This is a genomic window from Pseudoalteromonas sp. SG41-1 (genome assembly GCF_014164575.1).
Classification (GTDB): Bacteria; Pseudomonadota; Gammaproteobacteria; order Enterobacterales; family Alteromonadaceae; genus Pseudoalteromonas; species Pseudoalteromonas rhizosphaerae.
The window spans coordinates 57672-115342 of record NZ_JACJFL010000006.1 but is presented as its reverse complement, the minus strand read 5'-3'; the positions used below and the strand labels follow the sequence as shown (position 1 = coordinate 115342).

The following is a 57671-nucleotide window of genomic DNA, read 5'->3' as shown; positions in this document are numbered from 1 at the left end:
CATATTTAGGTTGAGCTTGCGCAGCACTGACCGTACGTTGCGCACTGAAATCATCGCTAATTGTAGCCAACATAAAACCGGCATCAGGTAATATGATGTCGTTATTGATAGCAATTTGTGGGTTATCTGCCAGTGCCTCAGGGTATGTTTGCCAGCCAGTGCCCACTGCAATCCCTGGTTCGTCTGCAAGAGATAATAATGCGGGTTTTAATACTTGTTCGTCACCTTGTAAGGTCATCACACCATTATCACTGAGTCTGTAATGGGCAAAATATATTTCTCCCATACGCGCATCAATAGCACTAAATACACTTTTTTCACCGGTTTGTTGATAAGCTTGCTGCGCCATCATTTGCAGCGTTGACACACCAACTAGTGGCAGTTTACATGCATAAGCTAAGCCTTGCGCAATGGCGACACTAATACGCACGCCAGTGAAACTACCTGGGCCTTGGCCAAAACCAATAACATCTAAATCAGTTAAACGGCAATTTGCCTTAGCTAACAACTGATCAACCAACGGTAAGATTTTTTGACTATGCTGTTGCGGGCATACTTCAAAATGGTGAAATAACTGACCATTATAATTGAGCACTAAAGACAATGCTTCGGTAGAAGCGTCAAATGCTAATAGATTAATATCACTAGTACTGATTGCGTTATTCATGGTAATTATTTCTCTAGTTAATGTGTTCTAAAAATTCACTGGCCACTTGAAGGCTACGTGTGCGGCGCATCGGCGGCAAGCTTTTTAAAAAGACTTGGCCGTATTGGCGTGTCACTAAACGGTTATCGCAAATCACCAACACCCCTTTATCCTTACTATCTCGGATCAGTCGTCCAACGCCTTGTTTTAGTGCAATCACCGCTTGTGGCAATTGAATATAAGCAAAGGGATCATGTCCTTGTAATTGCGCATCTTGCATTTTAGCTTGGAGCAGTGGATCATCGGGTGCTGCAAAGGGTAACTTATCAATAATAACACAACTGAGTGTGCTACCCCTGACATCAACTCCTTCCCAAAACGACGCAGTACCTAATAATACGGCATTACCATGGCGGGTAAATTTTTCTAAAATAATACGTTTAGACATTTGCCCTTGCATATAAATAGGATAATCAATCTGAGTACTTAGCCCTTCGGCGACTAAATGCATCATCCGATAGCTGGTAAACAATACAAAGCAGCGCCCTTTTGCTGCTTTAATTAAATCGAGGGTAAGCTTAACAATCGCATGAGGCATATTCGCTGCATGTGTTTCAGGTAAATAACGCGGTAAACATAATAAGGCTTGCTGATAATAATCAAACGGACTATCAACCATCATACTTTTGGCAGGCTTAAGGCCAAGGCTTGCGTTAAAATGATCAAGTGCATTATCGACAGATAGAGTCGCTGAGGTGAATACAAAGCCAGCCCCCGTGTCTGCCATCATTTGCGCAAATTTAACTGATACGTTAAGCGGAGTTATATGTACGGTTAAATAGCGGCGTGTTGTTTCATACCAATAACTGTTACCTGTTTGGCTTATATCAAATACCCGCTCTAATTGCCCTTTAAAAGCTAAGGTACGCTCAAATGGGTGTTCTATTTTATCGCTACGGTCTAAACAATGTTTGAGTACTTGATACAAAAAGTCTAAATCGCTGATCACCCTATGTAACGCGGCGCAAATTTCTTTACTTGCCAGCATTTGTCGCCAATCACCTCGGCTACCATCTAAGCCAAATTGTAAGCGCAAGTCTGCAACACTGGTTTCAAGCTTATTTAAGGTTTTACCAAGTTGCAGCATATCCGGAATGTCAGAGCGATAAATTGCTCGTAAATCATTAATTAAGTCCACCAGCTTTTTAGTGCTGATACTCTCACCAAAGTAATCACTGGCAATTTCACTTAATTGGTGTGCTTCATCAAATATATATGCATCAGCTGTGGGAATGAGTTCAGCAAAGCCGGTATCTTTTACCGCCATGTCTGCAAAAAACAAATGATGGTTAACCACTACTATATCGGCATCCATCGCTTTTAAGCGGGCTTTGCGAATATAGCAATCTTGAAAATCAGGACACTCTTTACCTAAGCAGTTATCTGCAGTGGAGCTTACATAAGGTAATACTTTGGCATCTTCTTCGATACCAATACAATCAGCCAGATCACCGGTGTGCGTTTCACTGGCAAATTTAGCCACCATGGCCAATTGATGCATCACATCAGAATCATCGGTCGGTACATGGGCAACATGCTGATTAAGCCGATAAGTACATAGATAGTTACTGCGCCCTTTTAGCAGCGCGGTTTTTTTACTCGCACTAAGCGCTTTGACTAATTGTGGTAAATCACGGTGATATAATTGTTCTTGCAGCGCTTTCGTGCCGGTTGAAATTATTGTTTTACCTTTAGACTTTAGCGCAGGGGCTAAATAAGCGTAGGTTTTACCTGTACCAGTGCCCGCTTCAACCACTAATTGCGAGCGGTTTTTTAATGCATCACTCACCGCAACCGCCATATCGATCTGCGGTTGGCGAGGCGTATAACCATCTAGAGATTGCGCTAACGGGCCTGCTGCACTAAAAAGCTGTTTGATAATAACGATCGCTTTGCTAAAAATAATAGCGGGATTTTACGTAAGCATAGCCCCAAGGGCAAGTGAATACGCAAAGCAAATAGCAAAGGAGCAATGCCCCTTTGCTATTGTTATTATTGTGCGTTGATCGTTAAAGTAATACCACTTGCCGCAGTGTAACCTTGTAAATCAATATACCAAGCACCAGCTTGGGGATTGCTAATAGTACAGCTTTCATTATTACCATTTTTATAAGGTCGACATTGATATGTTGACGTTGATGACGGCGAACCGAAATTCACATACAGATCAGCATCCCCGCTACCACCTAAAATAGAAATATTTAACGACGCGTAACCCGCACTGATATTTTGACTAAAGCGAGTCCAACCTCCTGTTGCCACACTGACATTCGTCTCGGTACGATTAATCGGTGTCGGTACATTATTGTCACCATCATAACTACCCGTTAAGGAAACACCGGTAATAGCGCTCCATGCTTCAACCATGACATGATATGTACCTGATTGTATATTACTAATAGCGCATGCTTCATTACTGCTTGAATTAGTGCTGTTACAGTCAAAGTCTTGTAAAGTAGGCGGTGCGCCAAACTTAACGTATAGATCAGCATCGCCACTGCCACCTGCTGTAGTAAAGTTTAAATTACTACTTCCTGCAGGGACTGCTAAGGTATAAAAAACTTGCTCTTTAGCAAGCGCATTAATTCCAGACACTGTGACACCATTTTCCAGTTCATTGTCAGTGGGTGGTACTTCATAGCCGGCATTTTTAGCCAGTTCAGCTAAGTAGCTCACCGCAAGTTTGGCAAATTTACTCGCATGATCAGCATCAAAATTACTGTCGTTTGCAGTATGGATTAGCGGGTTAATATCAGCCATGCGCGACTCAAATGGCATTGAGGCGGCAAAGCCCTGCTGATACCACGAAGCATGATCTGAACAGCCATAACCACACTGATCAAAACCATAACTTAGGGTGGGTAAATAAGTATCGATCAATTGTCCCAAAAACTGATTTTGGCCGCTGTTAGTATAATCTGTCATCATCACAATATCATCGCTACTGCCATGATTACCGGTCATATCAAATTGCACCATACCTACCACATTTTTGCCCTGTGATTTATACGCCGTTGCAATCGCTTTTGAACCTCGCAGCCCTACTTCTTCAGCTGCAAAACCCATAATTTGGATTGTTCTTTGTGGTTGATAGTTATTATCTACGATTGCCCGAAGCACTTCCGACAAGACCGCAATACCGGAGGCATTATCATCCGCACCGGGCGCTCTACCATTACTAGGATTTGATTGATTAATTGAATCTAAATGACCGCCAACAATTACTATTTCATCCGCTTTTTCGCTGCCTTGAATAGTCACAATTACAGATGATTGCGACCAACTATGGCTAAAGTAATCAACACTAATATCAGCGCGGTTGCTCGCTAACTGTTGCCAATAATCTTTTAACCATTGAGATGCATCAACTCCACTTTGTACTGAGTAATAGCGATTATTAAAAGCACTCAACGAATTAACGGTATTGGTTAGATCATTAGGACTAATGTTATTGATCAGTGTCTGTACCGTTTGCGCATTATCTATTGTGTAGTTAATAGCCAAACTGTTGATTGACTGATTCTGTACTTTAGCTAATTGCTCAGTATAAAGCTGCGCCTCAAGCAATGATTCATGTGCTACAAAGCCACCGCAACGATGGTAATTGTCGTGCATAAATTCACTTAAATTAGCCACTTCAGCCTGTTTAATACGCATAAAATCAACAGAAGATAAGCTGGATGCTTGTGGAGCGAGGAGCTCTGTACTGTGTTTATGAGCTGTTTGGTTTAATTTGTAATGTTTAGCTGCTACAGGGTCAATACTTACCCAAATACTGTCAGGCTCTTGTGCTATTACCAGCTGACTTACCAATAATGACACTGTGCCAAGCAGGACGCTTGGTGCAAAGATATTCATAACAGTTTCCTTTTTTTCTGTGTTTACCCAAATTCAGACTCTGAAAATATAAGGGGAAAAAAGGGAGCGAATGCTCCCTTAGGTGAGGGATTAGTTAGCTGTTATTGTTAACGTTACGCCACTTGCCGCGCTGTAGCCTTGTAAATCAATATACCAAGTGCCCGCTTGTGGAGCAGTAATTTCGCAACTTTCGTTGTTACCATTTTTATATGGTCGACATTGATAAGACGATGTTGATGATGGCGAACCAAAATTAACATACAAGTCTGCATCACCAGAACCACCCGCTATAGCGACATTCAATGTTGAATAACCTGCGCTTAGTTCTTGACTAAAACGAGTCCAACCACCTGAGCTAACACTTACATTGGTTTCAGTACGGTTTATTGGTGTACTACCCGTATCACCGCCATCAAAACTCCCCGTGAGTGAAACGCCCGATATTTGGTTCCAGGCTTCAACCATTACATAGTAAGTACCTGCTTGAACATTGCTGATAGCACAGCTTTCAGTGCTGGTTGAAGTCGTGCTGTTACAGTCAAAACTATTTAGTGTTGGTCTTTGCGCAAATTTTACATACAAGTCCGCATCACCACTGCCACCTACCGTATTAAACTGCAAATTAGTGGCATTAGCTGGTACTTCTAAGGTAAAGAACAGTTGCTGTTTTTCTGTACCACTGATCCCAGTGCGTGGCACGCCATTGCTAAGTGGCTCGTCAATTGGTGGCTCTACTCCTCCACAACTACTGCCAGGGCTTAAATTTGACGTTACACCCACTGCCGCAAGTGCGCTTTGTACATCACCTGGGCTGTAATCTAAATCACATGCCGCATCCATTACGCCATTCCCTGCCAAGTCCCAATTGGTACTAGCGGTCCAATATAATTGGTTTGCACGCGCCATAACCTCAAAAGCTTTTCTAGTATCCCAACCAGCTTTAGTTGCTAAGTTATAGAATGCTTTATTAAATACACCGGAGCTGTAATGTACATCCATCCCAGAATAATAACTCGATTGGTTATCAATTGAACTACCATCTTGGGTCGGGTTATTCATGTAACGCAATGCACCATTGCCTTTGAAAATTTCTTGGCCAACTAACCAATCATTAGTGCCTAGCATATAAAACTCGGCAGCTTCACCAGCCATATCAGAAAACGCTTCATTCAAGCCGCCCGATTTCCCACTGTATACAAGCCCTGAATTTTGCTCAGTAAAACCATGGCTAACTTCATGAGCAGAAACATCTAAACTAACTAATGGATAAAAGGTATTTTGACCATCACCAAAAGTCATTGCTGATCCGTCCCAAAAAGCATTTTCATAATTACTGCCGTAATGAACACGCATTTGCAATTGAAAAGACAGCGGAGGAGAACCAATCCAGTCGTTATACATATTAAAAATGACATTACCAAAGTAGTGCGCGTCATTTAATGGCGAATAAGCGCCATTTATTTCCTTAAAGGTGTTTTCGGGGCAAGTAAAGGAATACGCTGAAGAGCCACTGGTGCCACCATTTAAATTAATGGTTTTAACATTTGCGTTATTCATGGTGCAAGTGTTGCCTGATTGCGACACATCTAAACTACTAAAATCAGTTCCGTAAATGTACTTTCCTGTTTTTAAATTTCCACCAGGGCCTGTAGCATTGGCATGTTGAAGGTTATCAAAGCTATGCAAAACCTCACCAGAATTCGCATCAATGATCTGATAAGGTCGAGAAGGATTAGCACCATAAGTAACATACGATACTTCATACACTAAATGTGCGACATGTTGCGCATCAAGCCAAATCGCTAAACGCGATTGTTCATTGTGTTTTTTAAGGCTTACTGATTTAGCCGCTGCCGGGGAGTTTTTTAACCCCTGTGTAATAGCCATTTTTTTACTGAGTTTTGGCATCACTGAGCTTATATCGCTACTAATATCATATACAGCAGCACCATGAGCGCGTTTTAATTGGCCATTATTATCAAACGTTAAACTCACAGTATCACCAATGACTGGTAATCCTTGATACTGTTGTTGATAACGCCGAGTCGTATCACCATTATTACTTTTTACTTCTTTTAATACGACTAACTCATTACCTGCATCCAAACCAACTAACTGGATTGGGCTTGCCATAAGTACCGATGATGCACTATTTTGCAAAGCTGTAGTTAGGGCTGCTTGCTCATTCAGATATTGTTTATTTGCAGCTACTGCACTTGATACTTGCGTTACCGCAAAAGCAGCAAGAGTTGCTAATGTGATTTTAGATAAATTCACGTTTACGCTCCATTTAAATTGTTATTTATTTAATATTTTTGTATTAAACCGGCACTACCCGTTCCCGATTCAGATTCAGCCTAGACTGTTTTTACTGAAATTGAAAATTAAACAAAAAATTAACAAATGCGAAAGCTGAAACACTCTAAAACAATGACTTAACCTTAAATTGTTAATTAAAAAACAAAAGAAACCCAGTAAATGTAAATATATGGATACATAAAATTAACATTTACTTGCATTTCATTTGTCTTTATTATTGGTAATGTATTAAATGTCATTTCTGCTCAGACCTATAACTGCAGTGATTATGTTGATTGACAACAGAGCTATATATGTAAATAGCAAACTGCAAATATTGACGATTAGCAAAGAAGCTATTGCGGTTTAAAAGCAGTAATGTCGATAAAGTCTCAAACAAAACCATCAATTAATTTCGTTGTTGCTACGTGAGTAGCAAAAACGCCTCTTAAAAGTGTAATTATCAGCATTGTCGCGGTGACATTTCAAAGTCTCAGGAGTAACATACCCGCGCGAAAGTACATTCCCTTTTGCTCATTCCAATATATTATTTAAGGTCAAACAATGAATGCTTGGTACCTCATTTGTTTTTTATCTGCATTAGCGATTTTTATCGCATTTGCTAACCAGTATATCCTCAAAATGCAAACCACTATTGCCATAACAACTGGCTCAGTAGTGATTTCATTGTTATTAATACTCGCGGTAAAATTATTGGGCGATTCAACCGCACTGGAGATTACACAAATAGTCTCAAGTATCGATTTTAATCAATTATTACTCAAAGGCATGCTCGGCTTTTTACTGTTTGCAGGCGCACTAGAAATTAACCTTGCGGCACTCAAAAAACAACGTTTTGAAATTACCGTACTGGTGTTATTTTCGACCTTAGCCTCCACCTTTATCATTGGCTTTTTAAGCTTTTACTTATTTGTCGCGTTAGGCTTTGCGGTGCCTTTTATCTATTGTTTATTGTTTGGTGCATTAATAAGTCCAACCGATCCAATTGCAGTGCTTGCAATTATTAAACAAATGCGTGCCCCTGAAGGCATTTCTGTGCAAGTTGAAGGTGAATCATTATTTAATGACGGTATTGGTTTAGTTATTTTTACCACTATTTTTGCCGTGGCTTTTCTCGACACTGAAGCCAGTGCAGCAGGCATTGCAGAGCTATTCTTTGTCGACGCACTGGGAGGGATTGCATTTGGTTTAGTGATTGCGTTAGTGGGTCATTATCTGATCATCAACAGTCGTGATGTAAATATTCGCTTGTTACTAACCTTAACTATACCGACAGCAGGATTCGCCGCTGCCAATATATGGGAAATATCTGGCGCACTGGCGATGGTAACTAGCGGTATATTGTTAGGTAATATAACCCGTACTAAAGCGACAGAGCGCACCGGGCCTGAAGACACTCGCTACGTAAAAGACTTTTGGCACGCCACCGATAGCTTTTTAAATGCGTTGTTGTTTTTGATTATCGGTATGCTAATTGTCACTATGCCCATCAGCCTAGCTGAAATTGGTTTAGGACTACTAATGGTGCCTGTAGTATTACTTGCTCGCTTTATCAGTGTTGGCGCACCGTTTGTGGTATTTAAGAAATTTAGAAAATACGACAAACACTCAGTTAAAATTTTAACCTGGGGCGGCCTGCGCGGTGGCCTTGCTTTAGCAATGGCTGCGGCAATTCCTCGTGATCAAGTATTTGTGGGCGGCTCTGATTTACATAACCTGCTTGTTATTGTTACCTACGTTGTGGTGATATTTTCGATTATTGTGCAAGGGCTCACTATTTCGCCGTTAATTCACAGTAGCATTAGTGCCAAACAACAAAACTAACATTTAAACTTACTTCTGGCGCCGCGAGCTAATGCTTACGGTGCTAGAATTAGTTATGCATTTCCTATGCATAAGATCCTATAAATATTACGCCCATGTGTCTAAATGGGTTTCGTCTTCCTCGTCTGTTTTGCGCTCTTTCTTAGCTGTTTCAAGCTTTTCTTTAGGCAGTAGTTCTTTGCGCTCCAACTGACGTTTTTGCCGCTTTTCACGTTCAATTCGCTGCGCGTTCGAATCTTTTAGCCCCGCAATATGAAAAGCGCCTTTCGACTCAAGTTGCAAACGAGTGATCTGCCCTAAATAAGGGATCATAATATCCATACGTTCCTCCTTTGGTTACTCTTATCATCGGCCGTTATAGCTTATTCTTTAATTTATGCAAAAAAAACTTGCCAGCTTCCCCACAAATGTGTTTTTCTATATGTGAAATTTACTTAAACAGATTAAACACTTTTGTTTACATGAAGCAATGATAAAACGAAAGTTATTTAGGATATATTATAATGCGCTTAAACCTGACAACAGTACATCATCACCACCATTCACCGGAATAACCTGTCAGGTCTTTCGCTGAGAGGTTATTCCTAAAAGGAACCTCTGGCGAGTCAACATACCATGATTCATTTTTCGCCCTGAGGTTCCCTCGGGGTTTTTAGTTTTTAAATTAAAGGAAAAATGAATAATGAGTAATAGCAACCGTCTACGTATCGCCATCCAAAAAGGTGGCCGCCTTTCTAAAGATTGCCAAGACTTACTAAAACAGCTAGGTGTTAAACTTAACTTGCGTGAGCAACGTTTGATTGCCCACTCAACCAATATGCCGATTGACGTACTACGTGTGCGCGATGACGATATACCCGGTCTGGTAATGGACGGCGTGTGTGATTTAGGCATAGTAGGCGAAAACGTACTCGTTGAAGTACAAGCTGAGCGCCAGCGCCAAGGCGTACCAAGTGAAGTAACTAAATTGTCTAAACTTGATTTTGGCTACTGTCGCCTTGCACTTGCATGGCCGTCAGAACTTGGCAAGCAAGATAAAAGCTGGTTTGAAGGCAAACGCATTGCTACCACCTACCCTGAAATCTTAACTCAATACTTAAAGCGTGAAGGCATAAACGCCAGCACAGTAATGCTGACTGGCTCTGTAGAAGTCGCACCACGTGCAGGACTTGCAGATGCAATTTGTGATTTAGTATCTACCGGTGCCACACTTGAAGCCAACGGCCTTATGCAAGGCGATACTATTTTAGAATCAAACGCCTGCCTTATCCAAAATAAAGACTTACAAGATGCTGACAAACTAGCACTTATCAACAAACTTATGCCACGCTTACGCGGCGTGAGACAAGCCAAAGAAAGCAAATACATCATGCTGCACGCGCCAAAAGATAAACTGGATGAAATTTGCGATATTTTACCAGGCTCTGGCCAACCAACGGTATTAGCTCTTGCTGGCTCTGATGAGTACGTAGCCCTGCACATGGTGAGCAGTGAAACATTATTTTGGGAAACAATGGAGCAATTAAAAGCGCTAGGCGCCAACTCTATCCTCGTTATGCCAATTGAAAAAATGATGGAGTAAGTCAATGTTGCGCTGGAATGAGGTTTCCAAAGATGCACAAGCAGCGGCGCTAATGCGCCCTGCTGTTAGTGCAAGTGTGGAAGTAGAAGCTATTTGCCAAGCTATTATGGCAAGCGTAAAAGAGCAAGGCGACACAGCCTTACTCGACATGGCTAAGCAATATGATAACCGCGAAAATCCGCGCTTATTAGTGCCGCAAAGTGAGATCAATGTCGCTGAGCAGCAGTTAAGCGCTGAGCTTAAATACGCGATAGACACGGCCTACGCTAATGTAAAACGTTTTCACCAAGCACAGCTACCCAAAGATATTAAATTGTCGACTCAGCCCGGTGTGTTATGTGAACTAAAATACCAAGCCATTGAAGCCGTTGGAATATATGTGCCAGGTGGCAGTGCGCCATTGCCTTCATCAGTGATCATGCAAGGTGTACTGGCGCAGCTAAGTGGAGCGACAACCGTAGTGTTAGCAACACCGGTGCAAGGTGATTTACCGATAAACCCAGCAATTTTATATGCGGCTAAACTATGCGGTATCAAAACAATCGTAGAAAGTGGCGGCGCAGGTGCAATCGCCGCAATGGCTTATGGTACAGACTCAGTGCCCAAGGTGAATAAAATTTTTGGCCCGGGTAACAGCTTTGTGACTATGGCTAAACAACTAGTAGCTCAGACCATACCAGGCATGGCGATCGATATGCCTGCGGGCCCGTCTGAGGTGTTAGTGATTGCCGATGAGCGCGCAAACCCTGAATTTATTGCCGCTGATTTATTATCTCAAGCTGAGCACGGCGCTGATTCGCAAGTAATTTTACTGTGTAACAGTGAACGTATGATTGCCCGCACCGAGCAAGCTATTGAACGCCAATTAGCCAAACTATCGCGTCAAGATATTGCCGCAAAAGCATTGGCTAATTCATCGCTTATTTTGGTTGATTCAATCGAGCAAGCATTTGCTGTATCAGCACAATACGGCCCTGAACACTTAATACTGCAACTGGCTGATGCCAACCCATATTTAAACAAAGTTAAAAATGCAGGATCTGTGTTTGTGGGTGACTACACGCCAGAATCTGCTGGTGATTATGCCTCTGGTACTAATCACGTATTACCAACCTATGGCTACAGTGCCACTTATTCAAGCTTAAACTTACTTGATTTTTTTCGCACTTATACCGTACAAACCATTACTCAAAATGGTTTAAAAAACTTATCAAAAGCAATTTTACCATTGGCTGATGCAGAAGGACTTGATGCCCACGCAAATGCCGTTAAGGTGCGTTTAGAGGCGATGAACAATGAGCAATAACCCTTTATTACCGGCCAATATTGATGCATTAGCAGCATATAGCTCGGCAAAAAGTGAGAAACTAACCGGCACAACGTGGCTTAATGCAAATGAAAGCCCGTATGTTAAAAGTATCGATATCAGCATTAATGATTTAAATCGCTACCCTGATCCGCAGCCTATGAATGTTATTAACCGCTATGCTGATTACGCAGGACTCACTGCTGAACAAGTACTTATGACCCGTGGTGCGGATGAAGGTATTGAGCTACTGGTACGCACCTATTGCCAACCAGAGCAAGATTCTGTTGCTTTATTTTTACCTACGTACGGCATGTACAAAGTCACCGCCGACACTCACAACGTAGCAATAAATGGCTTAAGCCAAGCATTATTATTCGATGGTACTGTTGATCAAATAATCAACGCTGTTGGTAATAGCAAATTAGTGTTTATTTGTAATCCAAATAACCCAACAGGCAGCTTAACACCGCTTGAAAAAATAAAGGCTATTGCAACAGCACTTGCCGATAAAGCACTGGTCGTTGTGGATGAAGCTTATATTGAATTTTGCCCAGAGCAAAGTGCAAGCAAACTCATCAACGAATTTGCCAACATAGTAGTACTGAGAACGCTCTCTAAAGCATTTGCGTTAGCAGGCCTGCGTACAGGCTTTACTCTTGCCCAATCGTCAGTACTAGCGCCAATCCGTAAAGTGATTGCACCGTATCCGGTATCAACGGTAGTGGCAAGCATTGCTGCAAATGCACTCAGCCCAGATGCCATTACTTCAATGCGTCGCCAAGTAAGTATTTTAAATGCACTAAGGGCAAAGCTAAAGCTGTGGCTCGAAGCCTCCCCTGCCGTATTACAAGTGCTCAGTGGCGAAGGAAACTTTGTCACTCTAAAGCTCGCCGATAAAAACAGCTTTAATATCGCACTTGAGCAAGGCTTAGTTATGCGTGCTTTTACTTTATACGGCGAAAACGATTGGCTACGTATTTCAATCGGCAGTGAGCAAGAACTAGAACAAGTAAAAATATGGTTAGATGGCCTAAGCCAATCAGCCACTTTTAAAGAGCAGGAAGTATCATGAGCAACCCGTATTTATTTATCGACCGTGATGGCACTATTATTGAAGAGCCAATCACCGACAAGCAAGTAGACAGTCTTGAAAAGTTAGCGTTTTTACCAAACGTGATCCCTGCTCTTTTGCAATTACAAGGCGCAGGCTATCGTTTAGTGATGGTGTCAAACCAAGATGGCTTAGGCACTGACAGCTTTCCAACGGCTGATTTTGATATTGCCCAAGATAAGATGATGGCTATTTTATCAAGCCAAGGCATTAAATTTGACGACGTATTAATTTGCCCACACTTTAATGAGCAAAATTGTGATTGTCGTAAGCCAAAAACAGGGTTGCTTACCGAGTTAATGCGCTCAGGTAAAGTCGATTTAGCACGCTCATTTGTGATTGGCGATCGCCAAACAGATATTGGCCTTGCACAAAACTTGTGTTGTGAAGGTATTTTGTATGACGGTGATTGGAATGCAATTGTCACTAAACTTACCACCGCTGATCGACAAGGCCGCGTGACTCGCAACACTAAAGAAACGCAAATTGATGTAAAACTCAATTTAGATCAAAGTAAAAATGGCGAGATCAGCACTGGCCTAGGCTTTTTTGATCACATGCTTGATCAAATTCGCACCCATGCCAATATTGGCCTTGATATTCAAGCAAGCGGCGACTTGCACATTGACGAGCACCACCTTGTTGAAGATATCGGCATTGCCCTTGGTTTAGCGCTTAAACAAGCCCTTGGTACTAAATCACAAATTGCTCGCTATGGTTTTGCCCTACCGATGGATGAATGCAAAGCAGAGGCACAAATTGACTTGTCAGGTCGTGCTTCGTTTGTATTAAACGCTAACTTTAGCCGTGAAAAAGCCGGTGATTTAGATGTACAAATGGTTGAACACTTTTTCAAAAGCTTAAGCGACAATGCAGCGATCAGCTTAATATTGTCGGTTAGCGACGGTAACTGCCATCACCAAGTTGAAGGTTTATTTAAAGCGTTTTCTCGCGCTTTACGTATGGCCATTGCCGCTGATGCCAGCCAACAAACAGCCAGCTCTAAGGGGTGTTTATGATTGCCATAATTAACACCGGTTGTGCCAACATAAACTCTGTACGCTTTGCTTTTGAGCGCTTAGGGCAAACGCCAGAAGTTATCACCTCACCAGAGCAACTTAAAAACTTTGAACGCGCTATTTTACCAGGTGTTGGCCATGCATCTGTTGCTATGAAGCGCTTGGTAGAAGGCGGTTGGCAACAGGCAATCAATGAATACCAACGCCCTCTGATGGGGATTTGTTTAGGCATGCAGTTACTGTGCGAAAGCACTGAAGAAGGTAATGTGCAATGCCTTGGCAAAATACCTGGGCACGTTAAAGCACTTGATGTGGGTAGTTTAACGTCTCCGCACATGGGTTGGAATAACCTCACCGTTAATCGTGAACATGCTTTAACCAAAGGCCTTGATGCAAACAAGCAAGTATATTTTGTGCATAGTTTTGCTCATACCGTGAATGATGCAACATTGGTTAGTGGCGAATACGGGCAAACCTTCTCAGCGATTGTTGCCAACGATAACTACGCGGGTATGCAATTTCACCCTGAACGTAGCGCTAAAGTCGGCACTCAGTTATTGCAGAACTTTTTAGACTGGCAGCTATAAATAAAGCGTATCAACACAAATTAATAAAGAGAATTCAAGTGATTATTCCAGCATTAGATGTATTACAAAATCAAATTGTGCGCTTATATCAAGGTAAATACGATACTGCACAGTTTTACCCGTTTGAGCTTGGTGCGCGCTTACAAGAGTATGCACAAAGCGGCGCAGGTAAATTACACCTTGTTGATTTAGAAGGCGCACGCGATCCTAATAAAAAACAATGGCAACACATTCAAGCAGCCACCAAAGTACTTAACGTACCGTATCAAGTTGGTGGCGGTATTCGTACTGAACAAGACGTAAGCGACTGGCTTAAAGCCGGTGCTAACCAAGTAGTAATTGGCTCTATGGCGGTTGAAAAACGTGATGAAGTAAAAAGCTGGATTGAAAAATTTGGTGCCAAGCACTTTGTTATCGCCCTCGACGTTAATAAAACCGACAATGGCTGGGCACCTGCCACCCACGGTTGGTTAAGTGAATCAGAATTCGGCTTATTTGAATTAGTCGATTTTTATGTAGCACTGGGTGTAATTGATTTTTTATGCACGGACATCAGTAAAGACGGCACCATGACTGGTCCTTCGTTTGCATTATATGAAGACTTAATAAAACACAACAGCAATATTAAAGTACAAGCATCTGGGGGTGTAAGCTCGCTTGATGACATTAAAAAGCTCAAAGAGCTTGGTGTAGGCGGTGTTATTTTAGGTAAGTCACTGCTTGATGGCGCATTTAATGTAGAGGAGGCGTTGGCATGTTATCAAAACGCATAATCCCGTGTTTAGACGTTAAAGACGGCCAAGTAGTCAAAGGCGTTAAATTTAAAGGCCACGAAGTGGTTGGCGACATATTAACAATGGCTAAAGCGTATAGCGAAGCTGGTGCTGACGAACTGGTATTTTATGAAATTAGCGCCAGTGTTGAAAAACGCCTTCTCGATGTAAACTGGGTAGAGAGCATAGCACGTCATATTGATATTCCATTTTGTGTTGCAGGTGGTATTAAATCAGTGGCTGATGCAGCACGCGTATTAGAACGCGGCGCTGATAAAATCAGTATAAACAGCCCTGCTATTGCCCGTCCTGAGCTTATCAAAGAACTACATGATGAGTTTGGTAAACAATGTGTCGTTGTCGGCATTGATAGCTTTTACGATGAAGTAACTGGCGAATATTTAGTGTATCAGCTTACTGGCGATCCTAATGCGTCAAGCCGCACCCGTTATAAAACCGAAGAATGGGTAAAACGCGTGCAAGACTTAGGCGCAGGCGAAATCGTACTCAACTGCATGAACCAAGATGGCGTACGCAATGGCTACGATAACCAGCAGCTGTCTAAAATGCGTGCTTTGTGTGATATTCCACTTATCGCCTCAGGTGGTGCTGGCACCATGCAAGATTTTGTCGATGTATTTAAACAAAGCCACGTTGATGGCGCACTGGCAGCCAGCGTATTTCACAAAAATGTGATCAACATCGGCGAATTAAAACAATATTTAATAGATAACCAAGTGGCGGCGCGACTATGCAACTAACCAAACAAAACCTTACCCAAGTTGATTTTGCTAAAAGCGAATTGATCCCTGCCATCGTGCAAGATGCCCGTACTGGGGTTATTTTAATGCAAGGCTTTATGAATCAAGAATCGCTGGAAGTCACCTTTGAAAAGCAAAAAGTGACGTTTTACTCGCGTTCAAAAAATCGTTTATGGACCAAAGGCGAAACCTCTGAGAATTACTTAGAAGTAGTGTCTGTCCATACTGATTGCGACTATGACTCTATTTTAGTGCTGGCTAACCCGCTTGGGCCAACTTGTCACTTAGGCACACAAAGTTGTTTTGGTGATGCTGCAAAACCAAGCCTAAGCTTCTTAGCGCAGCTTGAGCAAGTAATTGTATCGCGTAAAAACGACGACCCTGAAAAAAGCTACACCGCCTCTTTGTTTGCTAAAGATTTAAGCCGCAGTTGTCAAAAAGTGGGTGAAGAAGGCGTTGAGGTCGCTTTAGCTGCAATGAAACATGATAACGAAGAGCTAACCAACGAATCAGCTGATTTGTTATATCACTTAATCGTATTGCTACAGCGCCAAGGCCTAGAGCTACAAGACGTCGTTGCATGTTTGCAAGGAAGACATAAGTAACTATTAATTAAAATACTAATTAAGCGCTGAGTTATACTTAGCGCTTTTTAAATATAGTTAAGGAATGAACTCAAAAACATTGCTTAGTGCCGTGTCCGGTTTTAGTGCTGAGGATCATTATCTATAATAGAATAACTTTGCTATAGTATAAATTATTTGTAAATTCGCTATTGGAGGTTGCGACTCAATCAAATTCAATAAAATATTGCGCGGCAACTTCTTATACCGCAGGAATTTTTCTGTTTTTCAATCCTTCATACAATTAAGCTTAACTATATGCCTTACATAAAATTTATCCATATCGCTTTTCTTTTGGTTCCATTTCTTGGCTTTGGTGCGCAATTCGATACGAGTCAGCGAATCACACTCGACTCAACTATCTTGCAAGAAAAACGTACCCTGCAAATTTTATTGCCCGAGAACTACCAAAGTAATACTTCCAGCACCTACCCTGTTATCTATTTACTAGACGGCGATTTTAACTTTCATGGAGTGTCAGGCATGTTGGATATGCTATCCAATAAAAGTGAATTGATCCCGAACGTTATTCTGGTAGCTATTGCCGACAATGGCACCGAAAAATATCGCGAGTATATGACCCCAAACAACTCAAACTCTCCGGGAAAAGGTAACGCGGGTGCAGCAGATATTTTTCTTAACTACCTAAATAATGAAGTACAACCGTACATAGACAGCCACTATAGAACAGCTGAACATAGTACCCTTGTTGGCCATTCTGTAGGTGGGCTTTTTGTACTCAACAGTCTACTCAATGCTCCTGAGTCATTTAATAATTATGTCGCGGTAAGTCCTTCTGTTTGGGTTTCAGATAATGCAATAGTTAGCCAAGCAAATAAGCTTTTAGGTAAAACCCAACATTCACCAGTGTCATTATATTTATCATTAGGTGACGAAATGCAAATGCACCAGTATGACTTTATCCACGAGTTAGATGCCAAACCCATTCCTAACTTAAATTGGCACTTCCAGCATTACCCAGATGAAAATCACGGCTCTGTGATACTAATAGCCCTAAGAGATAGCTTAAAACACATATTCAAAGGCTGGCATGTACCTGAAAGAATACTGGAACAAAATACTCCCTCCGCGACTATTGACTATTACCTAACTATTCAAAAAGAGCTGAAGATAAAACAACCCATCCCTGCATCCGTATTTCACATCGTTATTCGTCAACATTATCGCCAAAAAAAAGCAGAAGCATTACCTCAATTTATAGCCAAAGCTATAAAACAATCTCCTGTATCTAAACAAACCTTGCTAATTAAATACGCATCTTTTGTTGAGCACTATGAAAGCCCCAGTGCTGCACTAGCCATACTAAAAAAATCAGAGAGCGAATTTAGTCATTCAATCGATTACTTAAAGGCCATTGCCTCCACCTATAGCCAATTAAAAGACCCAGAAAAAACGAAAAAGTACTACCAAAAAGCACTCGAGTTGGCCAAGGAGCAAAATGTAAACCAATGGCAACTTAATATTCTGGAAGCGAAAATACATTAGAAGAAATGAATCATCCTAAAAATCATATAATAACAGTAGGTTGGGTTTACAAAAACATTTATTATTGTCTTATTATTCTTAGCGACTAAAAAAAATTCCCCCTCTTTAAACCTTTTTAGTCGCTCTATACGACTAAACTAAAAACACCACAAAAATGAAAGGGAATAATAATGATTAACGCATTCACACGATTGACTCTGATTGGCACTGTACTGCTATCAACTCAAGCTTTGGCTTGGAATAACGAGATGACACTACAAGACACAAAAAAGCTTACCCTTGATGCTCAATCACTATCAGCATTAAACGTTGAAGCAGGTTCGGGCTTTTTACATATAGTAGGCAGTAATACCGACACTGTGACGGTAAAGGCTGAAATTTATCAATATGAAGCGCATGACAACTACTGCCTTACTTTAGATAAAAGTGGCAACTCAGCAAAATTAACTGCGAATAATTGTGATAACCACAGTGAAGATCATACGCGCATAGATCTAACGGTGTCGCTCCCAGCAACATTCTTGCTTGATATTACCGATGGATCAGGCGAGATCTCGATTGAAAATGCAGCTGAAACTAGCATTCATGATGGTTCTGGCGCAATTATAATCAATAATATTTCGGGTCAATTAACCATTGAAGATGGCTCAGGTGCAATCACTGCGAGCAATATTACTGACAGTGTAAACATCCATGACGGCTCGGGCAGTATTGAACTGGCAAACACTCAAGGTGATGTAATTATTCATGATGGGTCGGGTAATATCGATGTGCAAAACATTGTCGGTAAAGTCACAGTAACCGATGGCTCTGGTGGCATTTATGTTAACAAAGCAGGCAGTTTTACTTTACTTGCTGATGGTTCAGGTAGCGTAACAATAAAAAATGTACCTGTTCAAAATCTATAAGTGGCCGCGTTTGCTTAAAGTAATACTTAGTTTTGAGGCAAATAATTTTGAAATATTACGCTAAAAACGTTTGATATAAGTCATGCAATGATTTTATTTTCACGTCTTTAATGGCATTTTTTCAAGCCCTTAGGTATCCTTTAAGCAACTTCGAAGGATTAGCTATCACAAAAGGATAGTCCACTATGAAAAAGTATTTATCGGTATTATTAACAGGCCTTATTTTATCGGGTTGTAGCAGCTTAACAACAGAGCAAAAAGCAAGTATTGATAACCTCACGCCTTGTGAAAAAATCAATGGTTTATTAGCCGCCTACGACTCACGTTTTGAAGTGTTAAAGCGCACCCGCGTAAATACAAAGTACGCAGAAACCTGGACCGCTAAATACAATCTCGTTGGTGAAGCATGCCAAATCAGTGCTTTGGATGCCGATACAGTGACTTATCGTTGCCAAGATAATTACCAAGAACAAACGCAAGCGGTGGCCATTCATCAAAAGGCTGTTGACTTCACCCGAGCTTGTTTAGCGCAAAATAACTGGCACGAACAACAAAAAGAATCTGCTGATTCATTACGCACTACCTTTGTACTTGATGAAAAAAACCCAGCTATTTCAATTCATACCGGAAAAACATTATCTCGCTCAACGCCTTGGTCTACCTCATTTGAAGTAGGTAAATCGGTAGCAAATAAATAGCATTAAAACCATAAAACAGGTCAGCAAATGTTGACCTACTTGGCTAAGGATTTATGAATTCAACACCCCAAAAAAGTTCATCGCTATTAAAAACCGACTGCATTGGGAAATGCCACCGTCTCAAAGGCTATTGCAGCGGCTGCGGCCGAACTAGCGACGAAATATTTGACTGGATCATTTTATCAGACCAAGAGAAACAAGCTATTTTAGATACTCCAAGAGAGGATGCTAATACCCCATAGCTTATTATTAAGGTGCATTGCGTTGCGACGGGTCGCGTTTAAAGTCTTTAATTAATTGCTTAGGGTTAAGCTGCTCACGTTGCTTACTTGCTGCCTCAGCCCACCACAGTAACTGATTAAACGACCGCGAAAAATATTCGCGCCATGATGCTTGCTCTGCCTCTTTGTTTGTTTCACCACTTTCAATAAATACATCTTGCGCTTTTGGCACATGGATCATAGCCGACACCGGCAAACACCCAAGTTCACTTAAAAAACTGCGCATCCCAACAGCGGCACGAACGCCACCCCACTGCCCCGCAGAATACGTAACAATAACGCTGGGTTTGTAAGCAAATAAAGAGCTACCAAAATGGTTTAATAGATTAGCCAATGCTGGACTCATTGAATGATTGTACTCAGGGCTGACCATAATAAAACCATCGCTGGCTTTAATTTTTTCCGCTAGGTCATCGAGTTTTTTAGGCACCTCGGCTTGTGAATAAGCAAAGTGCGGTTTAAATATAGGGTCCAGATCGTAGTCTAGCGGATCTATCAGTTCAATATCGTGGTCACTGTATTGCTCAAGCAAACAGCGTTGGCATGCCTTGGCAACTCTTTCACCGAGACGTGCCGGCTTAGGTGGCGAACTTTTTCGAACTGAACCTAAAAAAATTAATAGTTTCATGTACTGGCACTCCATTTTATTTAAATCAATATACGAATATAAACGTAAATTTGTGCGGTAGGTCATAAATAAAACCTACCTTACAAGCAAAACATAAAATGCATGTTTAAACATTAATGTGGATCACGCTTTACCCCTGTAGCTAACATTACTAAGCTTTATCGAGCGCTTGGTTTACATCAGCAATGATATCGTCAATGTTTTCAATACCCACCGATAAACGAATTAAATCGCGGCTAACGCCAGCATTGGCCAGTTCTTCATCATTTAATTGGCGGTGCGTGGTAGATGCTGGATGACACGCCAGCGATTTAGCATCGCCAATATTTACCAAACGTAAAATCATATTCAGTGCATCAATAAACCGCGTACCGGCTTCAAGGCCACCGGCAATGCCAAAACTTAAAATACCTGACGCTTTGCCACTAGTGGTTGTTTTACTCATTGCGTTATAGGGACTTGACGCTAACCCCGCGTAATTAACCCAAAGCACCTTAGGATGATTCTCTAGGTATTCAGCAAGCTGTTGCGCGTTTTCACAGTGGCGCTGCATTCTTAGCCCTAAAGTTTCAAGACCAATTAAAATGTCAGAGGCGTTTTTAGGCGCAAGTGCCGCACCGGTATTTCTAAGTGGAACAACGCGGCAGCGACCAATAAACGCCGCTTCAGCAAAAGCATCGGTATAAACCACATTATGATACGACGGATCAGGCTCATTCATCATCGCAAAACGAGTGGCATTGGCTTTCCAGTCAAACTTACCCGAATCAACAATTATGCCGCCAATCGCCGTACCATGACCGTTAATATATTTAGTAAGCGAATGCACCACAATATCGGCACCCAACTCAAATGGCCGGCATAAATACGGCGTTGCTACCGTGTTATCAACAATCAGCGGCACGCCTTTGCTATGGGCTATTTTAGCTAATCGAGCGATATCAACAATATTCCCTGCAGGGTTACCAATCGACTCACAAAAAACCGCACGGGTATTCTCATCAATCGCGTTTTCAAAACCGGCAAAGTCATCCGCTTTAATCATCCGCGCTTCAATACCTTGGCGAGGTAGACTATGGGCAAATAAGTTATAAGTACCACCATACACTTGGCTGGTACTGACAATATTAGTGCCCACTTCACACAAACATTGAATTGCGTAAGTGATGGCCGCCATACCAGAGGCCACAGCAAGCGCACCAATGCCCCCTTCCATGGCCGCAATACGCTGTTCAAGCACCGCATTAGTCGGGTTCATAATACGAGTATAAATATTCCCGGGTACTTTTAAATCAAATAAATCAGCACCATGTTGAGTACTATCAAACGTATACGATGAGGTATTATAAATCGGCACCGCCGCCGATTTAGTTGTAGGTTCAGATTCATAACCGTGATGCAGCGCTAAAGACTCAAGTTTCATAATTATTTCCTTCAATTAATTTGCCACTAAGCTAGCATTTATTGGTTATAAAGTGCACATGAAATATATTAAAGGATGTTGAAGTAATTAGATTTAAGTTAAATTCTGCTAAGAGAATTATGTTAGTTTGTTCCACCTTAAACGAACACCTGCTTTTCTTAAGAAAGTGGACATAGCTGTTTATTATGGTTTAGGCTGTGAAGCGTGCATAGACTGATTGAACGTATCTTAACTCCAGATCGTCCTCTGGACTTTTCAGCTATAAAAAATAAAAAGAACAATAATCTGTTGTATTTTTCACTTATCATTACAGCCAACTATAATTATCTTCTCGTAGTTTGTCGCTATTTGAAAAAATATTGATTCTCGTCAAACGGTGCTATAAGGAAATAGCCACTCAATACTCTCTATTTAAAACTTCTGTTTTTACAAAAAATGGACTATAGCTATTGTTATATATAGGAAAAGAAAAAACACAATTAACAGTGAGTTCTTATGAGTAATCCCACAAACGATCTCGAAGCGGAGATTGACCAGCTTAAAGTTCAGCTTGCAAACGCTAGAGCTGAAAATATAAAGTATAAGAAGTTGTTTGAAGTATCTGGGGACGCACTATCAATAATCGACCTGAAATCTGGTAAATTCACAGAATGTAATCAAGCTGCAATCAATATGCACGGCGTCGAAAGTAAAGACAACTTTATTAATTTAAAGCCTTCTGATATCTCACCTGAGTATCAACCATGTGGCAGACGTTCAGAGGAAATAGCCGCAGAACACATTGAAAATACTCTGACTAAAGGGCCACAGCTGTTTCAGTGGGTTCACTCTCGATTAGACGGCTCATCTTTTCCATGCCTTGTATCTCTGACTGTATTAAATGTGGATGGTGATGCTTTTATTTTAGCCATAGGTAGAGATATTAGTGAATTAGTTGAGACGCAAAACAAATTGCATAGTGCTTCAACAGACATAGAACGAATTAGCTACGCTTTCAATGAGGAAAAAGAAAAATTTGAACAGTTTTTTAGCTTAGCGCCGGTAGGCATTGCAATTAATAGGTTAGATAATGGTTTATTTGAGTATGTTAACAAGGAACTGAGTCGTTTTAGTGGTTATGACAAAGACGAACTAAATCAAATGGACTATTGGAAGTTGACACCAAAAAAGTACGAAGAACAAGAAAAAGAACAACTAAAATCCCTCTCAGAAACAGGCCGTTACGGACCTTACTATAAAGAATATATTCATAAAAAGGGTTATGAATACCCCGTACAATTGTCGGGCGTTATAATTAAGAGTGCAAATGGCGATGAGCTGATTTGCTCTGTCATCCAAGATACTTCCCATCAGAAACAGATAGAAACCGAATTACAAATAGCAAAAAACCAAGCTGAAACCAGTTCTCTGAGAATGAAATTGGCAAATGAATCAGCTCAAATTGGTGTGTGGGAGTGGGATGTCATTTCGGGAGAATTAATCTGGGATGAATGGATGTACAAGCTGTATGGCATTACAGAGAATTGTTTTTCTGGTGCTTATGAAGCTTGGACTCATAGTCTTCACCCTGATGATATGGAAGAGTCTAACAAACAATTAGAGGATGCCGTATCAGGTTTAGGTGCTTTTAATCCAGAGTTTAGAGTAGTACATCCAAACGGGCAGGTAAGAACAATCAAAGCTAGCGCAGAAGTTATTAGAGATAATGATGGCAACGCTCTAAAAGTCATCGGTGTAAATTACGACATTACAGATAAAATAAATGCGATAAATGAGCTAGAAGTAGCTAAGCAAAAAGCTGAGCAGGCAACCCAAACGAAAAGTGAATTTTTGTCAAATATGAGCCATGAGATACGTACGCCCATGAATGCAATTTTAGGCGGACTGCAGATGGTCAATACTGAGTATCTCGATGCCAAGTCCAAAGTAATGCTTAAAAATGCAGTATCGTCTTCTAAATCGCTGTTAACCATTATCAACGATATTTTGGATTACTCAAAGATAGAGAGCAATAAACTAAGCCTAGAGCAAGAGCCTTTCTCGATTAGCGATATAATTAAATCTGTGAAATTTGAAGTGGACAGCATAGTCAGTAATAAGGGTATTAAACTTGTCAGTAATATTGATGAAAATTTTAATGATCACTGGTTAGGAGACATTGTCCGTGTTAAGCAAATATTACTCAATCTTGTGTCGAATGCTGTTAAGTTTACTGAAAAGGGTAGCGTAAACATTCACTTGAGCGAAACTCTTTACCAAGAAATGCAGGCTATTAGTCTTGAAGTGGCTGATACAGGAGTTGGAATGAGTGAGGAAGCTCAAGCTCGTATATTTGATCGTTTTTCACAAGCAGACAACTCAACAACACGTAAATTTGGTGGAACTGGGCTGGGTATGTCGATTACCCTCAGTCTTATTCTTATGATGAGAGGCACTATCGATGTAAAAAGCAATGTGGGTAGAGGCACCACTATAAGAGTCATATTACCATTAACTATAACCAATAAGAGTGTCAGCTCTTTCGTACAAAAATCTATGACTCCGCCGCCGTTGAGGGGAAAGAAAATACTGATTGCTGAGGATAACGAAATCAATCAAATTGTCATTCAGTCAATGCTCGAAGGCACTAATGCATCATTAACTATTGTAGATAACGGTAAACAGGCAGTAGAAGCAGCTAAAGAAAAGGACTTTGATTTGATACTTATGGATATACAAATGCCTGAAATGGATGGTGTTGAAGCAATGAAAAATATCATTAATTTCAATAAGCATATACCGATAATTGCACTAACCGCAAATGTAATGATTGATGACGTTGCTGATTATTTAAGCCAAGGATTTGATGCACATATAGCAAAACCAATTGATATTGCTACCCTATACGGTGTTCTGAGCTCATTTATAAAGTAAGTACTTGCTTTGTTTGTGCTTTATTGCCAGTTAGGCTTCGGCAAATCAACTTTCGCTCATAGCAAAAAGTAGACATAAGTCATTACAAATTATACTTATTAAAAAAGGCGCTTACCGTTATGGTAAGCGCCCTACTATTTTACTCATTACTTATTTTACGATTTTCATTTCGTCTAATAGGTTTTGTGCGTTATCTACTTTATCCATCACCCACAGCATGTAACGTGAATCAACGTGGATTGAACGATTAAGTGCTGGGTTATAATCCCAATCGCCAATAATACTTTCGTACACACCATCAAACAGTAAGCCTACCAGTTCGGCTTTACCGTTAAGTGTTGGTGAACCTGAGTTACCTCCAGTCGTGTCTACGTTTGATAAAAAGTTAACTGGTACGGTATTCATGCCACCGGTGTAATCACCAAATATTTTAGCCTTGATTTGCTGTTGCAGTTTTTCAGGCGCGTTAAATGGATCAACATCGGTGTTTTTTGCAAGTAGCCCTTCAAGTGATGTAAACGGTGTTGCTATCAAACCGTCTTGCGGTGAATAGCCTCCAACAGTGCCATACGTTACACGTAATGTGCTATTCGCATCTGCATACACAGGTTTATTTTGTGCTTCATTAAACGCTATGATAGCACTCATTAACTGTGGACGCGCCGCTTGTAGTTTACCGGCAAGTGCTTTGTCTTTGTCTTCTTCAGCTTTCATTACGGCAAAGATGGCCTTCGCGTATTGCATAAATGCATCTTGGCTTTGTTCAAGTTCAGCAAATGATTGCGTAGATAACGCGATACGAACGTCTTCATTATCTAGCGTTGAATTAGCATACATTTTTGCTAATAGTGCACTGTGCTTGGTTTTATCAAAGCCATTTTCTAATTCAAAAACTTTATCTACTTCTGCAAAACGCTCTTCTTTAGGTAACGCGGCATACAGCTCTAAAAAATGTAATAAAATGGCTTTATCAACGTTTGCATCAAAACGGCGACTCATGCGCTTTAAACCGGCTTCAAAGCGTGGTAAATCGCGTTCTTGATAGCCAGATTCACGTTCGCTATCAGGTTTTTGTTGCTCATAAGCTAGGCGATATAAGCTACGTGCGGTACTGATCATTTGTGAGCGGTGCACATAGCCAAGCATACGATCACGCTCATTGTGCTGTTGCGATTGAGCCACTAACGCCGACAATTCATTTAACACTTTACCGTATTGTTTTTTACGCTTACGGTCACTGTTTATCCACGCGGTTAGATCTTGTTCAAATTGCTTTTTACGTTCATACATCGTGCCTTTATTAAAGCTTTCGATCATTGAACCGTAGTTTTTAATATAGTTATTGTAGCCCGCTATAGTACTTTCGTAGGCGATGCGCGCTTTGCTGCCATCTTCTGAATTTTCTTCAATCAAAGCGACATATTTTGAATTATGCTCGCGTGATTTTGGATAGCTGGTATTAAATACATAATCAACTTCAGCAGCAATGCGGTAACGGTTAGTGCGCCCAGGATAGCCTGCTACCATAACAAAGTCGCCATCTTGGACCCCTTTGGCGCTGACACTTAGATATGAATCAGGCACATAAGGTACATTGTCTTCGCTAAATTCAGCCGGTTTGCCGTCTTTACCTACATATGCACGATAAAATGAAAAGTCGCCGGTATGGCGCGGCCACATCCAGTTATCGATATCGCCACCATACTTACCTACGCCCATAGCAGGCGCATATGCTAAGCGTACATCTTTAATTTCTAGTGATTTGATCAAATAAAACTCTAAACCACCGTGGAATGAATACACATTACAGCGATAATTGTCGTCAGCTTCACATGCTGACACTAACGCTTTTTCATTTTTTTCTAGCGCGTCGTAGCGCGCTTTTGCGCTGAGTTTTTCAGTTCCTTTTATTACTTTTTTGGTCACATCGGTAACTGTTTCAGTTACATACACTCTAGAGCCGGGTGCCGCTGGTAAGTCTTCAGCCGGTGTTGTTGCTAAAAAACCGTTTTCTAAAATATTGTTCTCTGGTGTTGAGTTATATTGAATCGAACCATAAGCACAGTGATGATTGGTAACCACCAGCCCTTTTGGCGATACGAAGGATGCGGTACAGCCACCAAGGCTTATCACAGCATTCATTGGGAACTCGGTTAATTTAGAAATCGATTTTGCGTCAATTTCTAGTCCTTTGGCTTTTAGAATTGATTCTAGATCAGGAAGTTGGTGTGGTTGCCACATGCCTTCATCAGCAAATGTTGTGCCCGATACTACAATAGCAAGTGATGCTATGAGTGGTTTTAAACGCATTTTTTTATCCTTTTTATTGTTTCTATAACAGGTTACGCGTGCAGCCTTAGCAAGGTCAATATTTCTGCGACAAAATAGCTGCACTATTGTGTAACAAAATACTGAAAACAAATACTTCTTCGAGCTCTATTGGCAATAAAAACAACACAACAATGCAATCATTTGGTCATTTTCAATAGCTAGGATTTAAATATTATTAATAATGCACGGCCTAATTATGACTGCTATTTTTTTGATCAACCTCGCTCGTTCAACGGAGCGATTAGCAAACAGCCAGCGACAATTAGCTGCACATGGGCTAAGTTTTGAGCGTATAGATGCAATTGATGGCGCCATGCTTTCACAAGCGCAAAAAGAAATTAATTACAGTCCTAGCCTCAACAAACAAAAATACCATTACCCGCTCAGTGCTGGGCAGATTGGCTGTTACTTGAGCCATCGCAAAGCATGGCAAACCATTATCGATAGAAAACTTGATTACGCAATTGTGCTCGAAGATGACTTTATCTTAGATACGAGTATTAATAGTGCAATTAAAAATATTGAACAATTACCGCTCACTTGGCAACTGATAAAACTCTCAGCTTATCAAAACCGTACTCGCAAAATCGCCTATCAAGTGCCGTTGCAGTTTGAGCAAAAATTAGTGATCCATAAAAAGTTGATGACAGGATGTTGTGCTTCTGCAATCAGTTATCAAGGTGCGAAACAATTATTAGCAGCTACTAAGACATTTGCCCGCCCTGTTGATTGTGACCTACAACATATATGGGAAACTCAAGTAACAGGCTATTCATTAATGCCGTATCCAGTCTCTCAAGATTGTGAGCAAGTAAGTGATATAAAGTCGCGTAGCAATGCCCGCGTAAAAAAATCGTTTTTAGCCCGTAAAGGTCAGCAACTCAGTAGCGCGGTAAATAATCACTTTGCAACGGCGGCATTTATCAAAAAGACTAAGCGTGCTTTACCCGATGATCCTAAGTACAAAAAAGGAGCCGCAGCTCCTTTTTACTCATAACCTAGAATCATTAAATGGTATTTATTTTATAGCTAGGTTTGGGTGCTCTACACCCATCCATGCTTTAAATAATGCCATTTGCTGTTTAGTTGCCTGTTTGTCAGCAACCAGCTTTTTATCTTTATCGAAGCCTTGTGCTAGCGTTAGCGTGGTACTTCGTAATGCATCACGGCGTATAAAATCAACGGTTACTTTATCCCCGGCTTTAAATGTTTCTAAGCTTGATTTTAAATCTTTACCAACATGCTTTTTATTAATCGCTACAATTTTATCATCCGCAGTTAAACCGGCTTGCCATGCAGCGCCATCGCGACGCACATGAGTTAAAGTTAATAACTCACCAGTATTTTTTGCCATTGCATCAACACTGGCAAGCGCTTTAGCTGCTTTTGGACGCTCTAACACTAAGCCTACCTTTTTAAACAGTAAGTCAAAATCAATATCTGCTGGTGCATCAACATTATTTGCCCACCACTGGCTGTAATCGCGGCCCGTTAACTGTTTTAAAATAGTTTTCACGTCTTTAACAGTGAAGCCATGCGGCATTTTATATTGATTATAAAGTGCACGATGAACATCTCGGTAGCTTTGCTTACCTTGGCTGTTCTCAAGTAAATCAATATCAAGGGCCATCGAAATCAATGAGCCTTCGGAGTAAATATTAGTACTGTAGTTACGTGCATGGTCACCACCTTGATTTATCCATTTATCAAAACTGGTTTCGCTGGCACTTTGTACTTCGCGCCCTGGCGATAATAAATGACGGTTGACGGTTTTCGTCAACACGTTTAAAAATTCATCAGTCGTGGCAATCCCTGACCGCACCATTAAATGATCTTCAAAATAACTGGTTGAGCCTTCAGCTATCCATAATAGTTTATCGTAATTAATATGCGTGTAATCGTAAGGAACTAAACCTTCAGGTCTATATGCTTTTACATTCCAAGTATGGATAAATTCATGTGCCGCGGTGCTAATAAAAGCAAGGTAATCTTCACGTGAACCAAAACGATCTCGCGGACGTTGGATAATCGTTGAGTTTAAATGCTCGGTGGCGCCACCTGCTCCTGAGGTTGCATGTACCATAAATACATAACGTTGATACGGGTAAGCATCCCAAATAATATTACCAGTAGCGACTAATTTTTTCAGATCGATAAGCATTTGCTCAACATCATAGTTGCCCTCTCCCCAAATCACTAATTCATAATCGCGGCCATCAACTGCAAAGGTGTGGTGTTGATTAATACCCGTTTCAATCGGCGAATCAACTAATACATCGTAATCTGCGGCTTTAAAACTATGCTTTGAGCCCGCACTATCCATACCTGATACTGAGCGCCATGCTTTCGGCACATCTAGCTTGACCGTTACTGGCTCTTGGCGAAATGATTCACTAAACATAAAAAAGCCTGATGCATCTATAAATGCGTGACTATCATCGATATGACGTGCGCGTTTACCTAACTCATTGGCATACACTTGATAATCAATTTTAACTTCCGTTGGTTTATCTAAATGTACTCGCCATGTACTAGCATCAATTTTTTCCCATCTTAATGCTTTGCCATTCTCACCTGTTGCTTCGAAAAAACGCACACCGTTTGCAAGGTTCAAAATTTCGTAACGGCCTGTTCGCCAAGCTGGCAACTTTACATCTAAATGTGCTTGTGCCGTTTGTGGAAATTCTACGCTAACGTTGCCTAAATGATGTTCAGGTTGAGTAACAGCGAGCGAATAATTAACATCGGCCCATGCCGAGTGAGATAATGCGGCTAATACCGAAAATGCTAAAAACTTTTTCATTGCGGCTCTTAATTCATATATCAACTAATTTTATTGTGCCTGAGCGTAACAATGATGATAGAAAATGTGAATTAAAAGCGATAAATACACGTGCAGATAGGTTCAATGAATAAAAATCATCAACAAATGCTAAGTTTTTGACTTACTGACTACATTTGTGCGATTTTTGTTGTAAACTTACAGCAATGAAAGATTTAATCAATGGCGGTAACTATTAGTGTCACAACAGCTCGAAGTTTTAAACAAAAAACTTAAACAAGCCATTGATACTCGCATGGTCGTTGAACATGCACGTAAACATCAGGTAGACACATTGACACACTTTGCAGCTAAGTTATCGTTAAGCTGTAAAGGGATGGATATTGAACTTGATAATCGCTTAGCTAAGTTTCGTAGTGCACTGGCTAAAGGGGTGGATTTTGAGTTATTCGCGCCACTTATAGACGAGATTCTCACACTACTAAAAAACCAAGAAGCACAACAGGCTACACATCAGCGTGAACTTCATAACAGTGTGCTCGATGCTGGCAAGTTACTACAAAAAACCAAAGGGTTACCGGATGATGCACGCCGAACGTTGCGTCATTTACTAGACCATGAACTGAATAATGTGCAATCGACACGGGATTTTATTCCGCTACTTAATCGTTTAGTGACTATTTATCATCAAGCATTACAAGTAAAACTAACTGTTGCAGATGGTCAACAAAGTGCTGTACAACCCAGTTTAGCAAAAGAGTTATTAAATTTAGCTAATGATCTAGTGTTTGAAGATGAATCCGCAGATCAAGTAAAAACTATCAAAAATAATATCTCTGAAACAGATTCAGTTGATGATTTATTGACCTCAGCAATAGATATTATTCGCATCATTGCCAGTAATATCAGTAAAGAGCGACAATCAGCACAAAGTTTTTTAGTGTCATTGAACCAAACGCTCGAAGAATTACATCACTCGATTGTCTCTACAAGTAAACATTCAGAAGCAATGGGAGCTGAATTTACAGCATTAAATAAGCGCATTGAAGGTAAAATTAATAATCTGACGGCACAAACCCAAAATGCCACTTCAATCTCATCATTAAAAGCCTTAGTTGATAACGAATTAAAATCGTTAAGCGAAGACTTAATTGAAAAAGAGCGCCTTGAACAGCAAGACCGTGAAATGCTATTAAGCAGTTTCCAAGAAATAAATCAACGTATTGGCAGCCTCGAAACAAAATTATCTAAATACAAAAAACGCCTGCATGAGCAACGTTTTAAAAGTTTGCTTGATGGACTTACAAAACTGCCAAATCGAGCTGCATTTGACGAACGTTTTCATCACGAGTTTCATTTGTTTGCAGTACAAGAATCAGATGTCACCTTAGTGGTGATTGATGTTGATCACTTTAAGTCTATCAACGACAAATACGGTCACAGCGCTGGAGATAAAACGTTACAAGTGATTGCTAAAGCACTGCAAATGTCAATCCGAAAATCTGATTTCATTGCTCGCTACGGCGGTGAAGAATTCGTTTTATTAATGCCAGGTATGCCCTTAGAGCATGCTAAAAGACCCCTTGAAAAACTAAGAAGAGCGGTGAAAGGAATTCCGTTCAAGTTCAGAGATAAACAAGTAGAGATAACGGTTTCTATCGGTGCCACTCAGTTTAAAAAAGGTGATACCCCATTGGGCGCTTTTGACCGCGCCGATGATGCCCTCTACAAAGCAAAAAATACCGGTCGTGATCGCTTGTGTATCAATGAATAACTACGACCGACCCAGTGCTTTTTATAGCAAGGAGAACGCCTATGTTAATACAGTTAAACCCGACAGGTGTGTTAGATTTACTGTCGCAGCTCGAAGTTGATTTATTAGAACAATCGTCTAACAGTGAACGCTATAAGTTATTTAGAAACTGTGCGCTAGCTGTTCTTAATGTTGGCAGTCATACTGACTCAAGCTCAGAGATTTACAATAAATATCAAGATTTTGATATTCGCTTACTAAGCCGTGAGCGAGGCATAAAAATTGAGCTACTTAACCCTCCGACTACCGCTTTTGTTGATGGTGAAATAATCACCGGAATTCATGAACATATTTTCTCAGTTATACGTGATATTTTATTTATTTGTCAAAAATACGAAAAAGATTTAACCGAACAAAAAGCCATTACACATATGGTTTTTGATATGTTGCGTAATGCCGCAGCGCTTCGCGTAAATAGCGATCCAAGTATGATTGTCTGCTGGGGTGGTCATTCAATTAATGAAAACGAATATAAATACACTAAACAAGTAGGCTACGAGCTTGGTTTACGTGGCTTAAATATTTGTACTGGCTGTGGCCCCGGTGCCATGAAAGGCCCGATGAAAGGCGCAACCATTGGACATGCAAAACAGCGCAACACCGACAACCGTTATTTAGGTTTAACAGAGCCTAGTATTATTGCCGCAGAGCCACCAAATCCGATCGTCAATGAACTAGTTATTTTACCAGACATTGAAAAACGCCTTGAAGCCTTTGTACGCACCGCCCACGCTATAATTATTTTTCCTGGCGGCGCTGGCACTGCCGAAGAGTTATTGTATTTACTTGGCATTTTACTTCACCCTGATAATGCCAAACAGTCGTTACCGGTTATTTTAACTGGGCCGAAAGAAAGTGAAAATTACTTTAGCGAATTATGCCAGTTCATTGAAATGACGTTAGGTAAAGAGGCGCTTGATAAATTTGAAGTTATTATTGATAACCCAGAATTAGTTGGGATCAAACTCAAATCTGCAATGGCAAATGTGCGTGATTACCGCAAGAGTCAGGGCGATGCATATTACTTCAACTGGACGTTAAAAATTGAAAATGAATTTCAGCAACCTTTCGCGCCAACTCATGCCAATATGGCTGGGCTTGATTTACATTTAGACCAAGAAAAGCAATTACTAGCCGCTAATTTACGCCGTGCATTTTCTGGTATTGTTGCTGGTAATGTCAAAGACGAAGGCATTCAAGCCATTAAACAACATGGCCGGTTTATCATTAGCGGTGAGCCGACTTTAATGAAAGCCATGGATAAACTGCTGCAAGCATTTGTTGAGCAAGGAAGAATGAAGCTCCCAGGCAGTCAATATGTTCCATGTTATGAAGTCAAAGCATAAGGGTTAATGTATTCGTGTCAGGTCAGTTACTTTTAATCGATGCGCTTAATTTAATTAGGCGCATTTATGCAGTTGATAGTAATCAAAATAAAGGCAGTGATGAGCAAATGATAAATACCTGCTGCGCGCGGGTAGCTCACGCTTGCGAAAAACTTATAAAGATCACCCAAGCAACACATGCTATTGCTGTATTTGATGGTGATAAAAGCTGGCGTTATCATTATTACGCTCAATATAAAAGCAGCCGTGCCCCCATGCCTGAAACTCTGAAAAATTCATTAGATAAATTTAAACAGGCAATTGAGCAAACGGGTATTGTGGTGTTTGCCCCAGTAAATGATGAAGCTGATGATATTATCGCCACGTTAGCCCATAAAATGGCGCAAAATCAGTTGTATTGTACAATTGTTTCCACTGATAAAGGGTTTCTACCTAGCTTAAATAATTATATTAATGTTTATGATTATTTTAAAAAAGAATATTTAGATCATCACTCTATCGTACAACGTTTTGGTGTTGAGCAAGCTCGATTAATTGATTTTTGGGCAATGGCTGGTGATAAAACTAATGATATCCCTGGTATTAAGGGAATTGGTACTAAAACAGCACAAGAGATTATTAGTAAGCACGCAGATATAACATTCGCAATAGAGGATGAAACGCTCTCTGCAGCAGTACGTAAAAAGTTAGCAACAGGAATGGCTGACTATATTACCTCGAAACATTTGGTTGGTTTACGTACAGATATTAACTTAGGCTTTAGTTTAAAGCAGTTAAGACTCAATTAATCGCATTCACGTAGCACTGAATTTGAACTATGCGTATACTGAATTTAAGTCTCAGCGTAAGAGTGCACAATGTTTAAGAAGTTTTTTCGCTATCTCATATTAGGTTTAGGTGTATATGCCTTAATCGCTACTTTGGTCATTACTTTTTATAAAGATGATCCGCAAGCGATGATATGGCAGGACCGAGAAGCGTTCAATAAACGTTATATCGCTAAATTAAGTATCGAAACACCGACTAACTTAAACACTGTATTAGAGTATTTAGGCAGTCCAGATCTAACATTCGCTAAACGTGATAACGAAGAGGTATGGCAAATTATTTTTTACCGTACTCAACATATCAAATCAGATGGGATCACGACTATGGATGAGTGTACTGGTTTACTGTTTAAAAATGGCGAATTGATTTTGTGGGGACCAAGTGCATTTGATGCATTTGAGCAACGCGGGTAATTGATTATTTATGGATGAACTCTGCGCACAAGATCTTGCCAGCCTATTTGAAAAGACTGACAAATTATTAAGGTTTTATCATAATAGAAGTCAGTGGCCACAAATTTATCCGCTGTTAACACAACTGGCTGAGCAATATTATAAACTCTATGATTCACATCCAAATGCAATGCAAGCCCAACTTACTCTATATGCAGAAACACAAGGTTATACAACCAACTTAGTAGTCAATCAATGTGTCATTGTCGCCGCATTTTGTCGCAGTTTAAGTTACGACAGTAAAATCAGCCAATTGCTTATTTGTGTGTGTTTAACTAACTATTTATGTGTGCAAACACAAACCAATAAGTTGGCCCTGCGCCAACCTCTTACCCAACAAGAAAAAAAGCAATGGCAGTCGCGTCATCAGCTAGCAGTTAAGTTACTGCAATCAGCTAACATTGCCACTGATCATATTGCGGGTATTTTAGCGCGCTTAAATAAGTATAAGCAGGCCTTGCTAAGCACGCCAAAAATCATGATCTATGATGGACCAACGACGTTAGTTGCGTTAGCAAATATTATTGCGATGAACATTACTTATCGTACCCAAAATGATCATATCGACATCTATAAAGCAGTGGCTGATATTTATATCCGTACTCCCAACCTGTTTGCCCAACAAGCATTAAAAGCATTAATCGGTCATTTTGGCCCTTACCTGCCAGGCTCTTTAGTTAATTATAGCGATCAGCAGCTCACGTATATTGGTAAAAACCACCAGCAACGGGATTTATTAATTGCGTTGCATGAGCAGCAAAAAACCAAATGGTATAGTGTTAAGGCAAAGCTAGAATCGCATTCAAAACAACGCCCAAGTAAAGACAAGCGATTATTGTTTAGCGTATGGTTCAATGAACACATAGCTCCCGCTATTGAAATTGTAAACGTTGAAAAACAACAATTACTAATGTTGATAAGCCAAGTTAAAATACAAAAGGAATACTCATACAGTGCCCTTGCTAAATTACTCAACAATCATCCAGCGACAATAGAGTTACTTCGTGAAGCAGTGAAGCCTTATAATAAAGAGCAGCTAGCAGGCAAAGATTTACGCCATTGTTTATCAATGGTCGGCTTATATAATGCGCCAGCAATCATTCAACGGGTGCTCTTTGAGCAATTAGTAAGCCACCAAGCGCATCCATTAATGCAACATATACAATTACGTTTACAGGCAATAATAAGTTTATTAAACCAACTGGTAAGTCGTGATCAACACAACCAGTTCGAGCACCTCGCTTTGCCTATTTATGGTTACGTTAATTATTTGATTGAATACTGTAGCACCACAATTAGCCGTAAGACAGTGTATGAACACTCACCTAAAAGTGATGTAAGTATGCCCTTTGCGTGGCTATTTGGTGTCACGGTTCATGACAGTGGGCATTTATCGGCTTATTTACTTGAATTGCTTGGTGACAACCCATGGACACAAGCGCTTTTAGATGCTGAGCAGCAAAAAAAACAACACTTATCTGCAGAAGCACAATTATGGGTTGCAATAAAACTCGTCGTTATTAAGGTGTATCAACCCAACGCAATACAAAGTAGTTGGCAAACACACACTTTTGACCAAGTATTAAAACGCTTAGATTGGCAGTCCAGCGAGGATTTTTATGCGCAGCTTCCAAGCCTAGGTTTAAGCAATAGCGTATGAATATTTATTAGACATAGTGACTAATTTAGTGCGTTTCGTGGGTTTTACTGGCAAAAAGTTGAATAAATTGCTATAAAAGCCGCTTGTATTTTCAAACTCATTCACGTAAATAATCTAACAAGTAATCGCTTAATACCAATCGTGTTAAGTTACTAGCCATTTATAGCGACAGATAAATAGAGTGATAACAAGGCATAAATTTCGACATGTAGTTGTTCTACTTGAGAAATTCATAACGCAGTTAGCGCTTTATTTAGCACGCTAGAATGGTTAAATATTTAAGTCGATTGGTATAATAATGCGTCACATTTACGTGCATTTCTAACTCGTAATAGGAAAAGTTCATGGCCAAACAAACCATCACAGTGATCAAAGGCGACGGCATCGGTCCGAGTATTATTGATTCAGCCCTTGAGATCTTAACAGCCGCAGGGTGCGATTTTGATTATGAATTCGTTGATGCAGGTCTTGCTGCCTTAGAAAAAACCGGTGAATTATTACCACAAGATACCATTGATACTATTGCGCGTAATAAAATCACTCTTAAAGGCCCACTAACTACGCCTGTTGGTGAAGGTTTTACTTCAATCAATGTAACATTACGAAAGCAGTTTGGTTTATACGCCAATGTGCGCCCAGTAAAATCATTTGTTGGCACCAAAGCACGTTATGAAGACATTGATATCATCACGGTACGTGAAAATACGCAAGGTATGTATTCAGGTTTAGGCCAAGTGACATCAGAAGATGGCAACGAAGCACAAGCAATGTCTATGATCACCCGTGAAGGTGCTGAAAAAATTGTTACTTTTGCCTACGAACTAGCCGTGCGTGAAGGCCGTAAAAAAGTGACAGCGGTTCACAAAGCTAACATCTTAAAATCAACTTCAGGTTTATTCTTAAAAGTAGCTCGTGAAGTTGCGGAACGTTATCCTGAAATTGAATCAACTGAAATGATTGTTGATGCAACCTGTATGAAACTGGTAATGAGCCCTGAAGAGTTTGACGTTATCGTTACGACAAACCTGTTTGGTGATATTTTATCTGATCTATGTGCTGGTCTAGTAGGCGGCTTAGGTATGGCACCTGGCGCTAACATCGGTGAAGATGCAGCAATCTTTGAAGCAGTTCATGGCAGCGCACCTGATATTGCTGGTAAAAACTTAGCAAATCCAACCTCTGTTATTTTGGCATCTATTCAAATGTTAGAGCATTTAGAAATGGGCGAAACTGCAGAGCGTATTCGCAGTGCTGTAGCTGACGTAATTAAATCGGGTGATCGTACCACTCGCGATTTAGGTGGCAGTCACGGTACTACTGACTTCACACAAGCTGTTATCGACCGTTTATAAACCAAATCTAGATTATTAGCATTATAATAAAAGCCAGTCTTTACTGGCTTTTTTGTCACTTAGTTTATGCTTGCATCTTTGTTCGAAAACTGAGCGGTAGCAGTAACAATAACCAAAATAGACTTCCACCGCTGGAGCCTGAACTGGCAACTTGTTTTTGCACTGTTACAGTAAGCTTGCTAGCAGGTAAGGTGTTTTTTATGCCATTTTCAGAGGTATCAGTCACGGTCAGTGTCACCACATAACTTCCCGCTTGGCTATAAGTGTGTGTAGGATTAGCCTGTTGGCTTACAGCATTGCCATCTCCAAAATCCCAGCTGTAAGTGTAATTATTAAACCCGCCTTTGGTATCACTGTTAAAATTAACCAGCAAATCTTTTGCACTGTAACTGGCCTGTGTTGTAAGTAATACATCTGCCGACACTTGGGTTGCAAAAGACTGCATAGCGCCATTTGCATCAGTTACAATAACGCTCAAGGTATAATCGCCACTGTATTCATAGCGGTGGTTAATGCTCTGCCCTTTCGCAGTTGAGCCATCACCTAATTGCCATGCATAGTCATAAGGTGCTTGACCACCTGATACAGTGACTTTTGCAGTTACATTGCCTTTCTCTATATTGGTATCCACACTGGAAATTGATAGCGGCGCAGTAAGTACAAAAGTCATCGATTCTTGAAACTGCTGCCCTTGTTCATTAGTACGAGTAAAACCCACAGTGTAACTACCATAATCGGCAAATGTATGACTTGGATTCAATTCATCACTGCTTTGGCCATCCCCAAACTGCCAGTTAAAACTATCGGTTGGGGTCAACGCCATTCCTTTAATTTCAAAACTCGCTTCGAGATCATTAGTAATTACATTGATCCCAGACTGTGGTGTATAGCCTAAATTCAATTCAATTGAGCTATTATTAATCGCTTGCTCAACAATAGAAAAACTAAAACCAAACTGTGAAACTTTTACACCAGAGGCCGGTTGCGTGGCAAAACTGTAATCATTATTATCATTAAACTCAGTGATTGCTGCTAACTGCGTATCGCCTAAACCCTGGCGCTGATCATAAAGACTAAAAGCAGCATCTCTTAACTGAATCGTAGTACTTGCAGGTACGCTGCTGTTACCTTTTGCAATGGCATTTTGATCGGCATCAACAACCAGTATAAACCCTTCGCCAATATGCTCAGGAGTATTATTATCTGTATACTGTTCATTAGCAGACCAAAGTAATAAACCCGGTGAATACTGCTCAACTTGTAAACCACTATCAATTCCTAAATAACTACGTAACTGTAAATAGTAATTGTGTGGTTTTGTATAGATGTGATCCCCCACTCGGCTAAAGCCATCAAGTTGTGCTTGTGTTGACTGCTCTGCATTATCTTGCCAAACGAAAGTATCACCTTGGCTAATGGTCATATCATCAACAACTAGACCAAAATAATGAGTATAAGTGTCCGTTTTATAGTTAAAACTAAGCGTAATTGTTTGACCAGCATAAGCTGATAAATCAAAACGATGCCGTAAATAATTATTCGGCTGCTGAGCGTCATTTACTGAACTTGAAGACCCTGTTATATATGGACCAATGTCTCCATAAAATGGATTAACCGCTTGGGTATATTGCGACGCAATAGGTTGGGCGTTTACTAATACTTGAGCATAATCATAATGCGCTTCAATGCTGTAATAAGCACTTAAATCAAGATAAGTAGGCTGCGTACTTGCAGGTATATTAACTGTAAATGTCATACTTTGTGAAACATTATCGCCACTGCCAGAGTAATATTGCAAGTGCCCTTCTACCGCTTGATAAAACGGCTGTAAATTAGTTGGCAGGGTGATTTTCAACTGGTTTAATTCAGTTGATACCCCACTACTATGGCGAAGTATTTGCTGTTGATTGGTATCGATTTCGTCTAACGATATCGTTGTTTGATTAAGCCAGTTTCCTTGATAACGGTTTTGTAAATATTCGAGTGCATAAGGACTGAACATCACCGGCTGTGAACCGCTAGGTGAGCCTGCCCAACTACCACCAGACATAACTGACCATAATGCCACAGGCTCACCAAGCGCACTGCCGGTTAAATCATATTCATCAGGCAAACCTAAGTCGTGACCAAACTCATGTACCACCACACCAATACCAGCGTCGATAGGATTGATAGTATAACCAAATAAACGAATACTACTGCCTTCAACCGCACTTGGCTGATTGTTTTGATCGTACACATAAAAACGATGTGACCAAATTGCATCTGTACCCAATATACCACCGCCGGCTTCCTCACCTATACTCGAGTGGAAAATCATAACATGGTCAATAATGCCATCAGGTTCATTGGTGATCCCATCACCATCACGATCATCCAAATCTGTTAAATCATAATCGGCTAAATTAATATTAAATTTGGCTACGGCTTTTTCTACCGCTTCATGCACTAAACTTGGTGCATCAATATCATTATTTCCCCCTTGGCGAGCCCCATAACTTTTCGCATCATTATCGGCTGTTACCCAGCCATAAACTTGACCCGTAAATGCTAAGCTTTCCCCTGAGGCTTGCTGATAATATTGATATGCTGTTTGCAAAGTTTGCTGCTGAGGTCCTGAGTAACCATCAGTAGCGAATAACATTTGTTGGTAATGCTGCTGACTATAGCTTGAGTAGTACATATCGCTGTCAGCTGCGGCTAAGCCATTATCATCATGAGGTAAGTCAGGAAAATCAACCAATATAGCCAACACTTTTACGGTATTTTTTTTCGAATTAGGTAACTGCGAAGACACACTCGCTAAGCGCTGAGCCATTTTTCGTTGTTGAGTTAAAACTTGAGGGTTTAGTTGCCGACGTGAATGCACTGATCCACCACGGCCAATATAATCAGATAATAATTTATCATTCGCTATTTTATCGTCAAGCTGCCCGCGTTTATCTAACCAATATAAAATTCGCTCTTTATTAACGACACCAATATCAGTTGGGCTACCATTTTGTGGTATTGCCACACTATGTTGACTTAACAATACCAAAGTCAGTGCACATAACAATTGTGAGTATTTCACAGGATCACCTATCAACAACTTCATAAAGATAATAATAGCTAATAATTTATATACTTACATTACAGTTATAGGTACACCTTGAATACCCCAACAAATCAAAAAGCATAATTTCTTTATTTTCCACGGTTAATAATGCGATCTAAAGCAATTTTTAAGTAGAAAAACAATTAATTTGGAATTTTAATGCAACATTGCCGTTTTGGCTGTTGACATTAGCTGGCAAAACCTTTAAAAATAAGGCTATTGAATTAGTAGACTTAGTGTGTATTTGGCTATTACGGCGCAATAACTCATTAAAATTTACATAACAAATACCGAGAAGAAAAATAACATTATGAAATATCAATTTCACCTAGTCACTGTACTCGTACTGGTCTTAGTTTTAAGCCCAGCGGGGATGTATTAGAAGGTGAAATAGCTTTTTAAAAACCCCCGCCCTAAGCGGGGGTTTTTTTATGCATTTAAATTATACGGTAATTGCACAGAATAAATGGGGAGTGCGTGCAATAGCACATTATTACTCATGATAATAATCAATCGGTAACTGGCACACAGAGGAATGAGGATGAGTACACAACAATATAATGGCTCCGAACTAGTTGTTCAGGCATTAAAGGCATTGAAGGTAAAATATATATTTGGCTACCCCGGTGGCTCAGTATTAGATCTTTATGACGCATTATTTCAGCAAGATGATGTTGAGCATATTTTAGTTCGTCATGAGCAAGCAGCAACCCATATGGCTGATGGTTATGCACGTGCCACAGGTGAAGTGGGCGTAGTATTAGCAACATCAGGTCCAGGTGCGACAAACTGTATAACGGGGATCGCTACAGCCTATATGGATTCTATCCCTATGGTAGTGCTATCCGGTCAAGTGCCGACTAACTTAATTGGTGATGATGCATTTCAAGAAACCGATATTGTTGGTTGCTCTCGGCCAATCGTAAAACACAGTTTTAACTGTCGTAGCGCAAAAGATATTCCTAAAATTTTGGCTAAAGCATTTTATATTGCAAGTACTGGACGCCCAGGTCCTGTGGTCGTAGAACTGCCAAAAGATATGTTAAACCCTGCACTTAAATTTGATTTTGAGTTTCCAGTAACCACAGAGCTGAGAACCTATAGTCCAAATACCAAAGGCCACCCAAAGCAAATTCGCAAAGCCGTTGCCGCTATTTTAGAAGCTAAAAAACTGGTCATTTACTCAGGCGGCGGGATTATTATTTCTAACACTTCAGAGCAACTGACTCATTTGGTTGAATCACTCAATGCACCAATAACTAATACCTTAATGGGATTGGGGGGTATTTCCGGTGTTCACCCTAATTTCGTTGGTATGCTAGGTATGCACGGGAGCCTTGAAGCAAATAAGGCGATGGCAAATGCCGATGTGATCTTAGCTCTGGGCGCCAGATTTGATGACAGGGTAACCAATAACGTGAAGAAATTCTGTCCCAATGCGACGATTGTTCATGTTGATGTTGATCCAACCTCTATTTCAAAGACGATCAAAGCTCACATTCCAGTCGTCGGTTGTTTATCAACCGTACTTGAGCAATTACAAACAGCCATAGATAAAAGTCCAATCAAAATTGATCGTAGTGCTCAAGAAGATTGGTGGCGTCAGATCATTAGCTGGCGTGAACAAAAATGTTTAAGCTACAGCACTGCGGGCGATAAAATAAAACCTCAGGCCGTCATTGAAGCAATTTATAAAGCCACCAATGGTGATGCCTATATAAGCTCTGATGTAGGTCAGCATCAGATGTTTGCGGCGCAGTACTACCCGTTTAAAAACCCGCGCCAATGGATCAACTCAGGGGGTCTTGGCACTATGGGCTTTGGTCTGCCAGCGGCAATGGGAGTGAAACTTGCGTTCCCGGATAAAGAATCAGTGTGTGTCACCGGTGATGGTTCGATTCAAATGAACATTCAAGAACTTTCGACATGTTTACAATATAACTTGGCTGTAAAAGTGGTGTCACTGAATAATCGCTCTCTGGGTATGGTGCGTCAATGGCAAGATATGGTCTATGGCGGTCGTCACTCATCGTCGTATATGGAATCGTTACCTGATTTCGTCAAACTTGCTGAAAGTTATGGCCATGTCGGTATTCGCGTTAATACTCTTGATGAACTACAGCCCGCAATCGATAAAGCCATGTCGATCACTGACCGTTTAGTGTTTTTAGATATTCTTGTTGATGAAAATGAACATGTATACCCAATGCAAATTAAGCTTGGAGCAGTTGATGAAATGTGGTTACGTAAAGGAGTGAAAGCATAATGCGTCGTATATTATCTATTTTACTTGAGAATGAACCAGGGTCATTATCGCGTATTGTTGGCCTATTCTCACAACGAGCTTATAACATTGATAGTTTAACAGTTGGCACAACAGACGATCATTCTTTATCACGTATTACTATCACTACCATGGGTGATGACCGTGTGGTTGAGCAAATCACTAAACAGGTAAATAAATTAGTTGATGTATTAAAAATTATTGATCTAACTGAAATGGCGCATATTGAACGTGAGCTGCTATTAGTAAAAGTATTCGCTCAAGATGAAGCTAAGCGAGCTGCAGTAACACGGGTGGTAGATGTATTCCAAGGTGCTATTTTAGACATGGGTCGCAACAGCTACACATTGCAGCTTGTTAGTAGCACAGATAAAATTGAATCGTTTTTAGATACCTTACGCCATGAGACTGACATAATTGAAGTTGTACGCTCTGGTGCGGTAGGTATTGGCCGCGGTGATAAAGCACTAAAAGCTTAAACCTTAGATTAATGAGCAGATACAAAAAAAGGGCTAATCAGCCCTTTTTTATTTAACCAATCTAATTGATTAAGGATTAACTTGATCTTTAAGACCTTTACCTGCTTTAAAGCTTGGGATAGTTGCAGCTGAAATTTGGATTTCGGCACCAGTTTGTGGATTACGGCCAGTACGTGCAGCACGCTCTTTTACAGAGAAAGTTCCAAAACCAACTAGTGCAACTGAATTACCTTCTTTTAAAGAAGAAGTAACAGCACCAGTGAATGCGTCAAGTGCGCGTGTAGCTGCTGCTTTAGAGATTTCTGCATCAGTAGCGATTTTTTCAACTAATTGAGCTTTATTCATTTGTTAAATTCCTATTCGTTATTATTTTGCCTTCGCAAAACCTATCTTTATGCATTTTTTAAGTATTGGCAACAGCAAAATGCTTTTTTCACGTAAATTCTTAAAAAATGAGTAAATTTTAAATAATTGCCGAAATAAATATTGATTTAAAGATTAACCAACAATGAACTTAAGCACTATTTAGTAAATCAATATGGTAATTTGTTGATCAATCAACTTTTTCGATAACTAAGGTTACTTCCCCAACCTCAATGCCAAACTTATCAATAGCTGTACTGTTAATCAAGCGTGATTGTGTTACCAGATACATCCAATCATCTAAATTAACTTCAATGGTGTCATCTCCATAAGGTAGTTTTAGGGTATATTGCCAATGAAAAACACTGCCATTACTTTTCCCTTTCGCGATACCTATGACATCACCTGCAGTGCCAGTTAAAGTATTGTCTGCATTGAGTGTTATGTTCCACACTCGACGTTGAGTTTCACCGTCATCGTAAACAAAATCTTCCTCTATAACACCGTTATTGCCATCCCAGCTCGCATTCATGTCAACAACCATCTTACGGGTTAATTCACCTTTATAATCTTGGACAACGCCGTAGGCTTTCAATTTGCCACTAAAAAAATGTTTAAAATTAAATTCTGGCTGACTTCCTTGGTAATACTCAACATCTGGCGCAGCACAACTGCTTAATAAAAATGTGCAACTGAGTAAAAATAATGTAGTAATTCGCTTCATGTTATTGCCCTATTAGTTGTTTTCGCATTTGTGGCTCAGAGGTATCGGCGTCAAGCCAAATAGCTAAGAAGTTATCCGCAAAACCATTTTGCTCTATAGCCCCTAACTTTTTACCATTAAAATAAAATGTGCCAATACCATTTTCATCCGTAATGAACGATAGCGATTCACCTTTTTTGATATCTGGCCAAAGCGCAGCTAACTGTGCATCGTATTTACTAATAATCTCTTTTTTACCCAAATGCTGCCATTGTTCGTTTGTCGCTTTGATTATGTCCTTTGCAGCAAAATCGCGTAAATAGGTCAATGTCAGTTTAGTGGGGTGATTACCAAACTGATAGGTCCCAGATGGGGTTGCTAACTGCGCCTGATAGACATCCCAAAATAGATACTCAAAACGAGCCTCACCGACCACTTTAAAATCAGCTGCAAAGCTTCGGCTGCATATCAATACAATTAAAATGATTAGCCCTTTAGTTAATCTTGCTATCATTACCGGACTCCAAATTTCTAAGTTAAATAATTACACCTGTATGCTCATTTGTGTTCAGAAACTAACAGGTACTTTTTGCTATATGTGTTTATCATCCTGATAAAATTGAACATAAGCGACCAAGCAAAACCATATATAAGCCAAAATTGCCAAACTACAGGATGAACCTCTAACGCCCCAAAGCGTGCACCAGCAATATAACTTGCGGGGGCAAAAACAGCACAGAGCAACATCGCTAAATACCAAGGCGTGCGATGCAAAAATTGCATTGACGTATTGATGGTTAAGAGTAAGGCACACCAAAGTAATATAAACCACAATGGAAAAGGGGATATACTAAAAGATAAAAAGCCAACCTCAACCATCAAATATTCAAAGCTTAACGAGATCATTAAGCCATAGCACAGTAACAGCATATCTTGTTGCTTTTGCTGCGACAGGCATAGCATTAGTATGATGATTAATAAAATCGGTATAATAGCGCGCTGCTCAAGGAATAATGCTAAAAACCACACTCCTTGAAACAGCAAAAAATTAATAACTGAGCGCAATGTCATCACTTGAATGGTTAAAACGCGGTTTACGAGCAACTAAATGCACTGTACTGGTTACTCGCGCCCTAAATGCGCCTTCACAGTAAGCTAAGTAAAATAACCACAATCGATAAAAACGCTGGTCGAACTTAACTTTGTCGATTTCTGGCCAGCTTGCAATAAACCGTGTGCGCCAATCAGCTAAGGTTCTTGCATAATGAACGCCGATATCGCTAATACTGTGTACCACCATGTCTGATTGATTTTTTATTTGCTTATTCATTTCATCAATACACGGTAAACAACCACCAGGGAAAATATACTGCTGAATAAAATCAGAATTTTTCAGGTAATGTTGATAGCGTTGATCAGCAATTGTAATTGCTTGGATCAGCATTGCACCACTGTCTTTGAGTAAGTCATTACATTTTTTGAAAAAGCTGGGTAGGTATTCATGACCAACCGCTTCTATCATTTCTATTGACACGAGCTTATCGTAACTGCCTTCGAGTAAACGATAATCTTGTTTCAATAAGGTTATCTTATCTTCAAGCCCCAACTGGGTAATTTTTTCTGCCACAAACGCATGTTGCTCATCAGAAATAGTTGTAGTAGTAACGTGGCAGTCATAATGTGTTGCAGCATGAATGGCAAACGCTCCCCACCCTGTGCCAATTTCAATAACCGTTTCACCGGGTTGTAAATCTACTTGTTGGCAGATTAAATCAAGCTTATGGCTTTGTGCTTGCTCAAGAGAAGAATCTTTTGATGGGTAGACAGCACTTGAGTAAAGCATTTCAGTGCTTAAAAATGATGAATACAACTCATTGCCTAAATCGTAATGAGCAACAATGTTTTTCTTTGAACCTTGCTCAGAATTTTTGTTTTTACGGTGGTTTATTCGATTGTAAAGATTACTAATAAACGCAAACTTACGTTCAAATTGGTCCAGTTGAGCCTGATTAATGGCAAAAATTTCAATCAACTGAGTTAAGTTAGTACATTCCCACTGGCCTAAAATATAAGCTTCGCCAGCTCCGACACTGCCAGAGAGCGCAAATGCTTTATACATTGCCGGATTATTAACAACTACTTTAGCCTGCAAGTGACTTTGAGGATCACCAAAGTGTTGAACGTCGTTACCATCAACTAGGGTAATCGCGCCGACTTCAATGCTATCAAACGCACCAATGACTAACTTTTTATACAGCTTACTTAACAAGCTACTTGATGCGTTATCAGCTAAACTGGATACTTTTTCCATCTCATGACCTTCATTATTTTAGCTTATCAATTCTTGCCTGAGTGACCTAAAAAAGGCACTCGCTTACAAAATAGTTTAAACGCCTGTACGTAAATTCCTTTCATCACAGTGATTGTCATAGCAGGAAAACGTTTCAGTAACGCAGTAACCGCAGCACGACTGAGTGACTGGCGTTGTAAACGCAAACTGGCAGTAAATAATAGCGTATTATCTTTTTTATTTTCTATATGGATCATAGTATTGTGCTTTGTTAAACGCACTTTCCAGTGGTAATCCATATCTAAATTCATAAATGGTGATACGGAGAAAGCCTTTTTAAAGTTCACTTTCTTGTGTAAATCAACCAAGTAATAGTGTCGCTCGTTCCAGGGGGTATTACTCACTTCAGCGACCATATAGGGAAAATCGCCATCAGCCGTTTCATAGAAGAAAAAGTTAACTGGGCTAAAATACACCCCAAAACAGCGCAGCTGTCCGAGCATATAAACATTACTAAACGGAGCAGTAATCCCCAGCTCGACAATTTTATCAATTGCTCGTTGTTTGATTGGTTGTTGAGTATCTAAATCACGATTAAGATAATCTGATTGTTTAAATTTAAGTGCTTTAAAGCCTGTTGTTCCAAGCCAAGGGTGAACACCATCAAGTTGCTGAGGAGCATTAAGATCAACCCACATCATGTACAACTGATAATTAAAGCTATGCGCTTTAATTGCTAATCGGTGATGACGAACATCACCGATTAAAAGTGCACTATTCAAATTCAACCCCAAGTTTGCGAGCAACATCTACAGCGCTTTTCACGCCGTCTTCGTGAAATCCGTTATACCAATAAGCGCCACAAAAATAACTGTTGTTGGCTCCATCAATAAGCTGTTTCTGTTGCTGAGCAGCAATAGACGTTTTATTGAATACTGGATGATGATACGTAAATTCTCGGAGTATTTTAGTTTTATCAATTCCCTCACGGTGATTAAGCGTGACACAAAATTGCGTTTTACTTGTTATGCCTTGCAAAATATTCATTTGATAAGTCACAACAGCAGCTTTATCAAGATTATCGGTAAGTAGATAATTCCAACTGGCCCATGCGGCTTTACGTTTTGGCAGCAAAGCAGTGTCAGTATGCAAAATCACTGAATTTTCAGTGTAGGGAATGGCTGATAAAATTGCTTTTTCATCAGTGCTTGGGTTTTCAAGTAAAGCGAGAGCTTGATCAGAATGACAAGCAAAAATAACTTTATCAAATTGCTCAACGGTACCATTTTTCAATCGGATCAACACCTGCTCTGGGGTGCGAAAAATAGACTGTATATCCGTGTTCAATTTTATTTTATCTTTAAAACCACTGATCAATGGATTGATATATTCCCTTGAACCACCGGGAATAACATACCACTGCGGACGATTAGTAATATCTAATAAGCCATGATTGAAAAAGAATTTTACAAAAAACTCAACCCCTACATTACTCATTTCTTTAATACTTGTTGACCAGATAGCCGCGCCCATTGGCAAAATATAATGGTAACGAAAAAAATCATTAAAACCGTGTTGGTCGAGCAACTGACCTAACATCTGCTCACTTTGGTAGTCGTTGTCATGATATAGTTTTTTACACAACGTGTTAAAACGCACAATATCACTGAGTAACTTCCAAAAGCGCGGACGAAATATATTGCGCTTTTGAGCAAACAAACTGGCAAAAGTGTGGCCATTGTATTCAAAACCAGTTTGCTGATTATGCACACTAAAACTCATTTCTGTCGGTTGTCGTTCAACGCCGATGCGCTTTAACAGCTTTTCAAAATAAGGGTAAGTGCGATCATTAAAAACAATAAAGCCAGTATCAATAGCATGCTTAACACCATCAACCTGTATATCTATCGTTGCGGTGTGCCCACCAATGTAGTTGTTTTTTTCAAATACCGTAATATCATACTTTTTGTGCAACAAATGCGCGCAGCTTAATCCTGCAATTCCAGAACCTATAATTGCTATTTTTTTCAACGACTTAATCCTTTTGCAAGCATGAGCCAAATTGGCAGCGGCAACATGCGTAAACATTTTAAAATAAGGGTGAAACGATAAGGAAAATGCACCTCTTTGCGGCGCTTAGCGACCCCTTTGATAATATAATTTGCCGCTTTTTCTGCAGTAACTGCCATTGGCATTGGAAAATCGTTTTTTTGAGTCAACGGTGTTTTAACAAAGCCTGGGTGCACTAAGGTTACGTCAATATCAGCTAAATCAATGGCTAAACTTTTTGCTAAGTAACTGACCCCAGCTTTTGATGCGCCATATGCTTCAGAGCGCGGTAACGGTAAATAAGTTACGCTTGAACTGACAATCACCAACTGACCACCGGACTTTATCCTCGGTAGTAAAGCCTCAAGACAATAACCCATCGAAAGCAAATTAGTAGTAACAACGCGGGTAAACAATGCACTGTCAAAATTATGCGCATCATCGATATACTCACAATTGCCAGCATTAAGAATAACGCGATCAAATTGCGTATAAGCAACAGTGCTACTTCGTATTGCTTGTAAATCAGTAGCGTCAAACTGACAACTTTCAATATTCGTTAGTTGCGCAAGTTCGTTTAGTTTTTCTTGGTTACGCCCACAAGCGATCACTGTATCCCCGGCTTGCGCATACAGTTTCGCAAGTTGTTCACCAATACCTGATGTTGCACCTGTTATAAGCGTGATCATTATTCCGCTGCCTTATTATCTATGTATTTAATAATTGAACCGAGAATAGGGATATGTCGATAAAGTAATGCACCAGCATCAAAGTAGTCTTTATGAAGGCTGATTTTGTCACCAGTAAATGTTAACTTGCTATGGCCTGCTACGGCTATTTGCTGGCCATTGCTAAGCTTTGGATGGCGATAATACATAGTCCAGTAAACAAAAGCATTATCGCCTACACTAACAGTGTCACTGATATCAAACGTGCATTCAATAACATTACTATAAAGTTTAGCAAAATATTGATGTAAGTCAGCTAAACCATCGACTTCATGCAATGGATCAGAAAAGTGAATATCTGCAGCATAAATATCACTCAGTAAATGTAGATTTTCTTTACTTAGCTTTTGGTATATCGCGATAAATTTATCTGTTCTGTGGTTGCTCATATCATACCTTAAATGCATCAAGCGCTCGTAAGCGAGCCGTTTTATGATCAACGATTGCTGGCCAATAAACCGCTTTTGCTTTGCCGCTTTTCGCTAAATATTCATGTGGAAAATGAATTTGCTTATTCGGCACATTTTCCAACTCCGGTATATACTTACGAATAAAATGACCATCAGGATCAAATCGCTCACTTTGAGTAATCGGGTTGAATATTCTAAAGTATGGCTGGGCATCGCAGCCGGTACTTGCAGCCCATTGCCAACCGCCATTGTTAGACGCTAAATCGCCATCGATCAAATGCTGCATAAAGAAACGTTCACCTTTACGCCAATCAATTAACAAGTGTTTGGTAAGAAAACTGGCAACCACCATTCGTAAGCGATTATGCATCCAGCCAGTTTGAATAAGCTGCCTCATAGCGGCATCAACAAGCGGGTAGCCTGTTTTACCTTCACACCAAGCAGTAAAATCAGCCTCATCAGTTCGCCACTTTACTGGGTCATATTTCTCATTAAAGTTGTTATATTTATTAAGTTTTGGATAAGCCACAATTAAATGACGATAAAACTCACGCCACACTAACTCGTTGACCCAAGTAAATAAATTGCTTTTAGAGCTACTTAAAGCATCGACATATTGTTGCTGTACAAGAGCAATTAATTGCTGAACGCTGACAATTCCTAAAGCTAAATACGGACTTAAGCCTGATGTGCCTTTAATACTTGGAATATCTCGCTGATCTTTATAGCTGAGTAATTTATCGCTGATAAAGCGGGCACAGATTTGACTTAATGACGCATCATCAACTGGCCACTTATGTGAGGAATCGTCACCGGTAAGTAACGCTGAACCTTGCCAAGGTATTGGGCTAAACATTGTCGGGGGGGCTTGAAAATAAAAATGAGTATCTTGATATTGCTTTAGCCAGGCATTTTTAAAAGGGGTGAACACCTTAAACATCTCACCACTTTGATTCAGTACCGTTCCAGGCGGTGCAACCACGTCACCATCAAACAAGGTAACTGATACTTTAAGTTTATCAGCATGATGTAAAAATGCGTTATCGCGCTCAACTTCATTAATTTCATATTCTTTATTGGCAAATAACTGCGTTACTGAATGTCGCTGGCAGAACTCGCTTAACTGCTGCACACATCCTGCGTAATTACCCGCTTCAATGATATGCAAGGTGATGCCATTATCAGCTAGTAACTGACCTAAGAAGTTTAACCTTCGTTTTAGCAAATCAATTTGTATTGAAGCAACACCATGGCGTTGCCATTGTTGCTCAGTGATAAAAAATATAGCGTCTTTACAACCATTGTCGATTGCTTGATAAAGGGCATGATTATTAAAAAGGCGCAAATCGCGCCTAAACCAAAATACAGTGTTCATTAAATTCCGTAGCGTAATTTTAGTTCGTGAGGATAAGGGTTGAAGTAAACTTGCTTTGCTAAGTATTCGTTTGGATGTACTTTCAAATGATGTTTTAAGAGTGTCAGCGGTACATACAGCGGCACTAAACCTGAGCGATATTCATCAATTGCATCTCGTAGCTCTTCTTTTTCAATTTTGGATAAATGTTTTTTAAAGTAGCCTTGTAAGTGCATTAAAGTATTGCTGTTATTTTTGCGTGATGCAGGTCTTTTCAGCGCTCCCATTAAACCTGCAATATAATCGTCAGCAAGCTGCTCAAAATCATCGCCAACATAGGTGCCCAGTAAATTACCAAGATCTTTATATGCCTGATAATTGTGAGCCATTAACAAATACTTATATTGCGCATGAAACTGCGTTAACCTATGCAGGGTTGCTGGTTGTTGACGCAACAATTGCCAGTTTTTATAAGTAAACACTCGCATCACAAAGTTTTCACGCAAGTGCATATCATTTAAACGACCATTTTCTTCACACGGTAACAATGGGTTGTGAGCCATAATTTGCGCAGCAAAAAAACCCACGCCTTCAGATGTATTACCTGTGCCTGCTTCATTATATATTTTGATCCGTTCCATGCCGCAGCTTGGACTTTTAGCACAAAAAACAAAGCCGCTTAATTGTGCAGCCTGCTCTGTGGCAACTTTTTTACCATATTCTGTCAATTGTGGGCCAACATCACCACTGCCGTCAGGACGGCACACTTTAATAGTTGTGCCTACTTTAACTTGTCTAATTGTCGGTCTTGGGATCGGTAGACCTACCGCCACTTCGGGACAAAAGCGTTTATATTCAACATGTTTTGCGAATTCATCCATGCAAAAATTTGATTTTTTATGGCCACTATCAAACCGAACTTTCTCACCTGCAAGGCATGCACTTATGCCTATTTGAATAGTCGATTGCTGCATATACACTCCTAGTAAATCAAATTGCCAATTGGATTGAGTAACTTACTCAGTCCCTTCTTAAAGTGTAGAGCACTACTGACTACTGTGTAACATAAACAACCTTTTTCTGTGATCGGGGTATGTTGATGACGACCGTCGAGCCACATAAAGTCGCCAGGCACATATTGACCCTCTTCATCACTAAACTCGCCATCAAGTAATAAAGTCAATTCGAAACCAGTGTGAGTATGTTCAGGGATTTCTCCACCAGCATCAATGTGCAATAAGCTAGAACGTAACGCACCATCATCTAGATCGATACGAGAACGTGATAATTTCCCCATTTGCATAAATTTGCTATGTGAAATACGGGCAAGAGCACGGGGCAATTGATAATTTTGCTGATTAACAAGGATAGTTTGAGGCGCGACCTTGTATACCTCATCAGCAGTTACATCTGCTGTAATTGCATCAATTAATGATAATTCATCAATAGCTAAATCTGTAGTTTGAGGATGCTCATCATCAGTGCCAAACACATCTACGGCATTGTTTGCTTCAATGCGTTGCACTTTTTCTTTACAGCAACTACACATATCAAGATGAATAGCGACGGCGACGTTTATACTTGCCGGTAATGACGCATTACAATACTGCGCTAATAGCGCATCGCTTGGGTGATGTTTAATCATTGCTGTCTCCCATTTCATTGCGTAATTTTTGTAACGCTAAACGTAAACGTGACTTCACGGTACCAATTGGAATGTTCAATTGTTCTGCAAGTTGCTCTTGTGACATATCTTGAAAATAAACGCCTTTAACCACATCGCGTTGAGCTTGGGGTAATTTATCTAGGTAATTTTTTATTTGTTGATTTTCAAGATGATCACTAAATTCATAGTCAGCATTATCATGTTGCTCAACTAACGGCCAAATATCTTCGCTAATATTATCTTCTTTATTACTTTTCATTTTTCTGAGCATATCAAATGATGCGTTTCGCATTACGGTATATACCCACGTTGTAGCAGCGCCTTTATCATTATTATAGAGATGTGCTTTTCGCCACACGGAAGTTAGCGTGTCTTGTACTAATTCCATCGCTTGTGCTTCTGAGTTAAATTGCTTGATACCAAAGCGTTTTATTTTTGGTGAAAAGTACGCAAATAAATAAGCGAATGCTTGTTTATCGCGATTAGCTGCAACCGCAGATAATGCATCAGCAAGTTCTTTGCTTGGCGTTTGTGGCATGGCAGTGTAATTACCTGTGTTAGGTTCACAACGTGTTGAAAGTTGTTGACTCACCATCATAATATTCCCATTAGTGTTCTTGCTTATTCAATACGCAGGGCAACTAAATTAAGATCATATTAATTAGGAAAATTCGTTATTAATCACAGTATGAAGGAAAGAGTGAATATTCGCAAAGTCTGATTTAAAGGCAAGCTGTTGTTTTTTATCAATTGAAATAGGTAATAATTCAAGCCATCTAGCAATAACCCAGTTCAAATCATCAAAGTGTGTCTGGCGATATAAATCGGTTAATTCTGTATTAACATCAAACAACTGCTCTAAAGCAGTTACTAAATATGTATCATCGCGATCTAAATTATGGGGTTGTTCAAACCAAAAAGGCATTGTAGGTGCTGATAGCTGACCGAAACGTAGCTGCTGCTTATCTTCAGTTACATCAGTTAACTCAACCACAGATTTGGCCACCACATCAATCAGTAATTGCCCTTGTTGATCTTGTGAAAAGTCAATAATATCCACTAAGCATCCATACTTAGGAACGTTGAGATGACTATCAACATCATACTGGCAAAGAACAAATCCATGATCATTTTTAAGTGATTCTTTTACCATATCAAGATAACGAGGTTCGAAAATTCTTAACCGCGTATACCCACTTGGTAAAATAAATACAGGTAATGGAAAGATTGCACGTTTCATAAGGCTCACTACATCAGTTTAACTATGCATTACGTTACGTGCACTGCAGCAAACAAGATCAATGTTACTGATTATTACTTATCGGTATCCCCTTAGCCTATGTTTAGCCACTGCCCTACATTACGTAACAATTCAACTGATGCATACGCACTTAACAAGCTTACAACGGGTGCTAACATTAAAGCTAATAATCCTAATTCGCTGCTCATTACTTTAACCCTCAACTTTTACTGCATTGCTAGTTGCAACGAGTTGTGATGTATTTTCAGCTACACCTACTTCAGCTGATTGCTCGCTTTGCTGAGAAAACAGTTCGGTTAACATTTTTTGCGAATCACTAAACAATGACTGTTTTAATTTGCTTTGTAATTCATTACTCGTACTTTCAATGTATTGTGCAATGCTGTTTGATAGCGTTTGAGTAATATCTAATTGACCGTCATTTGCACTTGCTTGTGTAGAACCAACAACCAAAAGTGCTGCAACAGATAGTTTAATAATGCTTTTCATGATGGTATTCCCTATTGTGTTATTAAGTTAGTCGCTATTACTTAATCAAAGGTTGTGCCAACCACGAAATAAATTCTAACTAATTGTTTTTTATTCACTTTAAATCACACAAGTGCATAACCTTTTGATGATGTGAATTTTAAAACCATTCAAATTGGTTAAAAAAACCAAAATATAGTCAATAAATAAGCATTGAAAGTTTCAGCGTACACTTGTACACTCAAATCCAAATTAATGTTTTATGATGAGTATGTCATGTCGGTTGAACCCGCTTATTCTAAAAAAGAAGAGCAACTTAATAGCCTGTCTCACGGCGCAGGCGTTATATTTTCATTGTTTGTATTGTGGGAGCTGATCAGCAAGACACACACGATTGAAGCAACGGTCAGTGCAATTGTTTATGGCGGTAGTTTATTGTTGCTGTTTTTATCATCTACGCTTTATCACAGTAGTAGCAGCATAGGTGCGCGGGCTTTTTATAAAAAATGTGACCACTGTGCTATTTATATTTTGATTGCAGGCACTTACACCCCTTTTTTAGTACTCTCATTAACCGGAATTTGGTCGATTTTAACGCTGGTATTTATATGGTCTTTAGCACTTGGCGGAGTGTGCTATAAATTAATGGTGAAAAAACAAAACAAAAAGGTGTCTTTATCAACATATTTATTAATGGGTTGGTTTGCAGTTGCAATTGTCTACCCGCTTTATTTAAATGTGCCAGTAAACGCACTATGGTGGTTACTCAGTGGAGGGATTTTGTATAGTCTCGGCACACTCTTTTATAGTGCTAAAAGTCGTCAATATAGCCACGCACTTTGGCATGTATTTGTGATTGCAGGCTGTGTTTGTCACTATATTGCAATCAGCCGCTATATTATTACGGTCGGTTAAATTTTTTAATTAGTCCCACTGAAATTGACGCATATTAACACGACCATTTTTAAAAATTACGCCTTCACTTTGCAGTAATTGATATTGCTTTTGGTACTGCGCTGTCCCTTCAGGAAAAGAAATTTTACCTTGGCTGTTGATCACTCTATGCCAAGGTATGCTTGAATCTTTTGGCATTAACTTTAATAACCGCCCTACTAGCCGAGCATTATTTAGCAATCCTGCCATTGCCGCTACTTGTCCATAACTGGCTACTTTTCCTGGCGGTATATTCGCCATCACAGTATAAATTTTGTCTTCTTTACTGGCTTGCATTTACGACCCTAAAAACGTTTTACTTAACTGCTTAAAATCTTGCCACACGGCTCTTGCCACGGGTCCATGATGAGTGGCATTTTGTCGGAATACTCTGATCTGTGCGCTAAACGTATTTTCTCTGTCTAGTATTTTAATTTGTTGTAATACACCACTTTCAAGTTCATTTTGACAATGCGCTAAACTCATCATTGCCCAGCCAGCTCCCGATAATAAAAACGATTTTAAAGTTGATATATCATCAATTTTCATCATGGTAGAGCCTTTTGAATACGATAAACGATCAGAGTCAAAACTCATATCACTTTCAAACATCGCTAAACAAGGAAAGTTCTGTAATTGTTGATAAGTTACTTTATCTGGCACTAATCCTGTCACACTAACAATACCAATATCGAGCTTGCCAATCGGTAAACTTTCTAAATCGCCTGTAGCATGAAACAAATCAAACCACGGACCAATCCCTAAGTCTGCTTGTCCTTTATTAACTTGCTCAAGAGAAACAAAGCGCTTTCCGCTGGTTACACTAAACTCGGTGCTGGTATGTTTAACAAAAGCATTGCAAATAATATCGTTATACAGTGCTTGGTGACATAACTGCTCATAACAAATTTTGTAATTTGCTTCATTACCAAGTGCAAGTTCACTGGCCAGTTGTGCTAAATGTGCCTGAGCATCTAATAATAATGCTGCTTCGCGATGATAAATACGACCCTTTTCAGTTAATTGCAATCGATAATGGCTACGATCTAACAATTCAAAACCAAGCTCAGCTTCAAGTTTCTTAATAGCTAACGTTAAAGCTGGTTGCGATTTATACAGTGCTAAAGCAGCTTGCGACAAGCTTTGAGTGCGAACAATGGCATCAAGCATTTTTAACTGCACTAAGTTCATAATGGTCCAACTTAAAATCATAAATTTTATTTATGATCTTTTTAAAATTTAATAATTTTTATTTTATATGTTCGCGGCGTATGCTGCATCTAATTTATGTTTTCATAGCCACGGAGAAGACCATGAAACTGTCGCCAGTTTTAATTATATCAACATTAATACTGAGTTTAGTCGCCTGTAAAGAATCAAATACCGACACTCACGTCGAACAAGCTATTCGTCCAGTAAAACTATTTGAAATTGATACTAACTCAGATCAGACAATACGCAGTTTTCCGGCAGAAGTAGTGGCAAATCAAGGCTCTTATTTGGCGTTTAGAGTTAACGGTGAGTTATTAGAGTTCCCGGCATTGGCAGGTCAACATGTTGAAAAAGATCAACTCCTTGCCAAGTTAGACCCTGAAGATTTTCAACTGCAATATGATGAGCGAAAAGCACGTTTTGAATTGGCGCACTCGCAACTTGAACGCGTACAAAAACTATTTAATAAATCAATTACCAGTCAATCCGAACTTGATCAGGCACTTGCCAATAAACAGGTAGCTGAGTCGGCATTAAAAATTGCAAAAACCAACTTAGATAATAGCGAATTACGTGCCCCTTTTAGCGGCACCGTTTCCAAAGTGTTTGTTAAAAACTTTGAGAATATCCAAGCAAAACAAAACATTCTTCGCTTAGAAACCCGTGATTTAATGGATGTGATCATTCAAGTACCCGAAAAACTAATCGCCCGTATTGATAAAGACATTGACTATCAGCCAAGCGTGGTTTTTGACGGTTTCCCAAATAAATCATATACCTTAATGATTAAAGAATTCGACACCCAAGCAGATCCAGCCACATTAACTTACAAGGTGGTATTTTCATTACCAGTGCCTAAAGATTTTAACCTGTTGGCAGGCATGACCGGCAGTGTAGATATTGATCTAAGTAAAGTTACTCACTCGCAATCACACTATATTTTACTCCCTGTTGAAGCGGTGTTCTCTGAACCAACACAGC

General features: G+C 39.9%; 52 protein-coding genes (2 of these 52 cut by a window edge). 25 read left to right on the top strand and 27 right to left on the bottom strand.

Annotated elements, in window-relative coordinates:
• The 4 genes from tsaB to H5203_RS06445 all read right to left on the bottom strand — a co-directional run.
• On the bottom strand, positions 1 to 667 hold the 5' portion of the coding sequence (gene tsaB, locus H5203_RS06460; RefSeq protein WP_182718779.1) for a tRNA (adenosine(37)-N6)-threonylcarbamoyltransferase complex dimerization subunit type 1 TsaB. Its footprint begins 44 nt before the window's first position; only the first 667 of its 711 coding nucleotides appear in the window; its start codon is at positions 665 to 667; its stop codon lies beyond the left edge, outside the window.
• A 13-nt stretch (positions 668 to 680) separates the two neighbouring features.
• The gene (locus H5203_RS06455; protein ID WP_220491309.1) at positions 681 to 2507 is read right to left on the bottom strand and encodes an ATP-dependent DNA helicase; all 1827 of its coding nucleotides are present in this window, start codon (positions 2505 to 2507) and stop codon (positions 681 to 683) included.
• Positions 2508 to 2698: 191 nt separating this feature from the next.
• Positions 2699 to 4564, bottom strand: a complete 1866-nt coding sequence (locus H5203_RS06450; RefSeq protein ID WP_182734182.1) for a M28 family metallopeptidase — start codon at positions 4562 to 4564, stop codon at positions 2699 to 2701.
• Positions 4565 to 4654: 90 nt separating this feature from the next.
• A complete protein-coding gene (locus H5203_RS06445) occupies positions 4655 to 6841 on the bottom strand; it encodes a M4 family metallopeptidase (RefSeq protein WP_182760406.1) in 2187 nt (728 codons plus the stop codon).
• A gap of 585 nt (positions 6842 to 7426) precedes the next feature.
• Between H5203_RS06445 and H5203_RS06440 the strand changes: the two genes are divergently transcribed.
• Entirely contained in the window at positions 7427 to 8707 is a 1281-nt protein-coding gene (locus H5203_RS06440) for a sodium:proton antiporter (RefSeq protein WP_182819508.1), read from the top strand.
• 87 nt (positions 8708 to 8794) lie between these two features.
• On the opposite strand, the gene H5203_RS06435 is transcribed toward H5203_RS06440, so the two are convergent.
• Entirely contained in the window at positions 8795 to 9028 is a 234-nt protein-coding gene (locus H5203_RS06435; RefSeq protein WP_149980207.1) for a hypothetical protein, read from the bottom strand.
• A 361-nt stretch (positions 9029 to 9389) separates the two neighbouring features.
• On the opposite strand from H5203_RS06435, the gene hisG reads away from it, so the two are divergent.
• From hisG to H5203_RS06375, 12 genes are all read left to right on the top strand, one after another.
• Positions 9390 to 10289: an ATP phosphoribosyltransferase gene (gene hisG / locus H5203_RS06430; protein ID WP_145235723.1), complete on the top strand. Its 900-nt coding sequence runs from the start codon at positions 9390 to 9392 to the stop codon at positions 10287 to 10289.
• A 4-nt stretch (positions 10290 to 10293) separates the two neighbouring features.
• Entirely contained in the window at positions 10294 to 11595 is a 1302-nt protein-coding gene (gene hisD, locus H5203_RS06425) for a histidinol dehydrogenase (RefSeq protein WP_145235726.1), read from the top strand.
• Positions 11585 to 12670, top strand: coding sequence for a histidinol-phosphate transaminase (gene hisC, locus H5203_RS06420; protein ID WP_182734178.1), 1086 nt, complete (start codon positions 11585 to 11587; stop codon positions 12668 to 12670). The genes hisD and hisC overlap by 11 nt, the downstream gene beginning before the upstream one ends.
• A complete protein-coding gene (gene hisB / locus H5203_RS06415) occupies positions 12667 to 13728 on the top strand; it encodes a bifunctional histidinol-phosphatase/imidazoleglycerol-phosphate dehydratase HisB (protein WP_145235732.1) in 1062 nt (353 codons plus the stop codon). Before hisC ends, hisB begins: the two co-directional genes overlap by 4 nt.
• On the top strand, positions 13725 to 14315 hold the full coding sequence (gene hisH / locus H5203_RS06410) for an imidazole glycerol phosphate synthase subunit HisH (RefSeq protein WP_149980203.1): 591 nt from the start codon (positions 13725 to 13727) through the stop codon (positions 14313 to 14315). Before hisB ends, hisH begins: the two co-directional genes overlap by 4 nt.
• A gap of 38 nt (positions 14316 to 14353) precedes the next feature.
• Positions 14354 to 15088 carry a 1-(5-phosphoribosyl)-5-[(5-phosphoribosylamino)methylideneamino] imidazole-4-carboxamide isomerase gene (locus H5203_RS06405; RefSeq protein WP_149980202.1) on the top strand — a complete coding sequence of 245 codons (735 nt, stop codon included), beginning with the start codon at positions 14354 to 14356 and terminating at the stop codon, positions 15086 to 15088.
• Positions 15070 to 15849, top strand: a complete 780-nt coding sequence (gene hisF, locus H5203_RS06400; protein WP_182732287.1) for an imidazole glycerol phosphate synthase subunit HisF — start codon at positions 15070 to 15072, stop codon at positions 15847 to 15849. The genes H5203_RS06405 and hisF overlap by 19 nt, the downstream gene beginning before the upstream one ends.
• Complete coding sequence (hisIE, locus tag H5203_RS06395) at positions 15840 to 16454, top strand: bifunctional phosphoribosyl-AMP cyclohydrolase/phosphoribosyl-ATP diphosphatase HisIE (protein ID WP_145235744.1); 615 nt, start codon at positions 15840 to 15842, stop codon at positions 16452 to 16454. Before hisF ends, hisIE begins: the two co-directional genes overlap by 10 nt.
• Positions 16455 to 16730: 276 nt before the next feature.
• Positions 16731 to 17978 carry an alpha/beta hydrolase-fold protein gene (locus H5203_RS06390; protein ID WP_145235747.1) on the top strand — a complete coding sequence of 416 codons (1248 nt, stop codon included), beginning with the start codon at positions 16731 to 16733 and terminating at the stop codon, positions 17976 to 17978.
• Positions 17979 to 18148: 170 nt separating this feature from the next.
• Complete coding sequence (locus H5203_RS06385; RefSeq protein WP_182758276.1) at positions 18149 to 18886, top strand: hypothetical protein; 738 nt, start codon at positions 18149 to 18151, stop codon at positions 18884 to 18886.
• A 185-nt stretch (positions 18887 to 19071) separates the two neighbouring features.
• Positions 19072 to 19584, top strand: coding sequence for a hypothetical protein (locus H5203_RS06380; protein ID WP_145235753.1), 513 nt, complete (start codon positions 19072 to 19074; stop codon positions 19582 to 19584).
• 53 nt (positions 19585 to 19637) lie between these two features.
• Complete coding sequence (locus tag H5203_RS06375; RefSeq protein WP_149980198.1) at positions 19638 to 19826, top strand: DUF1289 domain-containing protein; 189 nt, start codon at positions 19638 to 19640, stop codon at positions 19824 to 19826.
• A 7-nt stretch (positions 19827 to 19833) separates the two neighbouring features.
• Here the strand turns inward: H5203_RS06375 and H5203_RS06370 are convergent, their stop codons facing one another.
• Together H5203_RS06370 and H5203_RS06365 are read right to left on the bottom strand one after the other, a co-directional pair.
• Entirely contained in the window at positions 19834 to 20493 is a 660-nt protein-coding gene (locus H5203_RS06370) for an NADPH-dependent FMN reductase (protein ID WP_182819507.1), read from the bottom strand.
• Between the two features lie 151 nt (positions 20494 to 20644).
• Complete coding sequence (locus H5203_RS06365) at positions 20645 to 21916, bottom strand: O-acetylhomoserine aminocarboxypropyltransferase/cysteine synthase family protein (protein ID WP_182819506.1); 1272 nt, start codon at positions 21914 to 21916, stop codon at positions 20645 to 20647.
• A gap of 495 nt (positions 21917 to 22411) precedes the next feature.
• Here H5203_RS06365 and H5203_RS06360 point away from each other — a divergent pair, with 495 nt between their 5' ends.
• Positions 22412 to 24829: a PAS domain S-box protein gene (locus tag H5203_RS06360; RefSeq protein ID WP_182819505.1), complete on the top strand. Its 2418-nt coding sequence runs from the start codon at positions 22412 to 22414 to the stop codon at positions 24827 to 24829.
• A 150-nt stretch (positions 24830 to 24979) separates the two neighbouring features.
• Here H5203_RS06360 and H5203_RS06355 read toward each other — a convergent pair whose 3' ends face one another.
• Positions 24980 to 27139, bottom strand: coding sequence for a S46 family peptidase (locus tag H5203_RS06355; protein WP_182758273.1), 2160 nt, complete (start codon positions 27137 to 27139; stop codon positions 24980 to 24982).
• A 217-nt stretch (positions 27140 to 27356) separates the two neighbouring features.
• On the opposite strand from H5203_RS06355, the gene H5203_RS06350 reads away from it, so the two are divergent.
• Positions 27357 to 28157 (top strand): glycosyltransferase family 25 protein, encoded by an 801-nt coding sequence (locus tag H5203_RS06350; RefSeq protein ID WP_182819504.1) that lies wholly within the window; start codon positions 27357 to 27359, stop codon positions 28155 to 28157.
• Positions 28158 to 28178: 21 nt separating this feature from the next.
• Here H5203_RS06350 and H5203_RS06345 read toward each other — a convergent pair whose 3' ends face one another.
• Positions 28179 to 29963 (bottom strand): M61 family metallopeptidase, encoded by a 1785-nt coding sequence (locus tag H5203_RS06345; RefSeq protein WP_182819503.1) that lies wholly within the window; start codon positions 29961 to 29963, stop codon positions 28179 to 28181.
• A 217-nt stretch (positions 29964 to 30180) separates the two neighbouring features.
• Here H5203_RS06345 and H5203_RS06340 point away from each other — a divergent pair, with 217 nt between their 5' ends.
• The 6 genes from H5203_RS06340 to H5203_RS06315 all read left to right on the top strand — a co-directional run bounded on the left by H5203_RS06340 (position 30181) and on the right by H5203_RS06315 (position 37393).
• Positions 30181 to 31716, top strand: a complete 1536-nt coding sequence (locus tag H5203_RS06340) for a diguanylate cyclase (RefSeq protein WP_337119163.1) — start codon at positions 30181 to 30183, stop codon at positions 31714 to 31716.
• A 41-nt stretch (positions 31717 to 31757) separates the two neighbouring features.
• Positions 31758 to 33101 (top strand): nucleotide 5'-monophosphate nucleosidase PpnN, encoded by a 1344-nt coding sequence (ppnN, locus tag H5203_RS06335; protein ID WP_182819502.1) that lies wholly within the window; start codon positions 31758 to 31760, stop codon positions 33099 to 33101.
• 14 nt (positions 33102 to 33115) lie between these two features.
• Positions 33116 to 33889, top strand: a complete 774-nt coding sequence (gene xni, locus H5203_RS06330; protein WP_145235810.1) for a flap endonuclease Xni — start codon at positions 33116 to 33118, stop codon at positions 33887 to 33889.
• Positions 33890 to 33958: 69 nt separating this feature from the next.
• Positions 33959 to 34342, top strand: coding sequence for a DUF3192 domain-containing protein (locus tag H5203_RS06325; RefSeq protein ID WP_145235813.1), 384 nt, complete (start codon positions 33959 to 33961; stop codon positions 34340 to 34342).
• 10 nt (positions 34343 to 34352) lie between these two features.
• Complete coding sequence (locus tag H5203_RS06320) at positions 34353 to 36041, top strand: hypothetical protein (RefSeq protein ID WP_145235816.1); 1689 nt, start codon at positions 34353 to 34355, stop codon at positions 36039 to 36041.
• 344 nt (positions 36042 to 36385) lie between these two features.
• Entirely contained in the window at positions 36386 to 37393 is a 1008-nt protein-coding gene (locus tag H5203_RS06315; RefSeq protein ID WP_182718661.1) for an isocitrate dehydrogenase, read from the top strand.
• 64 nt (positions 37394 to 37457) lie between these two features.
• Here H5203_RS06315 and H5203_RS06310 read toward each other — a convergent pair whose 3' ends face one another.
• Complete coding sequence (locus H5203_RS06310; RefSeq protein ID WP_182819501.1) at positions 37458 to 40490, bottom strand: immune inhibitor A domain-containing protein; 3033 nt, start codon at positions 40488 to 40490, stop codon at positions 37458 to 37460.
• Between the two features lie 541 nt (positions 40491 to 41031).
• Between H5203_RS06310 and H5203_RS06305 the strand changes: the two genes are divergently transcribed.
• Positions 41032 to 42756: an acetolactate synthase 3 large subunit gene (locus H5203_RS06305; RefSeq protein WP_182819500.1), complete on the top strand. Its 1725-nt coding sequence runs from the start codon at positions 41032 to 41034 to the stop codon at positions 42754 to 42756.
• Positions 42756 to 43253 carry an acetolactate synthase small subunit gene (gene ilvN / locus H5203_RS06300; RefSeq protein ID WP_149980181.1) on the top strand — a complete coding sequence of 166 codons (498 nt, stop codon included), beginning with the start codon at positions 42756 to 42758 and terminating at the stop codon, positions 43251 to 43253. Before H5203_RS06305 ends, ilvN begins: the two co-directional genes overlap by 1 nt.
• 69 nt (positions 43254 to 43322) lie before the next feature.
• On the opposite strand, the gene H5203_RS06295 is transcribed toward ilvN, so the two are convergent.
• The 15 genes from H5203_RS06295 to H5203_RS06225 form a co-directional block, all read right to left on the bottom strand.
• Positions 43323 to 43598, bottom strand: a complete 276-nt coding sequence (locus H5203_RS06295) for an HU family DNA-binding protein (protein ID WP_145235830.1) — start codon at positions 43596 to 43598, stop codon at positions 43323 to 43325.
• Positions 43599 to 43806: 208 nt separating this feature from the next.
• Positions 43807 to 44340, bottom strand: a complete 534-nt coding sequence (locus tag H5203_RS06290) for a DUF3833 domain-containing protein (RefSeq protein ID WP_182819499.1) — start codon at positions 44338 to 44340, stop codon at positions 43807 to 43809.
• A gap of 1 nt (position 44341) precedes the next feature.
• Positions 44342 to 44833: a chalcone isomerase family protein gene (locus H5203_RS06285; protein ID WP_145235840.1), complete on the bottom strand. Its 492-nt coding sequence runs from the start codon at positions 44831 to 44833 to the stop codon at positions 44342 to 44344.
• A gap of 44 nt (positions 44834 to 44877) precedes the next feature.
• Complete coding sequence (locus H5203_RS06280) at positions 44878 to 45348, bottom strand: DUF2878 domain-containing protein (RefSeq protein ID WP_310736498.1); 471 nt, start codon at positions 45346 to 45348, stop codon at positions 44878 to 44880.
• Positions 45349 to 45367: 19 nt separating this feature from the next.
• A complete protein-coding gene (locus tag H5203_RS06275; RefSeq protein WP_182819498.1) occupies positions 45368 to 46630 on the bottom strand; it encodes a cyclopropane-fatty-acyl-phospholipid synthase family protein in 1263 nt (420 codons plus the stop codon).
• 26 nt (positions 46631 to 46656) lie between these two features.
• Positions 46657 to 47391: a DUF1365 domain-containing protein gene (locus H5203_RS06270; protein ID WP_145235849.1), complete on the bottom strand. Its 735-nt coding sequence runs from the start codon at positions 47389 to 47391 to the stop codon at positions 46657 to 46659.
• Positions 47384 to 48640, bottom strand: coding sequence for an NAD(P)/FAD-dependent oxidoreductase (locus H5203_RS06265; protein ID WP_182734158.1), 1257 nt, complete (start codon positions 48638 to 48640; stop codon positions 47384 to 47386). Before H5203_RS06265 ends, H5203_RS06270 begins: the two co-directional genes overlap by 8 nt.
• Positions 48637 to 49347, bottom strand: coding sequence for an SDR family NAD(P)-dependent oxidoreductase (locus H5203_RS06260; RefSeq protein ID WP_169018644.1), 711 nt, complete (start codon positions 49345 to 49347; stop codon positions 48637 to 48639). Before H5203_RS06260 ends, H5203_RS06265 begins: the two co-directional genes overlap by 4 nt.
• Complete coding sequence (locus H5203_RS06255; protein ID WP_182734157.1) at positions 49347 to 49775, bottom strand: nuclear transport factor 2 family protein; 429 nt, start codon at positions 49773 to 49775, stop codon at positions 49347 to 49349. The genes H5203_RS06260 and H5203_RS06255 overlap by 1 nt, the downstream gene beginning before the upstream one ends.
• Position 49776: 1 nt before the next feature.
• Positions 49777 to 51171, bottom strand: coding sequence for a deoxyribodipyrimidine photo-lyase (phrB, locus tag H5203_RS06250; RefSeq protein ID WP_182760060.1), 1395 nt, complete (start codon positions 51169 to 51171; stop codon positions 49777 to 49779).
• Positions 51171 to 52124, bottom strand: coding sequence for a DUF523 and DUF1722 domain-containing protein (locus tag H5203_RS06245; protein ID WP_182731593.1), 954 nt, complete (start codon positions 52122 to 52124; stop codon positions 51171 to 51173). The genes phrB and H5203_RS06245 overlap by 1 nt, the downstream gene beginning before the upstream one ends.
• Before the next feature lie 8 nt (positions 52125 to 52132).
• A complete protein-coding gene (locus tag H5203_RS06240; protein ID WP_145235871.1) occupies positions 52133 to 52795 on the bottom strand; it encodes a ChrR family anti-sigma-E factor in 663 nt (220 codons plus the stop codon).
• A complete protein-coding gene (locus H5203_RS06235; RefSeq protein ID WP_182819519.1) occupies positions 52788 to 53411 on the bottom strand; it encodes a sigma-70 family RNA polymerase sigma factor in 624 nt (207 codons plus the stop codon). Before H5203_RS06235 ends, H5203_RS06240 begins: the two co-directional genes overlap by 8 nt.
• Before the next feature lie 66 nt (positions 53412 to 53477).
• Positions 53478 to 54056 (bottom strand): LON peptidase substrate-binding domain-containing protein, encoded by a 579-nt coding sequence (locus tag H5203_RS06230; RefSeq protein WP_145235874.1) that lies wholly within the window; start codon positions 54054 to 54056, stop codon positions 53478 to 53480.
• A 213-nt stretch (positions 54057 to 54269) separates the two neighbouring features.
• Positions 54270 to 54566: a hypothetical protein gene (locus H5203_RS06225; protein ID WP_182758265.1), complete on the bottom strand. Its 297-nt coding sequence runs from the start codon at positions 54564 to 54566 to the stop codon at positions 54270 to 54272.
• Between the two features lie 255 nt (positions 54567 to 54821).
• Between H5203_RS06225 and H5203_RS06220 the strand changes: the two genes are divergently transcribed.
• The gene (locus H5203_RS06220; RefSeq protein ID WP_145235882.1) at positions 54822 to 55460 is read left to right on the top strand and encodes a hemolysin III family protein; all 639 of its coding nucleotides are present in this window, start codon (positions 54822 to 54824) and stop codon (positions 55458 to 55460) included.
• Between the two features lie 9 nt (positions 55461 to 55469).
• Here the strand turns inward: H5203_RS06220 and H5203_RS06215 are convergent, their stop codons facing one another.
• Positions 55470 to 55775 carry an MGMT family protein gene (locus tag H5203_RS06215; protein ID WP_145235885.1) on the bottom strand — a complete coding sequence of 102 codons (306 nt, stop codon included), beginning with the start codon at positions 55773 to 55775 and terminating at the stop codon, positions 55470 to 55472.
• Positions 55776 to 56669: a LysR family transcriptional regulator gene (locus H5203_RS06210; RefSeq protein ID WP_145235888.1), complete on the bottom strand. Its 894-nt coding sequence runs from the start codon at positions 56667 to 56669 to the stop codon at positions 55776 to 55778.
• A gap of 122 nt (positions 56670 to 56791) precedes the next feature.
• Between H5203_RS06210 and H5203_RS06205 the strand changes: the two genes are divergently transcribed.
• A protein-coding gene (locus H5203_RS06205; protein ID WP_145235892.1) for an efflux RND transporter periplasmic adaptor subunit crosses the window boundary here: on the top strand, positions 56792 to 57671 show its 5' portion. The gene runs 203 nt beyond the window's last position; 880 of the gene's 1083 nt are visible here — the first part of the coding sequence; its start codon is at positions 56792 to 56794; the stop codon falls past the right edge of the window.

Bases quoted from the DNA above. Each gene is read 5' to 3' on its own strand.
- H5203_RS06215 (WP_145235885.1), bottom strand. From the start codon at position 55,775: ATGCAAGCCAGTAAAGAAGACAAAATTTATACTGTGATGGCGAATATA.
- H5203_RS06285 (WP_145235840.1), bottom strand. From the start codon at position 44,833: ATGATAGCAAGATTAACTAAAGGGCTAATCATTTTAATTGTATTGATA.
- H5203_RS06305 (WP_182819500.1), top strand. From the start codon at position 41,032: ATGAGTACACAACAATATAATGGCTCCGAACTAGTTGTTCAGGCATTA.
- hisD (WP_145235726.1), top strand. From the start codon at position 10,294: ATGTTGCGCTGGAATGAGGTTTCCAAAGATGCACAAGCAGCGGCGCTA.
- H5203_RS06310 (WP_182819501.1), bottom strand. From the start codon at position 40,490: ATGAAGTTGTTGATAGGTGATCCTGTGAAATACTCACAATTGTTATGT.
- H5203_RS06360 (WP_182819505.1), top strand. From the start codon at position 22,412: ATGAGTAATCCCACAAACGATCTCGAAGCGGAGATTGACCAGCTTAAA.
- H5203_RS06260 (WP_169018644.1), bottom strand. From the start codon at position 49,347: ATGATCACGCTTATAACAGGTGCAACATCAGGTATTGGTGAACAACTT.
- H5203_RS06365 (WP_182819506.1), bottom strand. From the start codon at position 21,916: ATGAAACTTGAGTCTTTAGCGCTGCATCACGGTTATGAATCTGAACCT.
- H5203_RS06275 (WP_182819498.1), bottom strand. From the start codon at position 46,630: ATGGAAAAAGTATCCAGTTTAGCTGATAACGCATCAAGTAGCTTGTTA.
- H5203_RS06295 (WP_145235830.1), bottom strand. From the start codon at position 43,598: ATGAATAAAGCTCAATTAGTTGAAAAAATCGCTACTGATGCAGAAATC.
- H5203_RS06240 (WP_145235871.1), bottom strand. From the start codon at position 52,795: ATGATTAAACATCACCCAAGCGATGCGCTATTAGCGCAGTATTGTAAT.
- hisG (WP_145235723.1), top strand. From the start codon at position 9,390: ATGAGTAATAGCAACCGTCTACGTATCGCCATCCAAAAAGGTGGCCGC.
- hisB (WP_145235732.1), top strand. From the start codon at position 12,667: ATGAGCAACCCGTATTTATTTATCGACCGTGATGGCACTATTATTGAA.
- H5203_RS06255 (WP_182734157.1), bottom strand. From the start codon at position 49,775: ATGAGCAACCACAGAACAGATAAATTTATCGCGATATACCAAAAGCTA.
- H5203_RS06320 (WP_145235816.1), top strand. From the start codon at position 34,353: ATGGATGAACTCTGCGCACAAGATCTTGCCAGCCTATTTGAAAAGACT.
- H5203_RS06290 (WP_182819499.1), bottom strand. From the start codon at position 44,340: ATGAAGCGAATTACTACATTATTTTTACTCAGTTGCACATTTTTATTA.
- hisIE (WP_145235744.1), top strand. From the start codon at position 15,840: ATGCAACTAACCAAACAAAACCTTACCCAAGTTGATTTTGCTAAAAGC.
- ppnN (WP_182819502.1), top strand. From the start codon at position 31,758: ATGTTAATACAGTTAAACCCGACAGGTGTGTTAGATTTACTGTCGCAG.
- H5203_RS06315 (WP_182718661.1), top strand. From the start codon at position 36,386: ATGGCCAAACAAACCATCACAGTGATCAAAGGCGACGGCATCGGTCCG.
- H5203_RS06450 (WP_182734182.1), bottom strand. From the start codon at position 4,564: ATGAATATCTTTGCACCAAGCGTCCTGCTTGGCACAGTGTCATTATTG.
- H5203_RS06350 (WP_182819504.1), top strand. From the start codon at position 27,357: ATGACTGCTATTTTTTTGATCAACCTCGCTCGTTCAACGGAGCGATTA.
- hisH (WP_149980203.1), top strand. From the start codon at position 13,725: ATGATTGCCATAATTAACACCGGTTGTGCCAACATAAACTCTGTACGC.
- H5203_RS06455 (WP_220491309.1), bottom strand. From the start codon at position 2,507: ATGGCGGTTGCGGTGAGTGATGCATTAAAAAACCGCTCGCAATTAGTG.
- H5203_RS06230 (WP_145235874.1), bottom strand. From the start codon at position 54,056: ATGAAACGTGCAATCTTTCCATTACCTGTATTTATTTTACCAAGTGGG.
- H5203_RS06235 (WP_182819519.1), bottom strand. From the start codon at position 53,411: ATGGTGAGTCAACAACTTTCAACACGTTGTGAACCTAACACAGGTAAT.
- H5203_RS06370 (WP_182819507.1), bottom strand. From the start codon at position 20,493: ATGAAACTATTAATTTTTTTAGGTTCAGTTCGAAAAAGTTCGCCACCT.
- H5203_RS06325 (WP_145235813.1), top strand. From the start codon at position 33,959: ATGTTTAAGAAGTTTTTTCGCTATCTCATATTAGGTTTAGGTGTATAT.
- H5203_RS06345 (WP_182819503.1), bottom strand. From the start codon at position 29,963: ATGAAAAAGTTTTTAGCATTTTCGGTATTAGCCGCATTATCTCACTCG.
- H5203_RS06220 (WP_145235882.1), top strand. From the start codon at position 54,822: ATGTCGGTTGAACCCGCTTATTCTAAAAAAGAAGAGCAACTTAATAGC.
- H5203_RS06245 (WP_182731593.1), bottom strand. From the start codon at position 52,124: ATGCAGCAATCGACTATTCAAATAGGCATAAGTGCATGCCTTGCAGGT.
- H5203_RS06210 (WP_145235888.1), bottom strand. From the start codon at position 56,669: ATGAACTTAGTGCAGTTAAAAATGCTTGATGCCATTGTTCGCACTCAA.
- H5203_RS06440 (WP_182819508.1), top strand. From the start codon at position 7,427: ATGAATGCTTGGTACCTCATTTGTTTTTTATCTGCATTAGCGATTTTT.
- H5203_RS06375 (WP_149980198.1), top strand. From the start codon at position 19,638: ATGAATTCAACACCCCAAAAAAGTTCATCGCTATTAAAAACCGACTGC.
- hisF (WP_182732287.1), top strand. From the start codon at position 15,070: ATGTTATCAAAACGCATAATCCCGTGTTTAGACGTTAAAGACGGCCAA.
- H5203_RS06225 (WP_182758265.1), bottom strand. From the start codon at position 54,566: ATGAAAAGCATTATTAAACTATCTGTTGCAGCACTTTTGGTTGTTGGT.
- H5203_RS06380 (WP_145235753.1), top strand. From the start codon at position 19,072: ATGAAAAAGTATTTATCGGTATTATTAACAGGCCTTATTTTATCGGGT.
- phrB (WP_182760060.1), bottom strand. From the start codon at position 51,171: ATGAACACTGTATTTTGGTTTAGGCGCGATTTGCGCCTTTTTAATAAT.
- hisC (WP_182734178.1), top strand. From the start codon at position 11,585: ATGAGCAATAACCCTTTATTACCGGCCAATATTGATGCATTAGCAGCA.
- H5203_RS06435 (WP_149980207.1), bottom strand. From the start codon at position 9,028: ATGGATATTATGATCCCTTATTTAGGGCAGATCACTCGTTTGCAACTT.
- H5203_RS06355 (WP_182758273.1), bottom strand. From the start codon at position 27,139: ATGCGTTTAAAACCACTCATAGCATCACTTGCTATTGTAGTATCGGGC.
- ilvN (WP_149980181.1), top strand. From the start codon at position 42,756: ATGCGTCGTATATTATCTATTTTACTTGAGAATGAACCAGGGTCATTA.
- H5203_RS06390 (WP_145235747.1), top strand. From the start codon at position 16,731: ATGCCTTACATAAAATTTATCCATATCGCTTTTCTTTTGGTTCCATTT.
- H5203_RS06385 (WP_182758276.1), top strand. From the start codon at position 18,149: ATGATTAACGCATTCACACGATTGACTCTGATTGGCACTGTACTGCTA.